Raw genomic sequence first — 55,329 nt, forward strand, 5'->3', positions numbered from 1 at the left:
GATCGGGGTGCGGCTGCCTGCACCTGCACTCCCATCTCTGCAATCTCCGTCTGCCTTTATCGACTGCATGTCGTGCGGCGGGCACGACGGAGACCTGATGTGATTCGCAAGCCTTTTACTGCTTCTGCAGCCTGTGCGCTGCTGGGCTATTCCTCGCTGTCCTTTTCCCAAACCCCCCAGCCGTTAACCCTGGATGAGCAGGTGGTTACAGCCACCCGTACCGAGCGGTCGTTCAGCCGTATCGCGTCGAGCACCGTGATTACTCGTGAAGACATCGCGCGCAGTCAGGCGCCGAGCGTGCCCGACTTGCTGCGCGGCCTTGCAGGCGTGAGTGTGTCGACCAATGGAGGGCGCGGCAAAAGCGCTTCGGTCTATGTGCGCGGCACCAGCAGCCAGCACCTTCTAGTCCTGGTGGATGGAATAAAGATCGGTTCGGCCACGGCCGGCGGCGCCTCGCTGGAAAGCATTCCGGTAGAACACATCGAGCGCATCGAACTGGTGCGCGGGCCGCGCTCCAGTCTTTACGGTTCGGAGGCGGTGGGCGGTGTGATGCAGATCTTTACCCGTCAGGCCGAAGGGGATGGGTTCAAGCCCTATTTCTCCGCCGGGGCAGGGAGTCGCTCCAGCTTCGACGGCACGGCAGGCGTCTCCGCTGTGCAGGGAAACGGCTGGTTCAATCTCGGCGTGGCCAGCGAATCCACAGACGGCATCAACTCACGTGCGTTCCGTTCCTCCGCGCCGCGTGCTTATGAGGCTGACGCGGACGGCTATCGTGAAACGTCCGGTTCACTGCGTGGCGGTTACCGCTTTGACAATGGCCTGGAACTGGACGGTAGCTGGCTGCACGTCGAGAGTCACAGCGACTACGACTCGAGAACGACCTCCGGAACCAGCGGCCGCTTTGCCTACAGTGACGGCAGTCAGCAAGTCGTGGGCGGACGTGCGCGGTTTGCTCCGCTCGATGCATGGCTGGTGACCTTGCAGGCGGGCCACAGCGAAGACAATGGCGATAACTTCCGAGATGGAACCTTCTTTTCGCGGTTCGATACCAAGCGGGACACGTTCGGTTGGCAGAACGACTTCACGCTGGCAGACGAACAACTGCTCTCGCTCGGCTTCGACTACCAGCAGGACCGTATCGACGTCAGCGATGACTATTCCATCGATTCGCGCACCAACCAGGGTGGCTACCTCCAGTATCAGGCTCGCTTCGGACGGCACGGGGTTGTGGCTGGCGTGCGCCGGGACGACAACCAGCAGTTTGGCAATCATGACACCGGCAACCTGGGCTGGAGCTACGACCTGCGCGACAACCTGGTACTCAGCGCTTCCTATGGCACTGCTTTCAAGGCGCCGACCTTCAATGATCTGTATGCACCGGACACGGGTTTCACAGCGGGCAATCCGGGCCTGAACCCCGAAGAGTCGCAAAGCTATGAGTTGGGTCTGAAAGGCGAACAGCGGTGGGGCGCGTGGAGCCTGAACGCGTTCGAAACTCAGGTTGACGATCTGATCATTTGGACCGGCAGCAGCCCCATGCAACCGCAGAACGTCGATGTTGCTCGGATTCGCGGCGTTGAAGGCAGTGCGGCTACACAGATGTTCGGTTGGGATGTCGCGACCACCCTGACGATTCTCGATCCCCAGGATCGCAGCAAGGCCAACCATGGGCATCTGCTGCCACGTCGTTCCAAGCGCACCCTAAATATTGATCTGGACCGCGAAATCGGTCGCTTCGCCGTCGGTACCACCTTCTACACGGCCAGCCAACGTTACGACCGAGCCAGCAACGCCGAGGCTGAGCGACTGCCGGGCTATGCCCTTATGGATCTACGAGGCGAGTACCGCATCGACGAGTCGTGGCGGCTGCAGGCCAGGCTGAGCAACCTGTTCGACCGCGATTACGAAACTGCTCAAAGCTATGAACAGCCTGGTAGGGCGGTTCACTTCACGGTCCGCTATCAGGCGCTTTAACCGCGCTTTTGGGCGCAGTACCTTTCCAAGGAGAACACAATGATCAAACTGTCCCACCGGGCCCAACTGGCCATCGGCATTTCGCTGGTGGCGCTGATGGCCATGACACGTGGCCAGCACTTCGCTTCGGTGAACCTGCCGAGTGCGTCTTGGGCGGTGTTCTTCATCGCGGGAGTTCTGCTCACGCCGCGCTGGGTATTTCCAGCACTCTTCGTTGAGGCTTCGCTGCTGGATTTCGCGGCCATCGAATGGAACGGGGTGAGCAGCTATTGCGTGTCTCCGGCGTACTGGATGCTGGTGCCGGCTTACGGCTCGTTGTGGCTCGGAGGCCGGCTCTATGCGCGACTGCATCGTGATCGCCTTGTCAGCCTGGCGTCATTGGCTGGATGCGTGATGCTGAGCGCATTCGTCTGCTATCTGTTTTCAGGCGGCGGGTTTCTATTCTTCTCCGGGCGCTACCCCGATCCGAGCCTGACGCAGCTGGCCGAGCGCATCGGCACTTATTACCCGCGGTATCTGGGGACGTTGGCGTTGTATGTCGGCACCGCTGCGGTGCTGTTCGTGGGGCTTCGTGCCTGGGCCACTCAGCGCAATGGGGCCCGAGCATGAACGAGGCCAGCGGACGCGACGAGCGCCACAAGGCACGCATGCAGCGAAAGAAAGCGCTGGTCGACCAGAAAATTGCCGAGGCTCAAGCCGAATACGGTTTGCTATTGGTCCACACTGGCAATGGCAAAGGCAAGAGCAGCTCGGCGTTCGGCATGGTTGCACGTGCCTTGGGGCACGGCATCAAGGTGGGTGTCGTGCAGTTCATCAAGGGGGCCGCCAGCACGGGTGAGGAAAATTTCTTCCGGCGCTTCCCGGACGAGGTCAGCTATCACGTGATGGGCGAAGGCTTTACCTGGGAAACCCAAGACCGTCAGCGCGACATCACCAAGGCACGGGAAGCCTGGGCGGTGGCGGCTGAACTGCTGGCTGATCCAAGCATCGGGTTGGTCGTGCTTGATGAGCTGAATATTGCGCTGAAATACGGCTATCTCGACTTGGAGCCCGTACTCGCCGACATCGAGTCGCGGCCGTTACTGCAGCACGTCGTAGTGACCGGTAGAGGCGCGCCCCCAGGGCTGATCGAGGCCGCCGATACGGTCACCGACATGAGCGTGGTCAAACATGCGTTCAAGGCGGGTGTGAAGGCGCAGAAAGGCGTGGAGTTCTGATGCCTATCTTTATCGCACGCATCGATACGTCTGCCGGCTGCACGCACGATGGATGAGCCTCGCCACTGCCCGGCGGTGTTGATTGCCGCGCCCGCGTCTGGCCAGGGTAAGACCACCGTAACAGCTGGCCTGGCGCGGTTGCATACGCGCCAGGGTAAGCGGGTCCGCGTGTTCAAGTGCGGTCCCGACTTTCTCGATCCGATGGTCCTGGCCCGAGCCAGCGGCCATCCTGTCTACCAGCTCGATATGTGGATGGTCGGCGAGCAGGAAAGCCGTCATTTGCTTTGGGAAGCAGCGGGTGACAGCGATCTGATCTTGATCGAGGGCGTCATGGGTCTGTTCGACGGCAGCCCGTCGGCCGCCGATTTGGCGAGACACCTGGGCATTCCGATCCTGGCGGTTATCGATGGCTCGGCCATGGCGCAAACGTTCGGTGCTTTGGCGCATGGCCTGGCCAGTTTTCAACCGGGTCTACCTTTTACCGGCGTGCTGGCCAACCGCGTAGGCAGCAGCCGCCACGGCGACATCCTGCGTGATTGCCTGCCGCCAACGCTTGAGTGGTACGGGGCGCTGCCGCGCAGCGAGGCCATGGAATTGCCGAGTCGGCACCTTGGTCTGGTGCAAGCCGATGAGCTGTCCGACCTGGATGCGCGGCTAAACGCGGCGGCCGATGCGTTGGCGAGAAGTGCGGATTGCCGGCTGCCTGCTCCGGTCCGCTTCCAGCCCCAGGCAGGCCAGGCATTGCCGCGGCTCTTGAACGGCGTACGGATAGGCGTGGCACGCGATGCAGCATTCGCGTTCATCTACCAGGCCAACCTTGATCTGCTGCGCTCGCTGGGCGCTGAACTGCTGTTCTTTTCGCCGTTGCAGTGCAACCAATTACCGGCTGTGGACAGCCTGTACCTGCCCGGTGGGTATCCGGAGTTGCATATGCAGGCGCTGAGCGGGAATTACCCGATTGCCGACGCGATCCGCCGGCATCACCTGTCAGGGAAACCAATCGTGGCCGAGTGTGGCGGCATGCTCTATTTGCTTGACGGACTGACAGATAAACACGGCGTACGGCAAGCAATGCTTGGTCTGCTGCCTGGCGAAGCCACGTTGCAGCCGCGCCTCACTGCGCTGGCACTGCAGGACATTGAGCTGCCGGAGGGGCGCTTGCGCGGCCACACCTTCCATCATTCCTCGCTCGAATCATCACTCCGGCCGCTTACCCGAGGGGAGTGCCCAAACTATAAGCGCACTGCCGAAGCGGTTTTTCGCGAAGGGCGACTTACCGCTTCCTATATCCATTTCTACCTGCCATCGAATCCGGAGGCAGCCGCGGCGCTGTTTAAACCATGAGCAAACACGCCTTTCCCGATTCGCAACGGGCCGGCGTCTACCGTGCGATTGCCGAACGGCGGGATATGCGCCATTTCTGCAGCGGGACGGTCGCCCCCGCGCTGTTGGCTCGCCTGTTGGAAGCGGCACATCAGGCGCCCAGTGTCGGTTTAATGCAGCCCTGGCGGTTCATTCGTATCACGCAACGCGAGGTGCGAGAGGCGATCGCCGAACAGGTCGAAGCGGAGCGCCTCCTGACCGCCAAGGCGCTGGGGGAGCGGGGTGACACCTTCATGCAGTTGAAGGTTGAGGGCATCCTCGAATGCGCCGAGCTGTTGGTGGTCGCGTTAATGGACGGGCGAGAAGCGCACGTGTTTGGCCGCCGTACCTTGCCACAGATGGACCTCGCTTCGGCCGCCTGTGCGATCCAGAACCTGTGGCTTGCGGCTCGCGCAGAAGGGCTGGGAATGGGTTGGGTGTCGCTGTTCGATCCGCAGGCCTTGGCAGCGCTGCTCCAGATGCCAGTGGGCGCCGAGCCGATTGCGGTGATTTGTCTTGGCCCGGTCGCCGAATTTTATTCGGCGCCCATGTTGGCGCTCGAAGGCTGGGCCGAGCCGCGCCCACTCGACGAACTGCTGTATCACAACAGCTGGGGTGCGAGCGGATGAGTGTCGCGCTGAGCTGCCTGGCCGGGGTTGGTCTGGACGTGCTGCTGGGTGAGCCGCGCCGCCGTCATCCACTGGTCATGTTCGGAGAGGTGGCGAATCGTTTAGAGGGGCATTTCAATGGCCCCGACGGCCGCGGCTGGCGCAGCCACGGCGTCACAGCGTGGTGCATAGCGGTTTTGCCTCTGACGGTTGTGGCCTGGCTGCTCAGTCTTCTGCCCGGGATCGGGTGGTGGGTGGAGGTTCTGCTGCTGTATGTAGCGCTCGGCCTTCGCAGCCTGGGCGAACACCTACTGCCCGTTGTGAGTGCGTTGCGTCAAGGCAGGCTGGCTGATGCGCGAATCCGCGTTGGCTATATCGTCAGCCGCGACACGAGTGGCCTGGACGAGCACGGCGTGGCGCGCGCGGCGACCGAGTCGGCGCTGGAAAACGGCAGTGACGCCGTATTCGCGGCCTTGTTCTGGTTCGCGCTGGCCGGTGCGCCAGGCGTCGTCCTGTATCGATTGAGCAATACCCTGGATGCGATGTGGGGCTACCGCAACGCGCGCTTCGGCCGATTCGGCTGGGCGGCCGCGCGGATCGATGATGGACTCAATTACCTTCCTGCGCGGCTGGTCGCGTTGACCTATGCCGTACTCGGCCAGACCCGTACCGCGGTTCGTTGTTGGCGACGTCAGGCATCGCGCTGGGACAGCCCAAACGCGGGACCCGTGATGGCGGCGGGTGCCGGTGCGCTGGGTGTTTCGCTGGGCGGCCCTGCCATTTATCACGGCGAGGTTCATGTACGCCCGATGCTCGGTGTAGGTGCTGCGCCCATGACTGGCGATATCGAACGTTCGCTGGATCTGGTGTGGGGCGGGGTTGGCCTCTGGTTGCTGGTGATGGCCTTGGGAGATTGGCTGCATGCTTGAACACGGTGGCCGTTTGCGTGCGGTGGCGAAGGCATTCGGTATCCCGCTGTCGGACTGGCTCGATTTGTCGACAGGCATCGCACCTTACGGATTCGATGTACCGCCCGTGCCTGCAGAGGCCTGGGCACGCCTCCCCGAGGTCGACGACGGGCTGGTGGCCGCTGCACGCGCCTATTACAACGCCGAATCGCTATTACCAGTTTCCGGCTCCCAGGCGGCTATCCAGATGCTGCCGCGACTTCGCCGGCGAGGGCATGTTGGGGTCGTTTCTCCTTGTTATGGTGAGCACGCCGAGGCCTGGCGTCGAGAAGGCCACTGCGTATTCGAATTCAGTGAAGGCAGCGTCCCGCGAGCCCTCGAACAGCTGGACGTGTTGGTGATTGTCAACCCGAACAATCCAACGGGCCGGCTGTTCTCACCGGCACGCCTGTTGGAGTGGCATGAGCGGCTGGCGGCGCGAGGCGGTTGGTTGGTCGTTGACGAGGCCTTCATGGATCCGACTCCCGCGCAGAGCCTCGCCATGCACAGTCATTTATCAGGGCTGATCGTGCTGCGTTCGTTCGGCAAGTTCTTTGCCATGGCCGGTGCGCGGCTTGGATTCGTACTGGCGGAGCCTGATGTGCTCAGTCTGCTGGATGAGGCGTTGGGCCCTTGGCCCGTGACCGGACCCTCTCGATTCGTCGGAGCTGCCTTGCTGAGCGACCGGCCAGGCCAGCGTCTGCAGCGCGAGCGTCTGTCGGTCGATAGCCACCGGCTGAGCCAGTTGCTGATCGAACATAAGCTGCCGCCCACCGGTGGGTGCGGGTTATTTCAATGGGTTGCCACGGACCGATCGGATCGGCTGTTTGAGTTGATGGCAGGCCGAGGCATCCTCGTTCGCCGCTATCGCTACCCCGAGAGCGTGCGATTCGGCCTGCCGGCCGACGAGCCCGGTTGGCAACGGCTCACAGACGCATTGTCTGCGTTTCAGGAGGGCGAGACATGAGCACCTTGATGGTCCAGGGCACCACCTCCGATGCGGGCAAGAGCACACTGGTCACCGCCCTTTGCCGTTGGCTCAGCCGTCGCGGCGTGTCGGTTGTGCCGTTCAAACCGCAGAACATGGCGCTCAACAGTGCCGTGACTGCCGATGGTGGCGAGATCGGCAGAGCCCAGGCGGTTCAGGCGCAGGCCGCCAGGCTCGCACCGCATACCGATATGAACCCGATCCTGCTCAAGCCCAACAGCGATACCGGCGCGCAGGTGATCATCCACGGGCGGGCGATCGGCAACATGGATGCCGTGGCGTATCACGATTACAAGCGCGTAGCGATGACTGCCGTTCTCGACTCCCACCGGCGCTTGAGTACCGATTTCGACGTGGTGATGGTCGAGGGAGCGGGCTCTCCTGCGGAGATCAATCTGCGCGCCAATGACATCGCCAACATGGGTTTTGCCGAAGCGGTGGATTGCCCGGTAATCCTAATCGCGGACATCGACAAGGGGGGTGTATTCGCCCATCTCGTGGGTACGCTTGAGTTGCTTAGCGGGAGTGAACAGGCGCGGGTGAAGGGCTTTGTGATTAATCGATTCCGCGGCGATATTGCCTTGCTGCAACCGGGCCTCGATTGGCTCGAGCAGCGCACGGGCAAACCCGTGCTCGGTGTGCTGCCCTACCTGATGGACTTTCATCTCGAAGCCGAAGACGCAGTCGATGTTCGTCAATCGATAAAGGAAGGGCAGACGCTGAACGTAGTGGTGCCGGTATTGCCCCGTATCAGCAACCACACCGATTTCGACCCGCTGCGCCTGCATCCCCAAGTGGATCTGCGTTTCATCGGTCCCGGGCAGCGCGTTCCGTCTGCCGATCTGATCATTCTGCCGGGCTCCAAGAGCGTGCGTGCCGATCTCGCGTGGCTGCGTGAAAACGGCTGGGAAACCGCCATCACGCGCCACCTGCGTTACGGCGGCAAGCTGCTGGGCGTGTGCGGCGGGCTTCAGATGCTCGGTGAGCGGATTGCCGATCCCCTCGGTTTAGAGGGTGCACCGGGCCTAAGTCAGGGGCTGGGGCTGCTTGAGTTCTCCACGACGCTCATGTCCTGCAAGCAGCTGCGTAACGTTCGGGGTCGCCTGGCGCTGGGTGACGAAGAGATCAGCGGCTACGAGATTCATGCGGGGGTCAGCACGGGGCCGGCGCTCGAACGCGCGGCCGTGCGGCTCGACGATGGCCGTTTCGATGGTGCTATCAGCAAGGACGGCCAAGTGCTCGGCACCTATCTCCACGGGTTGTTCGAATCACCGAGCGCGTGCATGGCGCTGTTGCGGTGGGCCGGGCTGGAGCAGGTGCAGCAGGTGGACTATTACGCGCTGCGCGAGCGTGACATCGAACGCTTGGCTGACCTGATCGATGCGCATCTGGACACCGGCTGCCTGCTGGCGCTTTGTGGGCTCGAAGAGCGATTCACGAAATGATCGAACTCATTCTCGGTGGTGCTCGATCAGGCAAGAGCCGGCTGGCGGAACGAATCGCCGGTGATAGCGGCTTGCCCGTCACCTACGTCGCCACTAGCCAGCCGTTGGACGGTGAGATGAGCGAGCGCATCGCGCATCACCGCGCCCGACGGCCGCGCGAGTGGGCATTAATCGAAGAGCCATTGGCCCTGGCAGCCGTATTGCGTCAGCACGCCCGCGCTAATCACTGCGTGTTGGTGGATTGCCTGACGCTCTGGCTTACCAACTTATTACTGCTCGACAACCCGACACGCCTGGCAGAGGAGCGCGGGGCGCTGGTCGAGTGCCTTGCCGATCTGGCGGGACGGGTTGTGCTGGTGAGCAACGAAACCGGATTGGGCGTGGTGCCGATGGGCGAGCTGACCCGCCGCTATGTCGATGAGGCTGGGTGGCTGCACCAGGCGTTGGCCGAGCGGTGTGATCGTGTCGTTTTCACCGTGGCGGGTTTGCCGATGATTCTTAAAGGAGCGCCCATTTGAACAATCAGTGGTGGTTGAATGCGTGTCGTCAGCCGGACGAGCGGGCAGGTGAGGCGGCACTGCAGCGCAATGCTCAGCTGACCAAACCGATTGGTGCGCTGGGACGTCTCGAAGCGCTGGTGCCGCCGCTTGCGGCCTTGCAAGGCCGCGAGCGGCCCTCGGTAGATCGTCTGTGGATCGCGTTGTTTGCGGGCGACCACGGTGTCGCTGAAGAAGGAATATCGGCGTTTCCGCAATCGGTCACCGGGCAAATGCTCGGCAACTTCGTTAATGGTGGCGCAGCCATCAGCGTGCTTGCCCGCCAGTTGCGAGCACGATTGGATGTGACCGACCTGGGCACTGCCGTTCCGCTACAGGCGCTGCCGGGTGTGCGCCATCTCGAATTAGGCGCCGGCACGAAGAATTTCACGCGCGAAGCGGCAATGAGTGCTCCGACCTGCCAGCTCGCCATGCAGGCCGGGCGTGACAGCGTGGTACGGGCGCAACGTGAGCAGACCGAACTGTTCATTGGTGGCGAAATGGGCATTGGCAACACCACCACTGCCGCCGCTCTTGCCTGCGCATTGCTGAACTGCGCCCCCGAGGATCTGGCGGGCCCCGGAACCGGGCTGGACGCCGCAGGCGTAGCGCACAAATGCGCGGTTATCCGGCGCGCATTGACGCTTCATAAGGGCTCGCACGACATATTCGAATGGATGCAGCGGCTGGGAGGTTTCGAGCTGGCGGCACTGACCGGCGCCTACATCGCCTGCGCCCAGCACGGCATCGTTGCGCTCGTCGACGGCTTTATCGCAAGTGTCGCGGCGCTGTGCGCCGTGCGGTTGAACCCCGACTGCCGCGCCTGGCTGATGTTTGCTCACCGTTCGGCCGAGCCGGGGCACAACGCGGTATTAACGGCCCTGGACGCACGGCCGCTGCTGGATCTGGATCTGCGCCTGGGTGAGGGTAGTGGCGCGGCACTGGCGGTCCCGCTGTTGCGGTTGGCCTGCGCGCTGCATGACGGCATGGCCACCTTCGACGAGGCCGCTGTCGCAGCGAAGCATTCATGAGCCTGCAACTGGACATGCTGCGCCATGGCGAGACCGAATTCGGCGGTGGTTTTCGCGGGCGTCTGGATGATGCGCTCACCGCGCGCGGTTGGCAGCAGCTTCGTGCAGCCGTCATCGATCGTGAGCCGTGGGATCGAATTATCAGCTCACCGTTGCGACGCTGCGCGGCGTTTGGCGCCGAGCTGGCGGAGCAGCAATCGCTCTCGCTCGAACTGGAGCCTGACCTGCGCGAGCTCGATTTCGGTGAGTGGGAAGGGCGCAGTGCCGCGGATCTCATGGTTGAGGACAGCGACGCGCTAGGTCGTTTCTGGTCTGACCCGTATGGCTTCACCCCGCCTGGCGCAGAGCCTGTTCTGGCGTTTGAGACACGCGTGCTCAAGGCCGTCGAACGGCTAGTCGACCGTTGCGCCGGGGAGCACGTGTTGCTCGTAACCCATGGTGGTGTGATGCGCCTGCTAGTGGCGCACGCCCGAGGGTTACCGCGTGAGCAGTTGTTACAGGTGGAGGTTCGTCATGGCGAGCTGTTCCGGCTGAGGATCGGCTTTACAGACGCCACGCTCTGGCTGGAAGAACAATGCAGCCCTTTCTGATCGCCGTGCAATTTCTGACGTGTCTGCCGGTGCGACTAAACGGCATGCCTGAGCCGCATCAGGTTGGCAGATCGCTGCTGTATTACCCGCTGGTGGGATTGCTTCTGGGCGCCGTGTTCTGGCTGCTTGGGCTGGGGCTTGCCAGCGCAGCGCCAGCTCTCCAGGCAGCGCTGGTGCTGACGGCCTGGGTAGGGCTGACCGGTGCGCTGCATCTGGACGGTCTGGCCGACAGCGCCGATGCATGGTTAGGCGGCCTCGGTGATCGTGAGCGTACGATGACGATCATGAAGGACCCACGCAGCGGTCCAATGGCCGTGACCGTACTGGTCCTGTTGTTGTTGCTCAAGTTCGTCGCGCTGTGGACGCTTATCCAGCAGGGCCTGCTGTTGGCGTTGTTGCTTGCGCCGCTGATGGGGCGGGGCGCACTGCTAGCGCTGTTTCTCACCACACCTTATGTGCGGCCCGGCGGGCTGGGTCAGACACTTGTCGAGCGCATGCCGCGAGCGGGCGTCAGCGTTGTGTTGGCGGCGGTCGTGCTGGGTTGTTTGTTGGCAGGCGCAAGCGGCTGGATGGCGCTGTCGCTTACGGCGGTCACCGTTTTCATGGTGCGCCGAAGCCTCTGCAGGCGACTCGGTGGCACCACGGGCGATACGGCCGGTGCGCTGCTGGAACTGGTCGAGTGCTCAGTGTTGGTCGGCTTGGCGCTGCTGGGCTGAGCGATGCGTCAGCCCAGCAGCGCTACCGTCTTGATCTGCGCCCAGAGCGCTTTGCCCTCGATCACGCCGAGTTGATCGGCTGATCGCCGCGTGATCCGCGCCAAAAGCGGCGTGCCCTCTGCGGTGAGACGAACCAGTACGTGTGCCGGTGTATCGGCCGTGACGACCTGTTCGACGCGCACCGCCAGTAGATTGCTGATGCTGGTGCCCTCGGCTCGTCCCAGCGTGAGGCTGACGTCCCGCGCATGCACGCGAAAACGCAGCGGGTGGCCGACGGCCTCAGGCCGCTTCGTCACTAGCACCTCCCCGCCTTGAAACACCAGGCGCGTGAGATGGTATTCGGCATCATGGCCGGTGACGACGGATTCGACGACGACACCTGCTTCGTCACCGAAGGCGGTCGGCAAATCCAGGCGGGCTAGCGTCTCGTGCAAGCCGCCCTGGGCGACCACTCGACCCTCATCGAGCAAAACAAGATGGTCGGCGAGTCGGGCTACTTCGTCCGGCGAGTGGCTGACATACAGCACTGGGATGTCCAGCTCGCCGTGCAAACGCTCCAGGTACGGCAGGATTTCCTGTTTACGCTTCAGATCGAGTGCCGCGAGCGGCTCGTCCAGCAGCAACAAGCGGGGACTGGTGAGCAATGCGCGAGCGATCCCGACCCGTTGCCGCTCGCCGCCTGACAATCGCTCCGGCAAACGATCGAGCAGGTGTCCGACGCCCAGCAACTCGACCGCCGTATCCCACGCAACCCGCCGTTGGCGCTTATCGATCCGCTTCATCCCGAACTCAAGATTGCCTTTGACCGACAGGTGCGCGAACAGGTTGGCGTCCTGGAAAACGTAGCCAATGCCTCGTTGGTGCGGCGGCAGGAAGTGCTGACGGCGCGATTCCTGCCAGCACTCGCCATTCACCTCCAGGCGTCCGGAGGCGCTAGGTTCCAGCCCTGCGACGCAGCGCAGACAGCTGGTTTTGCCGGAGCCAGATGGGCCGAACAGGGCGGTGATACCCCGTCCCGGTAATTGAAGGGCAACGTCCAGCGTGAAGCCGGGATGCTCAAGACGGAGCGCCGCATGGATTCCGCTCAGGCTGGTCATCCGCGCCACCCCGGCCGAAGGCGGCTGTTATAGAGAATGAGGAGTACCAGGAAAGAAAAAAGCAACATGCCACCGGCGAGCCAGTGTGCCTGCGCGTACTCCATGGCTTCGACATGGTCGTAAATCTGCACCGAAAGCACGCGAGTTCTTTCGGGAATATTTCCGCCGATCATCAACACGACGCCGAATTCGCCGACCGTATGGGCAAAGCCGAGAATGCTGGCGGTAATGAAGCCGGGGCGTGCCAGCGGCAGAACGACCGAGAAAAAGGTGTCCAGCGGGCTGGCACGTAAGGTAGCCGCCGCCTCCAGCGGGCGCTCGCCGATGGCTTCGAAGGCATTCTGCAGCGGCTGCACTACGAAGGGCATGGAATAGAACACCGATCCCACCACCAGACCCGCAAAGGTAAAGGGCAGCACGCCGAGCCCGAAGGACTGGGTGACCTGACCCACGGGGCCATTGGGGCCCATCGCCACCAACAGGTAGAAGCCCAGTACGCTGGGTGGAAGCACCAATGGCAGCGCCACCACAGCACCGATTGGGCCTTTCAGGGGCGAGCGGGTACGCGCCAACCACCAGGCAATTGGCGTTCCTATCAACAGCAGCAAGAGCGTAGTGACGCTAGCGAGCTTAAGCGTCAGCCAGATCGCGGAGAGGCTGGCGTCATCCAAGTGAGGCAAGTCCATCATTCTGCACGGTAGCCATAGGCCTTGATCACCTCGGTCGCCGCTGCGCTCTTCATGTAATCAAGCAGGGCATGGGCTGCTGCGTTGTCTTGTGCGCTGGTCAATAGCAGGGCGTCCTGGCGAATCGGTGGATGATACGAGGCCGGGACGATCCATCCTGATCCGCTGCGAATTCGCCCCTTCGCCAACACTTGAGAGAGGGCGACGAAGCCCAGCTCCGCATTCCCACTGGCAACGAAGTGGTGGGTCTGGGCGATATTCTCACCCTGCACCAGCCGGTCGCTGACAGATTCGAGCACGCCGAGCTCTTTCAGCGTCGCCAGGGCGGCGGCACCGTAGGGCGCCGTTTTCGGATTGGCAACCGCCAGGTGTCGGAACGCGCGCTGTGTCAGCACGCCCGCCTGATCGTCTACGTAGTCGTCTTTGGCGGACCAGAGCACCAACGTGCCGGTGGCGTAGGTGAAACGACTGCCGGTTACGCCCAACCCTTCGGATTCCAGCTTGGCCGGAACCTGTTCATCAGCGGCCAGCAGCACCGCGAACGGTGCACCGTTTCGAATCTGCGCATACAGCTTTCCCGTCGAGCCAAAGGCCAACAGTGCTTTATGGCCCGTGAGCGCCTCGAAGCGCTCGGCTATCACCTGCATGGGGGCGGTGAAGTTCGACGCCACTGCAACCTGCACCACGTCCGCGCGCCCGATCAGGGGAGCACAGGTGGCTATTACCGTGATGAACATCATGTGAATGCTATTCATCGGTCAATCCACTGCGATGATCACGTGGGACGCCTTGATAAGCGCGGTGCAGGACTGACCGACCGCCAGCCCCAGCTCCTCGGCACCCTCGTTGGTGATGACGGCGCTCAGCGTGCGGTTGCTGGACAGGGCAAGCTTGACTTCGCAGCTTACGGCACCGGGGGTCAAGCCCGTAATCGTTCCTGTCAGGCGGTTGCGGGCGCTGATCTTCACGTCGGCATCGGAGGAAAGCAGGACGAAGCTGGCTTTGATCAGGGCCATCGCGACCTTCCCCGGCGCGAGCTGGAGTTCGTCGATACTGTTGTTGGTCAGGGTGGCGGTGATGGTCTGACCATCGCCAATATCCAGCGTGACGCTGCCGTTCACTGCGCCTTTCTCGATATGGATGATGTGCCCGCGAAATTGGTTGCGTGCGCTGGTTTTCATGGCGATTGCTCTGAGCAGCCTGTCGATATCCGCGAAACCGTCAATCCCCTGCGCGACGTGCACAAGAAATCGCTCATATTCGTGTTGCATCCGCTGCCATACGTGCAGCATCTCCCGGCCGAAATCCGTCAGCTGTGTACCGCCCCCCTTGGCCCCACCGGCCGCGCGCATGACCAACGGGCGTTCTGACAGGTTGTTCATCGAGTCGACCGCATCCCAGGCCGCCTTGTAGCTGAGCTTGACGGCTTTCGCCGCTCGGCTGATCGAGCCAGTCGCCTCAATCTGAGCGAGTAGCTCGATACGTTTGCCCCCTAAGTAACCCTTTTCGCCGCGGTTGAACCAGAGCTGCCCATCGAGGCGCAGTGGTTCCAGCTGATCGGCTTTGTTCATAGTCGGCTCCCGTAGAGAAGAGCATTCTGACAAGCGCTATATAGCGTTGTATATAGCGAGATCTGGGTTGAACGGCTAGGCGTTCAGCGGGCGTTGCTCACGCGACGGCGCGGGAGTAGCGTGGATGCGTTTTCGCCTGGAGTTTCGTCATGAAAATTGCCTTGCTTGCCGCGTCGCTCGGATTGGCTCTGTTGGCCGGGCCTGCCGTTGCGGAACAATGCCCTGCCTTGCTGCAACACGAGTTACCGAAGCTGCGCTCGAAAGACACCATTGATCTGTGCGAACAATTTCAGGGAAAGGCGCTGGTCGTGGTCAATACGGCGAGCTTCTGCGGGTTCGCCCCCCAATTCAAAGGCCTGGAGGCGCTTTACCAGCGATACAAGGATGACGGGCTGGCCATCCTGGGGGTGCCATCCGATGATTTTTTCCAAGAATCCGACGACGCGGCTGAAACCGCCGAGGTGTGCTACGTCAACTACGGCGTGACCTTCCCGATGGCTCAAACGCAACCGGTGCGGGGCAGCGATGCGATACCGCTGTTTAGGGAACTGGCCGAGCAGGCAGGAGGCGCACCACGGTGGAACTTCTATAAGTACGTGGTCGACCGGAACGGGAAGGTGGTGGATTATTTTTCGAGCAAGGTCGAGCCCGATGATCCAGAGCTGATCAAGGCGGTGGAACAGGCTTTAGCGAAGTAGCGGAGAGGGTGCCCCGACCGAGCGGTCGGGGCGGGGTGCATCAGAAGCGGTAGCTAAGCGCAGCACCGAAACCGTGGGCGCTGTTTTCGTAGGTGGCGTTGTAAATACCCTTGGATGGATGCTCGCGGCGCACTTTTGTTTCTTCTTCCCAAAGATAAGAGTAAGCGAGATCAACCGTAACGTCGTCGGTCGGGTTCCAGCCTAGTCCAAAGCTCACCGCAGTGCGGTCACCGGTGGGGATTCGTGGTGACCGATGCAGGTTATTCGTCGGGCTTTGATCGAAGGCCAAGCCTGTACGCAGCGTCCACTCACGGTTCAGCTTGTACGCTGTACCGATGGCATAGGACCAAGTATCGTGCCAATCTTGTTCTTCGATAATAGGATTGAGTGGGCCGGAAGGAAGACCTTCGTTGTCGATTACGATCGCTTCAAAGCGACTCCAGCGTGTCAGCATCGCGCCTGCGTATAGCGTCCATTGATCGTTGAGTTCGTGAGTTACCGAAAGGTCGATTGACTCTGGAGTGGTCAGGTCGAGGGATGCGTCGTACTTACCGGCCACACCGAGCTGATTGAATCCTTCTTTAAGTTCTGTATCGCCCTCAAGCGTGTATTCAACCTTAGATCGATATGTCAAACCCATGCGTGTTTGTGGGGTCAGTTCATACAAAATGCCGGCATTAAAACCGACCGCGGTATCGTCACCCTTTACTTTGACTCGCCCATCATTGCCACCTGGGATCGGGTTGATGGTCGCACTTTGTAGTTCGCCATCAATGCGGTTCAAGGTAGGGCCGAAGCCGATCGACAGCTTCTCGTTGAAGCGATAACTGACCGTTGGCTGGACTGTAATTACACGCACTTCGCTGTAATCGCCGTGGTAGCGCCCTTGGAAACCGCTTTCATAGTCGGCAATCAGGCCAAACGGGACGTACACCCCGACACCGATCGCCCACTTATCGTCGATCGGTTTGACGTAGTAACCCATAGGTACAGCCGTAACTGGCACCATGTCGCCATCGTTGCTACCGCCGACAGGGGCACGAAGGCCGCCTGGACCCTGTGGAGTAAAGGCAGAAGTATCTTTTATATCCGTCTTGGCACTGATCGCAGCCATGCCAAAGCTAACTTCCTCACGCTTCAGGCGCGACATGCCCGCCGGGTTTCCGAACAGCGTGGTGGCGTCGTCGGCAGAAGAGGAGCGACCTGCGAATGAGGTGCCCATGCCGCTGATGCTTTGCTCATTGAGCGCGAAGCCAGCGGACATCGCCTGAGTGGAAAGGGCGCCTACGGCTATTGCAATGGCGGTCTTCAACCAAGTTGTTTTCATTGTTGTACTCCAAGGGAAAAAGCGGCTCGGACCCTATCAAGCTTCCCCGATCGCTCGCAATTGAAAGAGTGCAAAGTTTCGTAAATAACGACGATCGGCAGCGATTAACTGGAAAACTGCCAATAAAACCGTCTAGCCTGAACCTGACCGTTTAGTCACGTAGTTGTGCCTTGCTTGAAGTGATAGGCCTGTCAGGGTCGGTAATCCACTCGCTCCAGGAGCCTGGATAAAGCTTGGGGATCGGGTGCCCCGCTAGGCACAGCGCAAACAGGTTATGGCACGCCGTGACGCCGGACCCGCAATAGGCGACCAGAGTGTCGGGTGATCGTCCCGCCAATTGCTGATCGAACCGAGCGCGCAGCTGCGACGAGGAGAGAAAGCGCCCGGTCGCGTCGAGGTTTTCAGTAAACGGCACGCAGCGAGCACCGGGGATATGCCCGGCTACTGGATCGATAGGCTCCTGCTCACCGAGAAAACGAGGCAGAGCGCGGGCGTCCAGAAGGGTCAGATCAGGTTTATTCAGATGGGCCAGCAACTGCTGCGCGTTAATTACCAGGCTGTCATCGGGCGTGCCTTCGAATGTGCCTGGCGGAATGCTGGCCTGTTCACCGGATACACCCCCGGCGGCGTCCAGCCAGGCCCTGAAGCCGCCGTCCAGCAGATACACGCCGCTGCGCTTACCGAGCCATGCCAATAACCACCATCCTCTTGCCGCAAATGCGCCGGGGCCATCGTCGTAAAGCACCACCTCGCTGTCGTTGTTCAGGCCCGCCCCGCGAAAGCGCTCAATCAGCTGCTCCGGCTGCGGAAGCGGGTGTCGGCCGGTTTGGCCCGGTATCACCGGTCCTGACAAATCTTTCTCCAAGTCGAGGAAAGCGGCGCCGGGAATATGCGCCTCTTCGTAGCTGCGTCTGCCATATGCCGGATCGTCCAGCGAAAACCGACAATCCAGAATGCGAAGGGTTGGCTCTGTCAGGCGTGCCTTCAGTTGGGTGGCGTTTATCAGTTGGGCGATTGGCATGGCGGGGCTCCGTTCGAGGTGGCGCGCGTGACAGTATCACGCCGGTTTGACGCTGCGGATGAAGGCGCTGCGAATCGGGAGGCACGATATATACTGCGCGCCTCTTCGCCCGCGTGCCGGTCGGAATACCGAACAACTAAGGAGGGCCTAGTGGCCATCGAAACTCAATGGGTGCTGGATGATGGGCATCTGGCCCGCCTTTGTGCCGAGTGGCGCCAGCTGCCTTATGTAGCGGTGGATACCGAGTTCATGCGGGTCGATACCTTTTATCCGATTGCCGCTTTGCTTCAGGTGGGTGACGGGCGTTGCGCCTATTTGATCGACCCTCTGCTGATCACTGACTGGAGTGCGTTTGCAGGCCTGCTGGAAGACCCTGCTGTGGTTAAAGTCCTGCACGCATGCAGCGAGGATCTGGAAGTGCTCTGGCGCTTGACGGGCAGTCTGCCGATCCCTTTGTTCGATACGCAGCTTGCGGCGGGCTACCTGAACATCGGTTTCTCCATGGGCTACTCACGCTTGGTGCAGAGCGTTCTGAACATCGAGCTGCCCAAAGGCGAGACGCGCTCCGACTGGCTCCAGCGTCCGCTAAGCGACATGCAGGTGCGCTATGCGGCTGAGGATGCGCAGCATCTGGCCGAGCTGTACGAGGCATTGCTGCCAAAGCTGTCCGACGAGAAACGCGCCTGGGTTCTGGAGGATGGTGCAGAACTGGTCGTTAACCTGCAGCGCGAAACCGACCCTGATGAAGCCTATCGAGAAGTCAAACAGGCCTGGCGTCTGAAGCCGAAACAGCTCGCCGTGCTGCGTGTATTGGCCGCTTGGCGCGAGCGTCAGGCGCGGATGCGCAATCAGCCCCGCAATCGTGTTCTGCGAGAACATAGCCTATGGCCGCTCGCCCGTACCCAGCCAACCGATCTGGTCAGCCTGGCGCGCATTGACGATATGCATCCGCGCACCGTGCGGCAGGATGGCGAAACCTTGCTTGAGCTCATTCGCAGCGCCGCGGCCACGCCTGAGCAGGATTGGCCTGAGCCCTTGCCTGAGCCGTTACCGCTGGAAGCGTCGGGGCTGTTGAAGAAATTGCGCGCGGTGGGGCAGCGTGAGGCCGAGGCTCTCGAGATTTCTTCGGAGCTGATGCTGCGTAAGAAGGTGCTTGAAGCCTTGCTGAAAACTGGATATCCGGACGGTCCTTATGAATTGCCCGATTCGCTGCGCGGCTGGCGTCGTGAGCGGATGGGGCAAGCGCTCCTCGATGTGCTGTCGGAAGAGAAACCATGAAACGTATTTGCTCCATCTATAGAAGCCCGCGCAAGCCTGGAATGTATTTGTACGTCGAACGCAGCGAGGCGTTAGCGCGTGTTCCCGAAGCGCTGCTCGCGGCCTTCGGCCCGCCGCAGCTCGCCTTCGATATGGTGCTTACGCCCGAGCGAAAGCTGGCGCGGGAGGACATCACCACCGTGCTCGAGAACTTGGAGAAGCAGGGGTATCACTTACAGATGCCGCCCCCCGAGGACGACTATATCGAGCATCTTCCAGAAGAGTTGTTGCGCCGCAACGATCCGATGTGACGTCTCAACGGGCGTACCGCCGGTCGCCCATCAGCCCGCCAAGCGACTGGGCACGCGGCCACGCTTGGCCGCGTGCGTGGCAGTGGCTAGACTCGCATCTTTATCTGAGACGCTCTGTTCATGGCAGCTAAAGTCGAACCCTTCTGGAAGCGCAAAACCCTTGCTGAGCTTGACTCAAACGAGTGGGAATCGCTGTGTGACGGTTGCGGGCTTTGCTGTCTGCAGAAGCTTGAGGATGAAGAGGACGGCAGCGTCTATTACACGCGCATCGCCTGCAAATTGCTTGATCTCAAGACCTGTCGTTGCAGCGACTATCCCAACCGGCGGGCCAGTGTGCCCGACTGCGTTCAGCTGACCGCAGCGGATGCCGCACAATTCAAATGGCTACCGCCTACCTGTGGTTACCGCCTCGTCGCGGAGCGAAAGGACCTGCCACTTTGGCATCACCTTGTGTGTGGTGACGTGGATGCGGTGCATGCCGAAGGCATATCGCAGTCAGGCCGAATGCTTGCCGAGGGCTCCGTCGCGGACGAAGACTGGGAAGACCATTTGATTTTTCGGGCCGGTTGAATCTACCTCCGGCCGTGCCGTCTTAGCACTGAACCTATCTGGAGCCGCTCGATGTCCCTCCGTCAGTTACCGCTGCTAGCCGTCCTATTGCTGCTCTTCGTTGCGCCGGCCTATGCGGCCAAGCGAGTCGATCTGGACTTCAATGTCAAATTCGTTCCCGACCAGGACACTGCCGAAGTCGAGCTGCTGCTCGAGGATGGCAGCGTTGTTCGGTACCTTGATTTCAAGCTCGGCGACGAGGGGATTTATAGCGATTTCCAAGCGGACGGCGAGGGCACTTGGCAACAAGAGAATGGTCGCGGTGTCTGGCGGCCCGCTCCTGGTAAGGCGCGGTTGAGCTACCGGGTGAAAGTCAGTCACCAGCGCAAAAGCGGCCGCTTCGATGCACGTATGACAGATGACTGGGCACTGCTTCGTGGTGACGATCTGGTCCCAAGCGGTCGCCTTGATCAACAGGACGGGGTCAGGCTGATCTCACGCCTGAAGGTTGAGCTGCCCGAGGGCTGGAAGAGTGTTGAGACGGGGTGGCCCCGCATCGGTAAGAACCGCTTCCGCATCGACAATCGCGAACGTCTTTTCGATCGTCCAACCGGCTGGATCCTGGCTGGCAAACTTGGTAGTCGCAGAGCCAAGCTGGGGGAGACCGATGTTACGGTGGCGGCGCCGGTGGGCGAAGGGGTGCGGCGGATGGATGTGCTGACAATGCTGACCTTCGTCTGGCCGGAAATACAGAACGTATTCCCGCGGGACCCAAAGAAGCTGCTGATCGTCGGTGCGGGCGATCCGATGTGGCGGGGTGGCCTGTCCGGCCCGAACTCCTTGTTCATGCACGCCGATCGGCCCCTCGTCAGTGAGAACGGCACCAGTTCACTGGTTCACGAGCTTGTCCACGTATTCAGCCGAATTACCGACGCTGATCGCAGCGACTGGATTAGCGAAGGGCTGGCTGAATATTACGCAATCGAGCTGGTAAGGCGTGCCGGAGGCATGAGCGAAGATCGCTATCAGCGGGTGCGTGAAGACCTGACCAAATGGAGCCGCAAGGTCGACAGTCTGCGCACCGAGCATTCCACCGGGCCCATTACGGCCAGGGCGGTATTGCTACTGCAGGAGCTCGATCGCGAAATCCGCCAGCGCAGCAAAGGTCGCCATTCCCTGGACGATGTTGCCCGCGGTCTGATGCGTCTCGACAAAGTCACCACTGATGATTTCATCAATATCACCGAAACCATGCTGGACGGCGGATCGGCGGTACTGGATACCCGTTTGCTGCGCTAACCCGAGTGCATCAAGGCAGACGCGCGCGCACCAACGTTTTATGTCCAAAGGAATCACCATGAGCCTCATTGATCTTCGCAGTGATACGGTCACCCAGCCCACGGTCGGAATGCGCGATGCCATGCTGAGTGCGCTTACCGGCGATGACGTTTACGGTGAAGATCCGACGGTCCGGCAGCTGGAGCAGACCCTCGCCACTCGGTTGGGTATGCACGCCGGATTGTTCGTTCCCAGCGGCACGATGAGCAATTTGCTCGCGCTTATGTCGCACTGCGAACGAGGCGATGAGTACATCACTGGCCAGCTGGCTCACACCTATAAATATGAGGCCGGCGGGGCTGCGGTGCTGGGCTCGATCCAGCCGCAGCCGGTCGAGATGGAAAGTGATGGCACGCTGGATCTGGATCGGGTCGCGGCGGCGATCAAGCCAGACGATTTCCACTTCGCCCGCACCCGGTTGCTGGCGCTGGAAAACACCATGCACGGTAAAGTCCTGCCACTTGAATACCTGGCCGAGGCAAGGGCCTTCACGCGAGAAAGGGGGCTTGCACTGCATCTCGACGGTGCGCGGTTATTCAATGCTGTGGTGAAGCTGGGCTGCACAGCCGGCGACATCAGTCGTCATTTCGACTCGGTATCGGTATGCCTGTCGAAAGGGCTGGGGGCGCCGGTTGGTTCGGTGCTTTGTGGTGACGAAGCGCTTATCGGCAGGGCGCGGCGGTTGCGCAAGATGGTCGGGGGCGGCATGCGTCAGGCTGGTGTCCTGGCTGCCGGCGGGCTCTATGCGCTGGATCACCATGTGCAACGCTTGGCCGACGACCACCAGCGAGCTTATGAAATCGCGCAAGGCCTAGAGGCGCTTGGCTACACCGTCGAGCCGGTGCAGACCAACATGGTCTACGTGGACATTGGTGATCGTGCAACCGCACTGAAGGCGTTTTGCGCGCAGCGAGGCATTATCCTGACCGCGGCGCCGCGGTTGAGGATGGTGACGCACCTTGATATCCGCCCCGATCACGTAGAGCCGGTCCTAGAGACCTTCGCTGCGTTCGCCAGGTCGTAGGGTCGAATCGCTATCCAATAGCTTGTTTCAATCGTATTTCTCCTCTATGCGCGCGGCGTAGGGCCGATATAATGCGGCCCTTTGCCGGCTATCTGTTTGGATAGTTGCGAACCGGCTCCGGGCGCTGCTTCGCCGTGTCGTTTTTGCAGCCGTTTGGCCGCTGTCTTCTGGAAGAAATCTATGAAAAGCGCAGAAATCCGTGAAGCCTTCCTCCGCTTCTTCGAAGAGAAGGGCCACACGCGTGTGGCCTCAAGTTCGCTGATTCCGGCGAACGACCCGACCCTTCTGTTCACCAACGCCGGCATGAATCAGTTCAAGGACTGCTTCCTCGGCCTGGAAAAGCGCGCGTACACACGCGCTACCACCAGTCAGAAGTGCGTGCGTGCCGGCGGCAAGCATAATGATTTGGAGAACGTCGGTTACACGGCGCGGCATCACACTTTCTTCGAGATGCTCGGCAATTTTAGTTTTGGCGACTATTTCAAGCGCGACGCGATCACCTACGCGTGGGAATTTTTGACTTCGGAGCAGTGGCTGAACCTACCCAAGGAAAAGCTCTGGGTTACCGTGTATGCCAGCGATGATGAGGCGTACGACATCTGGACCAAAGAGGTCGGCGTGCCGGCCGAGCGCATGGTCCGCATTGGCGATAACAAGGGCGCACCCTATGCGTCGGATAACTTCTGGGCGATGGGTGATACCGGGCCTTGCGGTCCCTGTACGGAAATCTTCTTCGACCATGGCGACCATATCTGGGGCGGCCCACCTGGTTCGCCAGAGGAAGACGGTGATCGTTACATTGAAATCTGGAACAACGTCTTCATGCAGTTCAACCGGACAGCCGATGGCGTGATGCACCCGCTGCCGGCGCCGAGCGTTGATACCGGCATGGGCCTGGAGCGCATCAGCGCCGTGCTGCAGCACGTCAATTCCAATTACGAGATCGACCTCTTCCAGAGTCTGCTGAACGCCTCCGCCCAGGCGATCGGATGCAGCAATGACGGGCAGGCGTCGTTGAAAGTTGTGGCCGACCACATTCGGTCATGCGGCTTCCTCATCGCTGATGGTGTGACGCCCTCAAACGAGGGACGCGGCTATGTGCTGCGCCGGATCGTCCGTCGGGCCTGTCGTCACGGCAACAAGCTGGGCGCGAAGGGCAGCTTCTTTCACAAGATTGTCGGCGCGCTGGTTGCCGAGATGGGCGATGCCTTCACTGAGTTGAAGACTCAGCAGGCACACATCGAACGCGTGCTGAAGACCGAAGAAGAGCAGTTTGCCAAGACGCTCGAACAGGGTCTGAAGATTCTTGAGCAGGACCTCGCCGACCTGCAGGGTGGCGTCATTCCTGGTGAGTTGATTTTCAAGCTTTACGATACCTATGGATTCCCCGTCGACCTCACCGGCGACATCGCGCGGGAACGTGAGCTGACGCTGGATGAAGAAGGCTTCGAACGCGAGATGGAGGCGCAGCGCGAACGCGCGCGCTCTGCCAGCGCGTTCGGTATGGATTACAACAGCTTGGTCAAAGTCGAGGGCGAGACACGTTTTACCGGTTATCTCGGAACGTCTGGCACCGGCAAGGTGCTGGCGCTGTTTAAGGAAGGGATGTCGGTGCAGAGCTTGTCGGCAGGCGAGGAGGGTGTGGTCGTTCTGGACGAGACGCCGTTTTATGCCGAGTCGGGTGGGCAGATCGGCGATTGCGGATACCTTTCAGCGCAAGACTTGCGTTTCGACGTGCGGGACACCAGCAAAGCCGGAGGCGCATTCCTTCACCACGGCATCCTCGACAGCGGCAGTCTGCAGGTTGGCGCGACCGTCGAAGCAACCGTCGACGCGTCAGTGCGTCAGTCCACAGCGCTGAACCACTCCGCGACGCATCTACTGCACGCGGCGTTGCGCCAGATCCTCGGAGAACATGTCAGCCAAAAAGGCTCGCTGGTAGACAGTCAGCGCCTACGCTTCGACTTCAGCCATTTCGAGGCGATCAAGCCCGAGCAGTTGAAGGCGCTGGAAGACAAGGTTAACGCCGAGATTCGCAGCAACACGGCGGTGGAAATCGAGGAAACCGACATCGAAACGGCCAAGAGCAAAGGTGCAATGGCTCTGTTTGGCGAGAAGTATGGCGACCAGGTTCGCGTACTGACGATGGGTGGTGGCTTTTCCGTGGAGTTGTGTGGTGGCACTCACGTCAAGCGTACCGGCGATATTGGGCTGTTCAAAATCTTCAGTGAAGGCGGCGTAGCCGCCGGTGTGCGGCGTATCGAGGCGGTCACGGGTGAGCAAGCGCTGGCCTATCTGAACAGCGCCGAGGAGCAGCTGAAGGAAGCCGCCGCGCTGGTCAAAGGCAGTCGCGACAATCTGCTGGACAAGCTGGGGGCAATGCTGGAACGCAATCGCCAGTTGGAAAAAGAGCTGGAGCAGCTCAAGGCAAAAGCGGCGAGCGCTACCGGCAACGACCTTGCTGGCTCTGCTGTAGAGGTGAAAGGCGTGAAGACCCTGGCGGCGCGAGTAGATGGCCTGGACGGCAAGGCACTGCTGGCATTGGTCGATCAGTTGAAAAACAAGCTCGGCAGTGCGGTTATTTTGCTAGGCGGTGTGCAGGACGAAAAAGTCGTGCTGGTGGCTGGCGTGACGCAAGATCTCACGGGGCGTATCAAAGCCGGTGATCTGATGAAGCAGGCCGCTGCGGTTGTAGGTGGCAAGGGTGGCGGCCGTCCGGACATGGCTCAGGGTGGCGGAAGCGATGCGAGTCAACTCGACGCGGCGTTGGCCCTTGCTCAGGAGTTCGTCGAGCAAGCCATGTAGCAGGGCGGCGTAAATCCGCCCGAAATCAGCAATGTTGCGTATCACAACGTATCGCGATCGGGGCAGGCCGCTGGTCGAGTGCATGGTGGTGCTTGGGTTGATTGTTTAATGAGCGCCCACGAAGGGCTTAGGCGGCTATGAGATGGCTTTGATCGTACAGAAGTTTGGTGGTACCTCGGTTGGCTCCGTCGAGCGCATCGAGCAGGTGGCGGCGAAAGTCAAAAAATTTCGCGATAACGGCGACGACATCGTAGTAGTGGTCTCCGCGATGAGCGGCGAAACCAATCGCCTGATTGATCTGGCCAAGCAGATCAGCGACCAGCCGGTGGCTCGTGAGCTGGATGTAATGGTGTCAACCGGTGAGCAGGTCACCATCGCTCTGCTGGCCATGGCTCTAATCAAGATTGGCGTGCCGGCGGTGTCCTATACAGGCGGTCAGGTAAGGATTCTCACCGACAGTGCTCACACCAAGGCGCGCATCCTTCAAATCGACTCCCAACAGATCCACAAGGAACTGAAGGCCGGGCGCGTCGTGGTGGTTGCCGGTTTCCAGGGCGTTGACGAAGCCGGCAATATCACGACTCTCGGGCGAGGCGGCTCGGATACCACCGGTGTGGCGCTTGCAGCTGCGTTGAAGGCTGATGAGTGTCAGATCTATACGGACGTCGACGGCGTCTACACGACCGATCCGCGTGTTGTGGCCAAGGCTCAACGCCTCGATAAGATCACCTTTGAGGAAATGCTCGAGATGGCGAGTCTCGGCTCCAAAGTACTGCAGATCCGTGCAGTCGAGTTCGCCGGCAAATACAGCGTGCCGCTGCGCGTGTTGCACAGCTTTCAGGAGGGTCCTGGAACCCTCATTACCCTTGATGAAGAGGAATCCATGGAACAGCCCATCATTTCCGGCATCGCCTTCAACCGTGACGAAGCCAAGCTGACCATTCGTGGTGTGCCGGATACGCCCGGGGTGGCTTTCAAGATTCTCGGCCCGATCAGCTCGGCGAACGTCGAGGTCGATATGATCGTGCAGAACGTTGCGCACGATAACACCACGGATTTTACCTTCACCGTTCACCGCAACGACTACCATAACGCGCTGCAGGTGCTTGAAGGCATTGCGCGAGACATGGGCGCCCGGGAAGTGATTGGCGACGTGGATATTGCCAAAGTGTCGATCGTCGGCGTTGGCATGCGTTCTCACGCGGGTGTCGCAAGTCGCATGTTCGAGGCGCTGGCGAAGGAAAATATCAACATTCAGATGATCTCTACCTCCGAAATCAAGGTCTCGGTGGTAATCGAGGAGAAGTACCTCGAGTTGGCCGTGAGGGCGTTGCACACCGCTTTCGAGCTTGACGCGCCGGCCGGAAAAGGAGACTGATGCAGAAGAATTGCGATTAATTCGCACCTTCTGTCGATTAAGATGGAATAAAAGGAACTTTAGAGTCGCTCTTACTGGTCAATAGCTGGTGAATGGCTCTAGGGTCGAGGTCTCACGGAATATTATCCGCTTTTATCTTTGCAGACTGCTTACTGAAATGAATCCGTTTTTAAGGAGAAAGGAATGCTGATTCTGACTCGCCGGGTCGGAGAGACCCTGATGGTGGGTGACGATGTGACTGTCACTGTGCTGGGTGTCAAAGGAAATCAAGTGCGCATAGGAGTGAATGCACCCAAAGAGGTAGCGGTGCATCGCGAGGAGATTTACCAACGGATCCAGAAAGAGAAAGACCAAGAACCAAACCATTAATATTTATGTGATTTTTGGCTTTGCAAGCGGGGTAAAGATGGGTATTATGCGCCCCGTGTTGCGGAGAGGTGGCCGAGTGGCCGAAGGCGCTCCCCTGCTAAGGGAGTACATCTCAAAAGGGTGTCGGGGGTTCGAATCCCCCCCTCTCCGCCATTTTGCATCGTAGGTTGTGAGTCGGTTTTAGCGGTTCGATTTTGATGTGAATTCATTGAATCAAAGAGCTTGACCAGCAAAATCACAAACATATAATGCGCACCCTCAGTGCACTCATAGCTCAGCTGGATAGAGTACTCGGCTACGAACCGAGCGGTCGGAGGTTCGAATCCTCCTGAGTGCACCATACGTTACGAATCGTGATACGGTTCGATGTTGTAACCAGCGGTGATCTGGTTTATCAAGCGCTTATGCACTCATAGCTCAGCTGGATAGAGTACTCGGCTACGAACCGAGCGGTCGGAGGTTCGAATCCTCCTGAGTGCACCAAATAAAAAGGGCCTGCAGCAATGCAGGCCCTTTTTTCGTTAAGCGGTTTCAGCGCTTACCGCGCGTGCAGCCATGCTCATCGAAATTGATGGTTCTAGTCCGGCCGTTATCGCTGACATAGCGATACTGAACCTGTCCGTTACGGCTGGTTACGGCATCGGGTGTGCCGAACGCGCTATCAATGTCGGCGCGGGTCATGCCAGGCAGGATTCGCTTGCCGATCATCGCACTGCGCCTCGCATTGCCGGTTAAGCGATTGCCACAGCCATCGTCCTGCTCACCAACAATCGTAAGTTGTCTTGCTGTTGCTTGTTTATGGCGTCCGTTGCGCTGTGCTCTTGGCGTGGCCAGAGGAACCGCTTTGCCCGAACTTGGCGTTGGGTTCCGTGCGTCTTGGATCTGCGCGGTCTGGCTCGTCGGACAGCCCTGCCGCGTGAAGGTGATATGGCCGGTTTCGTCGGCGCAGCGATAAATGTTTGCGGCAAATGCTGGGGTACCGATGAATAGCAGCGCGCAACAGCTGGCAGCGATGGCTTTGTTCATTTTGTCGTCCTCCTTGACGATGGTCGGGTGAGACTAGCCAATAATCTCTGGTTTCGCTTCCGTGCCTTCTCGCAACGTGAATGCGTCGACATTGATACGGGCCAACTCAACAGGCAGTCGCAACCGGTTGTATTGGCTGCATTTGATGGTTGGGCTCAGTGACGGCGATGGTATTATGCGAGGTCCGCCCCTTTGGGCCTCTGGATCCGTCTCATGGATTTGCCCAGTAGTCGTATAAACCTTTCACTATCCAATCACGTATCGAATGATTGATCCCCTGGCGCGCTCCGTCCGCTGGGGGTGGAGTGCGCCATGACTGAAGTAGAAGCTAAAAAGCCGCAGGAAAGTCTCCAGGATCGTCTGGCGCAAGTCGTCGAGCTGCTTAATCGCCACCGGATTGTTGAAGATCTGGCCCACCGCCAGTCGCAGGAAAACCAGCATCAGGATGTGGTTGAGAATCTGGTACATCGCCAGAATCTCGTAGAGCTGCAGCGCAAGCTGGAGGCGCTGCACCCGGCTGATATCGCCCATATCCTTGAGGCGCTGCCGCTCGATGACCGTCTGACCGTCTGGCAGCTGGTCAAGTCGGATCGCGACGGCGACATCCTGCTTGAGGTCTCCGACGCGGTTCGCGAGACGCTGATCGCCGACATGGACGATCACGAGCTGCTGGCGGCGGCCAAGGAAATGGATGCCGACGAGCTGGCGGATCTGGCTGCCGAGCTGCCCCGCGACGTCGTGCATGAGCTAATGGAAACGCTCGATGCGCAGCAGCGTGAGCGTGTCCGATCGGCGCTTTCCTACGAAGAGGATCAGGTCGGTGCGCTGATGGACTTCGAGATGGTCACGATTCGTGAGGACGTAAGCCTCGAAGTAGTGCTTCGCTACCTGCGGCGCCTGAAGGAGCTGCCTGGACACACCGATAAGTTGTTCGTGGTCGATTACGACGGCGTGCTGAAAGGCGTTCTGCCGATCAAGCGGTTGTTGGTCAACGACCCCGAGCGGTATGTGGCTGAGGTGATGGCCAGCGACCCGGTGACCTTTCATCCAGACGAGGATGCATACGAGGCGGCGCAGGCATTTGAGCGTTACGACTTGGTTTCAACCCCTGTTGTCGACAAAGGTGGCAAGCTCATCGGGCGCCTGACTATCGATCAGATGGTCGATCTGATCCGGGAAGAAAGTGAAAGCGAAGTACTGAACATGGCGGGTTTGCGCGAAGAAGAAGATATCTTCGCGTCGGTTTGGAAGTCGCTGCGTAACCGCTGGGCCTGGCTTGCCCTTAATCTAGTCACTGCCTTTATTGCCTCCCGTGTAATTGGCCTTTTTGATGGTTCGATCGAAAAATTGGTAGCGTTAGCCGCATTGATGCCAATAGTGGCCGGTATCGGCGGTAATTCGGGCAATCAGACGATCACGATGATCGTCAGAGCCATGGCGTTAGATCAGATGGGCACCGGTAATAGTGCTCGCTTGCTGCGTAAGGAGGTCGGCGTCGGCATGCTGAATGGTCTGATATGGGGTGGCGTCATCGGTATGGTCGTCTATTGGCTATACGGCAGCTGGTCGCTTGGGGTGGTGATGACTGCGGCGATGACGCTCAACCTATTGCTCGCCGCCTTGATGGGGGTCCTGATCCCCGTAACTCTGGCACGTATGGGTAGAGACCCAGCGCTAGGGGCCAGCGTCATGATCACGGCAGTTACCGACAGCGGTGGATTCTTCATTTTCCTCGGGCTCGCGACCCTTTTTCTCCTCTGATCCCTTCCATCTGCGGCGACTTGGCGTTTGCCTTGTTACTGTTTTTCGGGCTACTGTTCGGAGGTTTCGCCTCGGCGAGGCCTCTTTTTACAGTGCGAATAACAGGCGGCCCGAGCTGCTGATTGAAAGGGAATCCCGATGACCCCCAGCGAACTCTTGCTTGAAGGCGTCGAACTTATGCTGTTCGGCCTAGGTTCTGTCTTCGTCTTTCTCGTGTTGTTGATTGTTTGTATTCGTCTGATGTCTTCAGCGATCAGCCGCTTCGACATCGCGCCGACGGTTCAGCCTGTATCCGCTCAGCCTGCTACTGCCGTAGCCGAGATGGACGCCGAGCTTCTTGCCGCCATCCAGGGCGCCATTCATCAGCACCGTGCTCGTCGCGGTTGATTCAGGATAGAGAGTTCTCCTCATGACTTCTGTAAAACAGCCGCTCGGCATAACCGACGTGGTGCTGCGTGACGCGCACCAATCCATTCTCGCTACGCGCGTTCGCCTCGAAGACATGCTGCCTATCGCCGGCAAGCTCGATCAGGTTGGGTTTTGGTCGGTCGAGTCTTGGGGCGGCGCAACCTTCGATGCATGCATTCGCTATCTCGGCGAAGACCCATGGGAGCGCATTCGCGAGCTGAAGAAGGCGATGCCTAATACGCGCCAGCAAATGCTGCTTCGAGGGCAGAATCTGCTGGGCTATCGGCATTACGCCGATGATGTGGTTGAAAAATTCGTCGAGCGGGCTGCGGTAAGCGGGGTCGATGTGTTCCGTGTGTTCGACGCTATGAACGATCCACGCAACCTTGAAACTGCACTACGTGCTGTCAAGCAGCAGGGCAAGCACGCACAGGGAACGATCTCTTACACCACCAGCCCGGTCCACACGCTGGAGATGTGGGTTGATCTAGCCAAGCAGATCGAAGACATGGGCGCCGACTCGGTCGCGATCAAAGACATGGCCGGTATCCTCGCCCCGTATACGGCGTATGAGCTGGTTTCGCGCTTGAAAGCGAGCCTCTCGATACCGATTCATATGCAATGCCACGCCACGGCTGGCCTGTCGACGGCCGCTATCCTCAAAGCGGTCGAGGCGGGTATCGATAACGTTGATACAGCAATTTCGTCGCTATCGATGACTTATGGACATTCGCCTACAGAATCGGTGGTTGCGATCTTCAAAGGCACCGAGCGTGACACCGGGCTCGATCTGGAGCTGCTTGAAGAGATCGCCGCCTACTTTAGGGAGGTGCGCAAAAAGTACGCGAAGTTCGAGGGAACGCTCAGGGGCGTAGATTCACGAATCCTGGTCGCTCAGGTACCAGGCGGCATGCTGACCAACATGGAAGGCCAGTTGAAGGAGCAGGGTGCGCTCGACAAGTTTGATGAAGTGCTGGCAGAAATCCCTCGCGTCCGCGAAGACCTCGGCTTTATACCGCTGGTAACGCCGACGTCCCAGATCGTTGGCACCCAGGCGGTCATTAACGTGCTTACCGGTGAGCGCTTCAAGTCGATCACTAAGGAAACCGCCGGCATTTTGAAGGGCGAATACGGCTCCGCGCCGGCCCCCTTCAATTCACAGCTACAGCAACGCGTGCTCGACGGTGCGGAGGTCATTACGTGCCGACCCGCCGACTTATTGCAGCCGGAAATGGACAAGTTGACAGTGGAACTGCGAAAGCTGGCGGAGGAAAAGGGAATCAAGCTTGCCAAGGACGAGATTGACGATGTCCTAACTTATGCGCTGTTTCCTCAGATTGGTCTCAAGTTTCTAGAGAAGCGCGGTGATGCATCTGCGTTCGAACCGATGCCGACCGGTAAAGAGCAGGCGGCGCGTGAGCCCGGTGTAGCGGAGGTCTATACCGTTGAGGTCAATGGTAAGTCGTTCGTGGTGCAGGTCAACGAGGGTGGTGACATCGAAGGCCTCAAGCCGATCGGTGACGCTCCGGCAGGCCCGACGGTGGCTTCTTCCGCGCCTGCGGCTGGCGCAGGTGAACCTCAGTTGGCACCGTTGGCAGGCAATATCTTCAAAGTGCTTGTGCAACCAGGGCAGCTGGTTCAGGAGGGCGATCTCGTGATCATCCTTGAGGCGATGAAGATGGAAACTGAAATCCGTGCATTCAAGGCCGGCACCGTCTCGGGTGTAAACGTCAAGGTCGGCGATGCGGTGTCGGTGGGCGATAGCCTGCTGACGCTCGCTTAAGGAGCGCTGCATGGATAAGTTGCTCAAGCTGTGGCAGAGCACCGGCTTGTATCACGTCGAGCCGGGACAGCTGCTGATGATCGTGGTGTGCCTGGCGTTGATCTATCTGGCGATTCGCAAGGGGTTCGAGCCCCTGTTGTTGATCCCGATCGGTTTTGGTGGGGTGCTCGCAAACATTCCGGTCGCCAACATGGCCGAGGGTGCGGGCATTCTGAACTTGTTTTACGAGGTCGGGTTGCCGACCAGCGTATTTCCACTGCTGATCTTCATGGGTGTGGGTGCGATGACGGACTTCGGTCCGATGCTGGCCAATCCCAAGACGCTGCTGCTCGGTGCAGCCGCGCAGTTCGGGATCTTCGCGACATTGCTCGGTGCGTTGTCACTTGCGGCGATGGGCGTTCCTGGTATGGAGTTCACCCTGCGAGAAGCGGCTTCGATTGCCATCATCGGTGGCGCTGACGGTCCTACCTCAATCTTCGTTACTGCAAAACTTGCCCCGCACCTGCTCGGGCCAATCGCTGTGGCTGCCTACTCGTATATGGCGCTTGTTCCGCTGATCCAACCGCCAATCATGCGAGCGCTCACGACAAAGGAGGAGCGTGCCATAGTCATGACTCAGCTTCGTCCTGTGGGACAGGCAGAGAAGATTGTTTTTCCGCTTATGCTTGCGTTGTTGGTCGGCATGCTGCTTCCCGACGCTGCGCCTCTGGTTGGTATGTTCGCGTTCGGTAACCTGCTTCGCGAATGCGGCGTGGTTGATCGTCTGGCCGATACCTCGCGTAATGCATTGATCAATATCGTGACCATTGCGCTGGGGCTGACCGTCGGCTCCAAGCTGTCTGCCGAAGCCTTTCTGCAGATGAAGACGCTTGGCATCCTGTTGCTTGGAATGGTTGCCTTTTGCGGCGGCACTGCAGCGGGTGTTCTGATGGCTAAGTTGATGAACCTGTTCAGTAAGAACAAGATCAATCCGCTCATCGGGTCAGCGGGAGTTTCGGCAGTGCCCATGGCAGCGCGCGTCTCAAACAAAGTTGGCCTAGAGGCCAACCCGCAAAACTTCCTGCTGATGCACGCAATGGGACCAAACGTTGCGGGCGTTATCGGTTCGGCCGTGGCAGCAGGGGTACTGCTTAGTTTTGTCGGGTAGGGGTTCACTGCTTCAATTGACAATGCTTGCATCGATGAGATGCGAGCATTTTTTTGGCTACTAGCCAACCAAGCGTTTTGAATCCCTACAAAGTTCTTTGGTTGAACGAAAAACGCCCCGATTTGAGGTCGAGGCGTTTGAGAATAGGCAGGCATTAAGGTGGTTAGTCTTCTTTCGCTGCTTCGGTATCCTGAGCGATCAGCGCGATGAGCGCGTTTTGCTGACGATGGGCAAGCTGACGAAAACGCTGAAGCAGTTCTCGCTCATGAAGCGTCAGCTCGGGGCTGTCTAGACGCATATTCAGATCGTCATCTAGGGCACCCTCTTGAAGGAGGCTTTGTTCCAGGCGGGCGATGATCTCCGAATTCATGCTGCGATGATGGTTGCGCGCAACCTCAGCAATACGTTCACGCATTCCGTCTGGTAGACGAACCACGAATTTGTCAGCCGTGCGGCTGGAATAAACTGCCTGCTTCATAGGGCGCATATTAAACCGGTTAGTCAGGTGGGCGATGGTGGCTTATTGCCGTTCTAGTCACCGGTCTGACAACCAAACAGCCCTTGCTGTTCCACGACCTGCAAAAAAGATACTAGACGGCTTTATGACGTCAAGTATACGTCGGTATTGCGAGGAGTAAAGCTGTGCGTGATGTCAAACCGCCTTTACTGTGAGCTGCCTTGAATTCTTCGCATTTGCCGCTGCGCTAGCGTAACACTGGGTCAAATTTAATCCGTCGACCAATTAGCAGAGATAGCACGAACAGCATCCCAAAAAGCACCGTGCCGCCTTCGACTAACAATTCCCATGTATCTGGCACGCTAGCCAGCATATTGAATGCGCCACAGGCAACGCTCAGCACTAGGAACAGGCAACCATAAATCGACATTTGTTCTCTCCTTGATCGAACCTTCAGCTGCAGTAGCGGGTCTTTAAAACACCCAGCGCTGTGGCTGCGCCGGCTTGATTACTTCTATCCCGCTGATTGTCTGTACGGGGGCCGATAACCTATAGCTCACTGAAGGTTGGGCATGTTGCGTGGCTGCCGACGCTTGCGAGCGATCCATAGCTGGTGTCGTACCCTCAAATTGAATAGCGGCGGCGGTTACCAGAACCGCTGTGCTGAGCAGATAGGCTGGGCGTAGCATCGGCGTCTCCTTCGCATGAAAATGGACCAGATGACTTAAGCATCCCGCGTGCCAGATTCGAATGAAAATAAGTCCTTTATTTTCAGATACTTACGATTCTATTTGCTTGATGTCTCGTGCGGTCTGCACGATGCTCGATATGTGCTCGTGCAATATGCAATAGCCATTTATTTGTGGGTCTCTACACCGCTTGGTCTGATTAAAACCTGGGGTTTGACGGCTACACGCGCATGACAAACGAGCCGAGCCTCGTTAAGATGCTGCCGCCTCATTCGTCCCAGTAGCTCAATTGGATAGAGCATCCCCCTCCTAAGGGGAAGGTTGTGAGTTCGAACCTCGCCTGGGACACCAGCTTGAACAGAGCAGTTACTCGCCGCCCTTCGGCGCTCGACAGAGGGGTGACAAGGCGCGACGAATCGGCAAGATGAAAGACTTGCCGGTTCACTCGGAAGGAGGGGTGTTGGCTACCGGTCGGCTGTAGCAACGCAACTGCGTAGGCGCGAGAGTAATCAGCTAAAGCGATCGCTCGCTTGGTCGCGCCGCGCTTCACGTTGCAGCTGATAGACGAATCGCTCGATCTGCCGTTGCATCAGGCCGCCCAGCCGGTAGAAGCGCATGCCGCAGAAAGTTAAGCCAAGCTTCTCATCAAACACTACGTGTCGCAGCTCAGCTGCAGTGGTAACCGTGCCGAAGGGCAGCTTGGCAACCAGCTGTTCATAAACTTGCCCAGCCTGAAGGCCGCTTTGGTGGTTGCCTTGGAAGCTCAGCTTGCAGCCAGTAGCCGACATGTCGAGCACTTTGCCTTCCAGTGTCTTTCTGATTGTTTTGCCGCTGAGTTCTGCCGTAATAGGCTGCCCTAAAAGGGGCGCCCGGTAAGCGTTGCGTCGTTGATGGTAGAGAACCTGGTCGGGCATAGGCGCCCAATAGCAACGTGCATCGTCTAGCTCGCCTGGGTGCACCGGGTGATCATTGTTCCAGGCGACACGCACTCCATCGCAGTACCCCTCAATATGGAATGGCTCTCCCAATCCCATCATGCGTTCGCCGTCGCTAGGGATGAGTTCGTCGAGCGCAATCCACCCCTTTTCGCGATTAATCTCTATCAGATATGTCTGATAGCGCTGATTGCGCTCGGCGAAGCGGACTAGCAACGGTATGTGGTTATCCAGCAGCAGGCGCAGGTTTGCTTGGATTTCGGTTGCGGTCTTCAGGATTTGAGGAGGCTGGGGACCTTCATCCTCGGCGAAAGGATTAGACACTTGTTAATGCTCTCCGGCATTGCGCGACGTCACGTGCATAGTAGCACTCTGCCTCTACTGGGCAGTGTGCGTTTTCATGCTTGGCTGAGCGGGCGATGATGTGCACTTCTGGCCGCTGCGCCGCGACGGTCGTACAAATCAGGCGTTTGGCTGCTGCCGTGCAAAACCTGCAACATGCTCCCGACTGCGCTCTGGTTAGCGCGGATGAGCTTGCCGTTGCGCTCATTGGCGTCTCGGCATGCATCCAAGATGCGGTTGAGCTGCTCGGCCTTTAGAAGAATTTCATCGCCAAATGGCGTGCGCGCGGCAAATGCCGCGAGCCCGGCCTGATCAGGGCTAAGCTGCGCAATAACAAGCGTTTGGCTGCGGAGCATGCCGTGCTGGCCCAACAGCGCAAGCAAAGTTTGTTTTTGGGTAAGCAGCTGCTCCAACGTTGCCAGGTTGCGTTCGGCAAGCGCTTGATACTCAGTGTTGGTGAGCTCAAGAAGCTTCTGTGCAGTGCCGATATCGTCAACGAGCTGCTGAAGCACTTCGGTGTCTTCCATAGTGGCCTCTAACGCGGTGACGCTTGGCGAGAATTACTACAACGGTCAACGCTGACTTTCGAAGGCCAGCAGTTTCGATGCAACTCGCTGGTTGTCCACCTGGTAGCTACCGTCGGCAATGGCTTGCTTGATCTGTGCTACACGCTCCTGATCGACCGCTGGCTGTTGATTAAGCTTGTCGGTGGTCTGCTGGAGACGTTGCGCTTCCGGGCTGAGCTGAACGCTTTCGCCAGATGCTTGCGCGCTGCCACTATTCTTTGGCGCATCGGCGGGGGCTTGCTGAGCAGGTCGTTCAGCGATTTGAACGTTAGTGGTACGCCCATTACTAGGTGAATTGACGGCGCTGTTGGGCCGGTTGAAATCGATAACCATGATCGAAACCTCGAATAAGTCAGGACGCTTGCCTGCTTTTCGGCAATGCCACGAGAAACTTTAGCTTTTTTTCGGAAGCGGGTTCTGGCGAGCGCTCACTCGATTACATCGCAACTTCCACCTGGCCGGGTCCGATGACGCGTGCTCTGATCGTTCGTCCGGATCGTTGGTTTTTGACCCGAATCTGGCTGCCAAGTGCACCGTCGGACAATGCTTCCCCTGGCATTCTTACATTTATCGTCGAATTTTTCGCACTGATCACTACCTGGTCGCCTTTGCGAACCACCTCTGCGGCTGAAATATATGTAGGCGCAAGCACTTGGTCGGGTAGGGCGCTTCGGGTGAGCTTGCTTCCCAGTACTTGATCTAGAGCAGTCAAGTATCCTTGGTTAAGAAGACTGACATCCCGCTCGGCAAGGGTGACATCGGCATGCTCTATGATGCTTTCCCGCGTAAGGGGTCGTCGAGCTACGATTACCTCACGGAACAAATGGACCTGTGCAGGAACGAAGACGGACCAGGGCGCTGAGCCTTCGCAGCTGACCCGCACAGTTGTTCGGCCGATCGGCTGCGCTGGACTTTCGAGTTTGGTGGCCAAAGGGCGATCACAGGATGCCAAGCGCAGGCGGGGGTCGAGTCTGTTGACCTCTACCTCGTGCCGGGCCTGGATTTGGCTACGCTGCAGATAGTCGGTCACTTCCCGCTCAAGAAACCCGCGGGTTGCGTCGATAAGCTGTTCAGGTCGCGTCACGCTTGCTGAATCTGCAAACGGGCTCAGCCCGAAGAAAGCCGTAACCAGGATTGCACGGTGGAGCGCCTTGCAAGGACGCCGGAAAAAAGTCGTCTGTTTGCTCATGGAGTCATAGAAGCAAAGGACGTGCCGTCAAGCCGAACTACGTGGCGTTCTTTACGTCCATTCGCAAGCAAGAGGAAACTGGCATGGCCGGTGTTTTGGATTCGGTAAACCAGCGTACCCAGCTGGTTGGGCAAAACCGTCTGGAGCTGTTGTTGTTCAAACTCGATGGGAAGCAGCTCTACGGTATCAATGTCTTCAAAGTTAAAGAGGTTCTCCAATGTCCGCGCTTGACGGTCATGCCTCGGTCTAGCCCCGTTGTGCGTGGAGTTGCCAATATTCGCGGCAACACACTGTCCATCCTTGACTTGTCTCTGGCTACCGGAAAGCCGGCGCTGCAAGACCTGCCCAACAGCTTCGCCATCATCGTTGAGTACAACACCAAAGTACTTGGCTTCCTGGTGCGCTCGGTTGAGCGGATCGTCAACATGAATTGGGAGTCCATTCTTCCGCCCCCCAAAGGGGTCGGGAACGACCATTATTTGACGGCCGTTACGCAGCTAGATGGACAAATGGTCGAGATCATTGACGTTGAAAAGGTGCTCGCTGAGGTGGCGCCTGTTTCCGAAGTGCTGTCGGTGACTATTGCGGATGAGGAAACCAGCAGTAGGGCTTCCACCAGTCGCGTGCTGATCGTCGATGACTCATCAGTCGCACGGAAACAGATCATTCGTTGTCTACAGAATCTCGGTATAGACGTCGTTGCGCAGAACGACGGTCGGCAGGCACTGACGTATCTGCAGAAAATGGTCGCGGAGGGGAAGAAGCCCTCTGAGGAGTTCGTGATGATGATCTCTGACATCGAAATGCCGGAGATGGATGGTTATACGCTGACCACCGAGGTGCGACAGGACCCTGCCATGCGGGACATTCACATACTGCTGCACACGTCGCTCTCGGGCGTGTTTAACCAGAGCATGGTCAAACGAGTCGGTGCTGACGATTTTCTTGCCAAGTTTCAGGCAGATGATCTGGCCAACCGAGTAATAGAACGGATCCGGGCTACGGATAGGAAATGAGGCGACGTCCTCTCATTACGACTGGTGGGCTTTATTAGTGTCAGGTGATCCGGATTTTGAACAGTTCCGAGTATTCCTCGAAAAGACGTGCGGCATCCTGCTGGGCAGCAACAAGCAATACCTGGTTTCAAGCCGGTTAAACAAGCTGATGGAGCAGCAGGGTCTAAAGACGCTGGGAGATCTGGTTCGCAAAATCCAGGCTCAGCCGCGCGGCGGTCTCCGTGAGCAAGTCGTGGATGCTATGACGACCAATGAGACGCTCTGGTTCCGGGATACTTATCCCTTTGACGTGCTCCGCAGTCGCGTGCTTCCTGAGCTGCTCAAAGGCGCGCCTGGGCAGCGGTTGCGAATATGGTCCGCTGCCTGTTCGTCGGGGCAGGAGCCGTATTCGTTGTCGATGACCCTCGACGAGTTCGAGCGCAATAGCCCAAGCCAGCCGAAAACAGCGGTGCAGATCGTGGCGACCGAACTGTCGGGGACAATGCTTGCTGCGTCCAAGGCTGCTGAATATGACAGTCTCGCCATTGCTCGAGGCTTATCGAGCGAGCGCCTACAGCGTTATTTCGACGTCAAAACACCTGGTCGCTGGGTCGTCAAGCCCGCTATCCGCGGTCGGGTTGAATTTCGGGTCCAGAACTTGCTCGATAGTTACGCGGTGCTGGGGAAGTTCGACATCGTCTTCTGCCGCAACGTGCTGATCTATTTTTCTGCGGACGTAAAGAAAGACATCCTCAAGCGGATTCACGCGACGTTAAAGCCGGGCGGTTACCTCTTTCTGGGGGCTTCCGAGGCACTGAACGGCCTTCCTGAGCTGTACCAGATGGTCCAGTGCAGCCCGGGCATTATCTACAAGGCGAAGTAGATTCATGAAAAGGCGGTACACCGGCAGAAAACTGTCGCTCTGGATCGCCTAAAGCGGCAACGCCATGGAAAACCGTTGCCGCTTTTGACGTTACGTTTCTCGCATCCTCTCGTAAACCCCTTAAAAATCAATTATCTAGATAAATGGCACGGCCTTTGCTGGTAGTTTGCTAAGCAGACTTGTATCCGGCAGAGGGCCAGATCATGAGCATCAGTTTCGACAAGGCACTTGGCATCCACGAAAAGGCGCTTGGCTTCCGCGCTCAACGCGCAGAGGTGCTTGCCAATAACATCGCCAACGCCGATACCCCTAACTACAAGGCTAGGGACCTCGAGTTCGGTTCTGTACTCGCGGCTCAGCAAAGCAAGGACCAGGGCGGTTTCGGTGTCGCAACGACCAGTAGCAAGCACATCGCGGCGCAAGGGATGGAAATCGCCGATCCCGGTCTGCGTTTCCGTACACCGACACACGCCTCGCTTGATCAGAACACCGTTGATGCTCAGGTAGAACAGGCAGCCTATGCCGAAAATGCTATCGACTTTCAAGCAAGTTTCACCTTGCTCAACAGTAAGTTCAGGGGGCTGATGAGCGCCCTGCGCGGCGAATAAGAGGAGCGAAAGCCATGTCCCTTAGCAGCGTATTCAATATTGCCGGCAGCGGCATGAGTGCTCAGAGCACGCGCCTGAACACCATCTCCAGCAACATTGCCAACGCCGAAACGGTGTCGTCCAGCGTTGACCAGACCTACCGCGCACGGCACCCGGTTTTCGCAACCATGCTCCAGCAGGCGAATGGTCAGCCGGACCAATCGCTATTCGCCGAGCAGAATCAGGCCGGTGCTGGGGTTCAGGTGCTTGGTGTGGTTGAAGACCAGAGTGAGCTACAAGCGCGCTATGAGCCTAACCATCCGGCGGCGAATGAAGAAGGGTACGTGTACTACCCGAACGTCAATGTCGTTGAAGAGATGGCTGACATGATTTCCGCGAGCCGTTCATTCCAGACTAATGCCGAGTTGATGAACACGGCCAAGACCATGCTTCAGAAAGTTCTGACCCTGGGTCAGTAACCTTACGAGAGATAGCCATGAGCACGACAGGCGGCGTTAGCGGTACCGGTTCGGTAATGGACCAATACCAGATCAAAGATCGCGAAGTAAAAAGCAATGATCTCGGCAAGAACGAGTTTCTTGAATTGCTGGTGACCCAGCTGAACAACCAGAACCCGCTGGAACCCCAGGAGAACGGCGAGTTCATTGCGCAGCTTGCCCAGTTCAGTACCGTTGAAGGGGTCGAGAAACTGAACTCGAGCATGGAAACCATGTTGTCCGGGTATCAGTCATCCCAAGCGTTGCAAGCGTCATCACTGGTCGGCCGCAAGGTAATAGTGCCAACCGATAAAGCCGTTGTGGATACCAGCGAAACCTTCAAAGCCAGCATCGTGCTTCCCACGACCAGCAGCAACGTGGCGGTCAATATTTATGACAGCTCGGGTACTGCAGTGAACCGGATCAACATGGGGCCGCAAGAGGCTGGCAATGTTTCATTCATGTGGGATGGCAAGGACTCGAGCGGCAAAACCTTGCCGCCCGGTACATACCGATTCGAAGCGCAGGCCACTTATCAAGGCGAGACGAAGGGGTTGTACACCATGCTTCCCGCCAACGTAGACAGCGTCACGCTTGGGCAGAACGGCGGGGAGCTGCAGCTCAACCTGGCCGGTGTGGGCAGTATTGGACTGTCGAAAGTCCAGGTCATTGGTCAGTAACTGCCGGCACGCCCGGTAACAGGAGCAGTTCATGTCGTTCAATATCGGCCTAAGCGGCATGCGTGCCGCCAGCAAAGATCTCAATGTCACAGGTAACAACATCGCGAACGCTGGCACGGCGGGCTTCAAGCAGTCACGGGCGGAGTTTTCTGATGTTTATGCAGCCTCCATGGGTGTGGGTAAGAATCCGGTGGGCAGCGGTGTGTTGCTTTCTAATATTTCCCAGCAATTCAATCAAGGAAATATCAACTACACCCAAAATGCCCTTGATCTGGCTATCAACGGAAATGGTTTTTTCCAAGTCAGTAACAATGGAGCTTTAAGTTATACTCGTGCAGGTTATTTTGGTACCGACAAGGTTGGTAATATAGTCGATAATTTTGGATATAACCTGCAGGGCTATACGGTTGATGATAATGGGAATCTTCAGGTTGGTGTTGTGGGTAACTTGCAGGTTAAGACCAATAGTCAAGACCCCAAGGCGACTAGTCAGCTAGCGCAGACACTCAATATTGACTCAACTAGCAAGGTTCCCGTTACTACTCCTTTTAACCGCACGGACCCAACGACCTATAACTCATCCACGTCTACGAATATCTACGACACCCAAGGGAATGCGCATGTATTCACGCAGTATTTCGTCAAAGATGCTGCGAATAATTGGACCATGTACGCGCTCGTAGATGGCAAACGACCTAATTTTGACGCAAATGGGGCAGCGTATCAGGACACGCCATTTGCTTATGATGTTGAGTTTGATCCTGCGGGCAAGCTAAGTTCTTTAGAGCCGGTAGACACTACAGTTGGTGGTTTCCTAGTGGAAAATCCAACATCTGTTGGGACTAATACGGGTATGTTAGCCTTCAGTCAGGCTGATTGGGTTCCGATAATTGAACAACCCGCAGGATCTGGAGTTTTCGTTAAAAACTTGGCCACGGCCGATCCGGCCGGCTTAAGTATTGATATGCGAGGATCTACCCAGTTTGCGAGCTCGTTTGCAGTTAGCAGTGTTAGCCAAAACGGCTATACAACTGGTGAGTTGGCTGGTTTGGAGATAGACGAAACTGGAGTCATTTTCGCCCGGTACACCAACGGCCAATCCAAGATGCAAGGGCAGATTATCTTGGCGGACTTCGCTAATACACAGGGCCTAACGCCGGTAGGTAAAACGCAGTGGGTACAGTCGTTTGAATCTGGAGAGCCTGTACGAAACCCGCCGGGTAGCGGCACGCTAGGTGCCCTGCAAGCCGGCGCCCTTGAGGATTCCAACGTCGAGCTATCAGACCAGCTCGTCAACCTGATCGTGGCTCAGCGTAACTATCAGGCGAACGCCAAGACCATCGAAACTGAAAGCGCTATTACCCAGACGATCATCAATCTGCGTTGATGATTGCTCAAGCCGCACCGAGGCGGCGGTAAATTGCCGTCTCGCTTTTACAAGGCCCGTCAGGGCCTTTTTTTTGCGATAAATTCTTTGTGAATCAACAGTTTAAATTTCTATCATTGCAGTGGCACGTCTATTGCTAAGTTGGTGTATGTAGATCTGGTTTGCGTCAATTAGCGTGTTTCGGAGGTTCGATGGACAAGATGCTCTATGTGGCAATGACGGGGGCGAGCCAGAACGCTCGAGCCCAGCAGGCACATGCCAACAACCTGGCAAACATCTCAACGACAGGCTTCCGTCGCGACTTCGAACAGGCTCGCTCGATGCAAGTGTTTGGTGACAGCTTTCCGGCACGTGTCTATGCAATGACCGAGCGCCCGGGCACTGATTTCAGCTCCGGCACCTTGCAGGAAACGGGTCGGGACCTGGATGTGGCAGTCGAGGGTGACGGCTGGATCGCCGTGCAAGCACCTGATGGCGGTGAAGCCTATGCCCGTACCGGCAGCCTCAATATTGACACCCTTGGCATGCTGCGGACCGGCGACGGTTTGCCGGTGCTCGGCAACGCCGGGCCGATTGCTGTGCCGCCAGATCAGAAAATCGACATTGGCGCAGACGGGTCCATCAGCATCCGCGCGCTGGGTGAAAACCCGAATGTGGTCGTCGGTGTTGACCGTTTGAAGCTGGTGAACCCTGACCCGAAGCAGCTGGAGAAGGGCACCGATGGCTTGATCCGAATGAAGACTGGTGAGGCCGTAGAGGCTGACGCCATGGTTCGTGTGACATCGGGCTTTCTCGAAGCCAGCAACGTCAATGCGGTGGCCGAGATGACTTCAATGCTCGCGCTGTCCCGCCAGTTCGAGCTTCACGTGAAAATGATGCGTACTGCCGAAGAAGATGGTGCCGCTGCGGCCCGAGTCTTGCAGATCAGCTAAACAAACTAGGCGGCGCGCCCGAATTCCGGCGCACGAGGAGAAGAACATGCTTCCAGCACTGTGGGTCAGCAAGACCGGTTTGTCCGCACAGGACATGAACCTGACCACCATTTCCAACAACCTGGCTAACGTGTCCACCACCGGCTTCAAGAAAGACCGGGCCGAATTCCAGGACTTGCTTTATCAGATCCGCCGTCAGCCGGGCGGCCAGTCCACTCAGGACAGCGAACTGCCCTCAGGCCTCCAGCTTGGTACGGGTGTTCGCATCGTCGGTACGCAGAAGCAATTCACTGCTGGCAGCCTGCAAACGACCGAGCAACCGCTCGATATGGCGATCAACGGCCGCGGCTTCTTTCAGGTCCTGCTGCCAGACGGCACGGTTTCCTACTCGCGTGACGGCAGCTTCCATCTGAATGCCGAAGGCCAGATCGTAACGTCCAACGGCTATGCCCTGGAGCCTGCGATCGTCGTGCCGCCGGAAACCCAGACATTTACCGTGGGCGAGGACGGCACCGTCTCCGTGACGACTCTCGGGAACCCGGCCCCGCAGATCATCGGCAACCTGCAGACCGCTGACTTCGTCAACCCGGCGGGCCTGCAAGCCATGGGCAGCAACCTGTTTCTGGAGACCGCAGCGAGTGGCGCTCCCCAGGTGAGCACACCTGGCCTCAACGGTCTGGGCACCGTTCTGCAAAACACATTGGAAAACTCCAACGTCAGCGTCGTTGAAGAACTGGTGAACATGATCACCACTCAGCGCGCCTATGAGATGAACTCGAAGGTCATCTCCACGGCCGATCAAATGCTGTCTTTCGTTACCCAGCAGCTGTAACAGCTGTCAGTCGCTGGATTGAGGTGATTATGCGCCGCTTGCCGATTGTTCTTCCGCTGATGTCCGCTGTGATCCTGACCGGTTGCATGGCGCCAGCTCCGAAGCCCAATGACCCGTACTATTCACCTGTGTTGCCTCGCACGCCGTTGCCGGCTGCGCAGAACAACGGGGCGATCTATCAGGTTGGCTTCGAGACCAACCTGTATGACGATCGTAAGGCTTATCGGGTTGGGGACATCATTACGGTCACCCTCAACGAGAAGACCCAGGCAAGCAAGAACTCGAACTCGAAAATCTCCAAGGACAGCAGTGCCAACATCGGTCTCGGGTCGTTGTTTGGCGGCGCGGTTGCAATAGCCAATCCGCTGGCCGGCAGCGGTCTGCTTACCGGCGACAAGCTGGGCCTGGGTGCGGAATACGATGCGTCACGTGATACCTCCGGTTCCGGTCAGGCAGGGCAGAGCAACAGTCTCTCCGGTTCGATCACCGTGACCGTCTCGGACGTGCTGCCCAACGGCATCCTGGCGATCCGCGGCGAGAAGTGGATGACGCTGAACACCGGCGACGAGCTGGTGCGCATAGCTGGGCTGGTGCGCTCGGATGATATCGCCACCGACAACACCGTTCCTTCGACCCGTATCGCTGATGCACGCATTACCTACTCTGGCACCGGCGCCTTCGCCGATGCCAGCCAGCCTGGTTGGCTGGACCGTTTCTTCATCAGCCCGTTGTGGCCGTTCTAAAGCAGGTGCACGCAATGAAATTGTTCAGCTCGATCATAGTTGCCGTGCTGTGCCTGACCGCCGTTCCGGTTCATGCCGAGCGGCTGAAGGACATCGCAACCATCCAGGGCGTGCGTAGCAACCAGTTGATCGGCTACGGCCTGGTGGTCGGCCTCAATGGCAGTGGCGACCAGACCACCCAGACGCCATTCACCGTGCAGACCTTCAACAACATGATGGCGCAGTTCGGCATCAAGGTTCCGGCCGGCGGCAACGTTCAGCTGAAGAACGTGGCTGCCGTGTCGATCCATGCTGACCTGCCGCCCTTCGCCAAGCCCGGCCAGACGATCGACATCACGGTGTCCTCGATCGGCAACGCCAAGAGCCTGCGCGGCGGTAGCCTGTTGATGGCGCCGCTTAAAGGTATTGACGGCAACGTATACGCCATCGCCCAGGGCAACCTGGTCGTCGGTGGCTTCGATGCGGGTGGTGCGGATGGTTCGCGCATTACCGTCAACATTCCTTCCGCCGGGCGTATCCCGGGCGGTGCAACGGTCGAGCGGCCGGTGCCGAGCGCGTTCAATCAGGGCAGCACGCTGACCATGAACCTCAATCGTCCGGACTTCACCACCGCCAAGAACATCGTCGACCACATCAACGAGCTGCTTGGCCCAGGCGTGGCGCAGGCGCTCGACGGCGGCTCGATCAGCATCACCGCACCTCTGGATCCGAGTCAGCGCGTCGACTATCTGTCGATCCTGGAAAACCTCGAAGTCGATGTGGGTCAGGCAATCGCCAAAGTCATTATCAACTCGCGTACCGGCACCATCGTGATTGGGCAGAACGTGCGGGTTCAGCCAGCTGCGGTGACGCATGGCAGCCTGACCGTGACCATTTCCGAAGATCCGCAGGTCAGTCAGCCGAATCCGCTTTCGGACGGCCAGACTATTGTCGTGCCCAACTCAAAGGTAAAAGCCGAGCAGGAAGCCAAGCCGATGTTCAAGTTCGGCCCCGGCACAACGCTCGACGAGATCGTTCGCGCTGTGAATCAGGTTGGTGCTGCCCCCAGTGATTTGATGGCAATTCTGGAAGCGCTCAAGCAAGCCGGTGCGCTGCAAGCCGACCTGATCGTTATCTGAGGAACGAGACATGGAAAATCGTCTGGGACTGGGTCGTCGCACGCCTGACAGCGGTAGTTACTCCGACCTGAATCGGCTGAATCAGCTCAAGGTGGGCAAGGACCGCGACGGCGCCGAGAACGTGCGCAAGGTCGCGCAGGAATTCGAATCCTTGTTCATGAACGAGATGCTCAAGTCGATGCGCTCGGCCACTGATGTCCTGGCCCAGGACAACCCGCTCAACAGCCAGGCGAGCAAGCAGTATCAGGACATGCACGACCAACAGCTCTCGGTCACCCTGTCCAAAGAAGGCGGCGGTATTGGGCTTGCCGACGTGCTGATCCGCCAGTTGAGCAAGGATCAGAAGCCAGACGAGAAGCCCAACCCCTTTGCCCAGGTCGCGCAGACCGAGGACGCCAAGTGGTCGAGTAACCCTAATGCCAACACGACACTGGCCAAAGTGGATCCGGCTCGCAACGATTCCCAGCTGCTCAATCAGCGTCGTCTAGCGCTGCCGGGGCGCTTGGCCGAGCGCGTGCAGACGGACGTAGCGGCTACGAGCCCACAGGCCGAGCAAGCCGCTCAGGCCGGAGTGACTCAGCCGCTGGTCAATGTCGACTGGAAGCCGGCAACTGCGTTCGCCGCACCGAAGGACGCACCCTTGACCATCAACGGCGTCGAGGCAAGCGCACCGAGTACGCCGAGCAAGACGCGCTTCAGCTCTCCTGCAGAATTCATCGCGACCATGCTGCCCATGGCGGAGAAAGCTGCCAAGCGGCTTGGAGTAGAGCCACGTTTCCTAGTGGCACAGGCTGCGCTGGAAACAGGTTGGGGCAAGTCGATGATCAAGCAGAAGGACGGCAGCAACAGCCACAACCTGTTTGGTATCAAGGCGAACGGCTGGAGCGGTGAATCGGCGAAAGTCACCACGACCGAGTACGTGAACGGCAAAGCGACCAAGCAGGTGGCGGGCTTCAGGGCATACGACTCGTTCGAGCAGAGCTTCAACGATTACGTACGGCTGCTGGAGAACAACGAGCGCTACAAGCCGGCGATACAAGTGGCCAGCGTTTCCGGCGACTCCGAGCGTTTCGTCAATGAATTGCAGCGGGCCGGTTACGCGACCGATCCTCAGTACGCGAACAAGATCAACCAGATCGCTCGCAAGGTGCAGACCTATCAGACAATCGCCGACGCCAGCACGTCGCCCGCAATGCGGTCTAGAGGTTAATCATGGCTGACCTACTGAATATTGGCCTGTCCGGCCTGAGCGCCAGCAAGAGCCAGCTCTCCATCACCGGCCATAACATCAGCAACGTCAACACGCCCGGCTATAGTCGCCAGGACGCATCCCAGGCTACCCGTACGCCCCAGTTCAGCGGCGCTGGGTACGTGGGTTCTGGTACGACGCTTGTGGAAATCCGCAGAACCTACAGCGAGTTTCTGACTAGCCAACTGCGTAGCAGTACGTCACTGAGCAGTGATGTTGAGTCCTATAAAGCTCAGATCGACCAGCTCGATTCCCTGCTGGCGGGTAGTACCACGGGGATCACGCCGTCGCTGCAGAAGTTTTTCTCTGCTCTACAAACCGCTGCGGAAGACCCGGCGAACATCCCGGCCCGGCAACTGGTGTTGGCAGAAGCGGAGGGGCTGGCCCGCCGGTTCAATACGGTATCGGACCGCTTGACTGAACAGAACAACTTCACCAACAAGCAGATGTTGGCTGTGACCGACCAAATCAATCGGCTCGCCGGTAGCATCGGTAGCCTGAACGATGCCATCGCGACAGCCTCGGCAAACGGCAAGCAGCCCAACGACTTGCTCGACAAGCGTGACGAAGCGGTACGTCAGCTATCCACGTACATCGGCATCAGCGTGACGCCGCAGGACGACAACAGTTTCAATATTTCGGTGGGCAGCGGTCAGCCACTGGTAGTTGGAAAAACTGTGAGCCAGCTGAAGGTTGTGTCAGGACAAAGCGATCCCAACCGCCACGAGATTCGCTTTGTCAGTGGTGGCTCGGAGCAGGGCATCACGTCGCAGATTACGGGCGGCGAGTTGGGTGGGCTGATTCGTTATCGCAACGAAGTGCTGGATTCGACGATGAACTCGTTGGGGCGGTTGGCGTTGGCTGTGAGTGATCAGGTCAATAGCCAGCTGGGGCAGGGATTGGATCTGAAGGGCAACGTCGGTGAGGCCCTGTTTGGTAATTACAACGAAAAGTCGCTGGGCGCTCTAAGGGCGACGCCGTTTAGTGGCAATCCGTCCTTGAGCACGGCGACTCCTGCAGATGCTTCGCTGGATATCACCAAAACCAGCCAACTGACCACTAGCGACTATCGCTTGGAATACAGTGGCAGCCAGTACACCGCTAGACGTCTCAGCGATGGTGCCAGCATAAATGTCACGCCGAACCCCGGGCCGCCTGCGCATCTTCGCTTCGAGGACGAAGAGGGTCGCGATCAGGGATTTACTGTGCAAATAAGCGGAACGCCACAAGCCGGTGACGCGTTCACGCTGCAGCCAACACGGCGGGGCGCCACGGATATCAGCGCCGTACTCGATCAGGCTGACCAGCTAGCGTTTGCGTCGCCGGTACGCACCGCAAGCGAATTACATAATGCTGGTACCGGAGTGATTGGCCAGCCGGATATGATCTCAGGCCCTTCGCGGATTAGCATTGATGCGTTGAGAGAACTACTGGGCAGCACCGGTGCGACGCTGACCTTTACTGAGCCAGACACTCTTACGATTACTGGTGGCGGCACAGCCGGATTCCGGACCGTAGATAACACCCAAACGCCGCCGGTTTCATATCCGACGAGCACAACCTTCAAGACAGGGCAGACTAATTCGTTAGTTGTGGGTAACTCGAATTACTCACTAGAGTTCACTATAAGTGGAACACCGAAGAACAACGACAAATTTGATATTGCTTTCAACCAGAGCGGCGTCTCTGATAACCGCAACGCGTTGAAGCTGGTCGATCTTCAGAGCAAACAGACCGTCGGGGTATCCGTAGACGCCGATGGAAAAACCCTATCAGGGGCTAGCTTTACCGATGGCTACGGCGAACTGGTCGAACGGGTCGGTACGCTGACAGCCCAAGCGAGAATGGACAGCGAAGCGACAGGGGCGATTCTCAAGCAGGCCACCGACAACCGCGACTCGCTGTCAGCCGTGAATCTCGATGAAGAAGCGGCCAATCTGATCAAATTTGAGCAGTACTACAATGCTTCCGCTCAGATCATTCAAGTTGCCCGCTCCATGTTCGATACATTGATCAGCACCTTCAGGTAACAGGCCGGCCCATGCGCATTTCGACTCTGCAAGCATTCAATAACGGCGTAGCCGGTATTCAGCGCAACTACTCCAATGCAACCCGCACGCAGGAGCAGATCAGCACCGGTAACCGAATCCTGACGCCGGCCGACGATCCGGTTGCGTCGGTGCGTCTGTTGCAGCTTGAGCAGCAGCAGAATGTGCTGAGCCAGTACAACTCCAACCTGACGGCGGCCAAGAACAGCCTTACCCAGGAAGAGGTGACGCTGAATTCCGTCAATACGGTGCTGCAGCGTGTCCGCGAGCTGGCTGTCCAGGCCGGTAATGGTTCGCTTGATCCGCAGGATCGCAAGTCCATCGCGGCTGAGCTGGGTGAGCGCGAAGACGAGCTTCTGTCGCTCATGAACACCCGCAACGCACGTGGCGAATACTTGTTTGCAGGGTTCCAAGGCAAGACTCAGCCCTTCGTCCGGGGTCCGGAAGGGAGCTACAGCTATGCCGGAGACGAGGGGCAGCGCAAGCTGCAAATTGCTAGCTCCCTAGATATTCCCATTAGCGATAACGGCAAGTCGATTTTTCAGAGCGTGACGAACGCGGGTCGACTAGATAGCGCTCTGGATGTTTCGAGCATCCCGGCAGGTGTCAAGGCGACACTGAGTGTGTCTAAGCCGCTCGTAAGCGATGAAGTGGCGCTCATAGGGGCCCCGTCGTTTCCAGCCGATGGAGTCGAGATTCGTTTTGAGGCGGATGGCGCGTTTTCTATATACGCCTTGCCACGGCAGACGGATCCGGTGAGCGGAGGTTTCACCGATGATCCGTTGCCAGATGGCATCAATTTAAAGCTAGATCCCGACGCTAAAAATTCAGACCAGCTCGTTTTCCGGGGAGTAACGTTACATTTCGCTGGCGAGGCGGTTGGCGGTGAACGAGTAGTGGTGATGCCCGGAACAATCACTAACGTGGCCTCAGATGGCACAATTACTGCCGAGTCAGTCCAGAACAAGCAAGGCATCCTCGACACCATCGCCAACCTTCGCTCAGCCTTGGAAGACCCCTCTACCGCCAGCACAGGAGTACGCGACGCCGTTGCGGTGGCTTTGACCAACCTCGATCACGGCATGGTCAGCGTAGACCAGGCACGTGGCAATATTGGCGCTCGGCTGAACGTTATCGAAACCACACAAACCGATAATGAGGATGTTGCGCTGGTCAACAAAGGCGTCCAGGCGGAGCTGCGGGAGCTGGACTACGCCGAAGCGTTGTCTCGCTTATCCATGCAGACGGTAGTCCTCGAAGCCGCGCAACAGAGCTACGTAAAGATTGCTGGCCTGAGTCTGTTTAACGTTATGCGTTAAGCAGAGCGGACCTGGGTCGCAGAATGTCGATCCTGATTTGACTTGGCTGTGTCACGACTTAGAGTGGTCTGGCGGCGCATGGAGTACCGCGCCGGTAACTCAACACTCATAGGGATGTGAATCATGATCAAGTCTTTCCTCTCCGCTACACTTCTTGCCGTACTCGCCAGCGTTTCCATCAGCAGCTATGCCGCTAAAGCTGAGCCGGTTCAGTCACAACAGGTCGCGGCAGCCCAAACGGCGACGATCAATCTCAACGTGGCTGATGCCGAGACCCTGACTCGAGAGCTAAAGGGAATCGGTGCCACCAAGGCCAAAGCAATCGTTGCGTACCGAGAAGCGCACGGCCCATTTAGCTCGGTTGATGAATTACTAGAAGTGAAAGGAATCGGTGCCGCTACGCTGGAAAAGAATCGCGCCAAATTGAGCCTGAACTGACAGCTATAGCAACACGCAAAAAAGCCGGTCCTAGGACCGGCTTTTTGTTTTATCCGCATCCTAGAACCGACCGCTCCGATAGATTCGCCTGTCTAGCGTGACGTCTGAAACCCCCGGCCAAACGGCACCACTTGTGAACATCCTTCTCCCTGTCTGGTCATTTGTAGACGGGTTGGTGGGCATGTTCGCGCCTAATAAAGCCGAAATCCGCCATGAACCGTTAAGAGCTCCCGGTTACGCACATTCCCCGGCCAGTACATTCGATTTGATGGTTAGCGCTAGTGAGATTGGCTGGCAGTTAAACCGGTTGATTCACAGGGCTCATGGCTGCCGGGCGAACGCAAGATTTGCATCTCGGCCGGGTCATGCTGGAGACGCGCCCCGCTTCATCAGCACAACCGCCGTTAACTGCCAGGGCGGGCATCCGGGGCGACCATCCACAGACTGTTCGTAACGTACTCGCTGTGGCTGTATGACCGCTGGGCTCTTCTATTAAGCGGCTAAAGGTAGGGCATCGATGAAAGCACCTTGGACATTTCTTAAATACCTTCCTATGGCCCAACGAGTGCTGGCTCGCGGGCGGCTGCCTATGGTGCTTCTTGCTGTGGCTCGCAAGCGTTCTGCCAGAGGCGGACTCGTCAAAGGTTTACGGGAAGATCTCGGGCTTTTGCAGGCGCTGTGTGTCGCTTGGTGGCGGGGCGAATACAGAGCGGTAAGCAGACCGGCGCTGCTCGCCGCCATCGCTGGCTTGCTGTATTTCCTTTCACCGATGGATGCTATTCCGGACTGGATTCCCGGTCTTGGTTTTATCGACGATCTCGCCGTGTTGGGCTGGGTAATGCGTAAGTGGTCGGGAGAGCTGCAAGCATTCAAGGCGTGGAAGGACAGCCAATCGCGTGATGTGCAGGCTGATTTAAACCGCTTGCCCTCGCCCGATGAGCCAATGGCCGATGCAGGCCAGCCGGGCCGCAACGGGCGTGACACCTAGCAGCATTGCTTGTTATGGCTGGAGTTCACCGCCGCTTTCATCTTTTAGTGCGGCCTCCTTGGCTAAACAATCGCTCTCGGGCTGTTAAGATCCGGTTTCTTTCATGAAACAACGAGCGAGGTAGCGGATGAGCGTCCAGGTCATCATGCGTGACGGTGTACCGGAGTACGCCGTGCTGCCTTGGGATGAATATCAGGCGTTATTGAATGCCCTTGGCCAGCGCACTGCAGCCCCTGCAAAAACCGTAGCTCCGGTGGCTTTACCCAAATTCAGCGAATTGTCTGCGATGCGAGAGGCCAAAGGAATCAGCCTAGAGACCTTGGCTCGTTCCGTGGGCATCAGCCCTGTCTATCTCGGCTTAATCGAAAACGGCGAACGCGATCCAGGAGAGGCCATACGGCGCTCGCTGGCGCGCGCGATGGAGATAGAAGGATGGGAGCAGGAAGCTTGAACGCGTCCGCGTCGTCAGTTCGTATTAGCCGCTCGCACTGGCAGGCGTTATTGGATGAGCTAACCGAAGCGCGCAGACAACGGCATTTGATCACCTACCGAGCGTTGGTTGAGCGTCTTCAGCTCCCGGTACCTGCAATGCAGACGCTAACGGCAGCCCTTGAGCACCTGGCAGCGCTGGATGCGCGCGCAGCCCGTCCGTTGCGGAGTGCGCTGGTGATCAGTCAAGGGGCTAGCCGTTTACCCAGGACAGGTTTTTTCGAGTGTGCAGCGCGTCTAGGGCGCTTTTCTGGCTCAGTGGATGGGGCCGCCGCTGCGTCCTGGCACGCCGGCGAGGTGGCGCGCGTATTTGAGTACGATTACCCGGAGACGCCTTAATGTTGCATAAGGTTCGGGCCCGACTCGGCTATTGGGTCGCACGTAGGCTGATGAAAATGCGTTGGGCTGTCGAGCAGCCGAAGTGGTGGCGCTGGATGGAAGGCCAGTTGTCACGGATGGCCGCGATCGGTGATCCCAGCGCTCAGAGTTTTTATGGTCACATCCTGCTATTCCGGGGTCAGGGATATGGCGCAAGGCAGGAAGGCATACGGTTGCTACGCTTGGCTGCCGAGCATGGCGATGCTAAGGCTGCCTATCAGATGGGCGTCATCAGTCTCAGCGAAGATGCGAAGCATGGGCCGGACGGGAGCCAGGCGGCCTACTGGTGGAAGCTTGCAGTCAAGGCGGGACATCCTTTGGCGGCGACCCGCCTGTCTCAGCTTTACACGGCAGGAGGTCATGGATTGGCACGCGACGAGCAACAGGCTGAGCATTACAGGGCCTGTGCTGCCAAGTTGGGTTTGTAATCAACGGCGATCGCCGGCCCTGCCAATCATGTACGGCCGTTCGCTCCGTCAGTTCGGCACCTTCTCGTTATGGCAGGTCATCTCCCTTCCATGAGTTTGACTGCGTGCCGAGCCGTAGCGAGCAGACACATCAAAGCGTGCAGTACGGTGTTGGCTAATCACGCGACACGATTCGTCCGAGGCGTCACCGTTGTGACAGCGAAACGATCGGCTAAGAGAATGGTGGGCGATTTCGCCAAGCGCAGGGGTGTTTTATCCAGCGATCCCAGCTGATCAGTGATGTGACATCAAGGTCTCGAGTCGGGCATCAGCATGAAAAAAAGCCGCCAGATTGGCGGCTCTTCGCTTGTAAACACAATGAAGATGCCATGTTACTGGCAAGTCGAACGGCTACCGATCGGTGGCGCTATTCTTGGCCATTGCATCCTGAAGCCCGAGGTAATCCAAGAGAATTCGGCCCGTCTCTGAGAGATACGCATCATCCTCCGGCTTGAGCTTCTTCTCCTCGATGTGCGGCGTCGTTTCGTCTTCCCGTTCGAGTTTGGCCAGTGGCTCTTCACCCTTGGCCTCGCGTAGCGCGTTCTCCAATGCCAGTTGGCGCTTTTCGATACGCTCCTGTTGAGAGCGACGCTTCGCTTCGTTGAGGCTGACGGTGGTTTCGTGTGTGAGCTCTTGCGTAAGCGCAAGCCGGTCACGGGTAAAGACGAAATCCGGATTCTCGGTGGTCCGCATTTCGTGCTGGGCCTTGAGTTCAGCCAGGAACGGCTTGAATGGATTCATGTCCGGGCTTATCGCAGCGCGAATGCTGTCCCATGGCAATGCTTCAGGCAGTGCACTTTCGCCAATTTCCTTGGTATCGACTTCGGCTGGGTAGGAAATATCCGGGATAACGCCTTGATGCTGTGTGCTCTGACCGGACACCCGATAAAACTTAGCGAGCGTTAGCTTCAGCTCTCCGTGATTGAGGGGTTGGACTGTCTGCACGGTGCCTTTGCCAAAGGTCTGCCCGCCCACAATGAGCGCGCGGTGGTAGTCCTGCATCGCGCCCGCGAAAATCTCAGAGGCTGACGCAGAAAGACGATTGACCAGCACGGCCAGCGGGCCCTTATAGAAGGCGCCTTGTTGTTCATCGGCAAGAACATCGACGCGACCGTCACTGTTGCGAACAAGGACCGTCGGTCCTTGATCAATGAACAGACCAGTCAGCTCAGTGGCTTCTTGAAGTGAGCCGCCGCCGTTATTGCGCAAGTCGATAACGACCCCGTCGACGTTTTCCTGCTGGAGTTCGGTTAACAGCTTTTTCACGTCCCGTGTTGTGCTTTTGTAATCCTTGTCGCCTGCACGGAGGGCCTTGAAGTCCAAGTAAAACGCGGGAATTTCAATGATCCCAAGCTTGTAATCACGGCCGTGCTGCTCGAGATTAAGGACTGATTTTTTCGCTGCCTGCTCTTCGAGCTTCACCGCTTCGCGTGTGATTGCCACAACCTTGCTGCTTTGGTCGTTTGGTGCGTTGCTCGCTGGAACGACCTCAAGGCGCACGACCGATCCCTTCGGCCCGCGGATCAGTTTGACGACCTCGTCTAGGCGCCATCCGATCACGTCGACCATTTCTTCCCCGTCCTGGCCAACACCGACGATCTTGTCCGCTGGTGCGATCTGCTTGCTCTTTTCTGCAGGGCCGGCAGGGACCAGGCGGACCACCTTCACGAACTCATTGTCGCTTTGCAGTACTGCACCGATGCCTTCGAGGGAAAGGCTCATATTGATGTCAAAATTTTCCGCATTATCAGGCGACAAATACTGAGTGTGCGGATCGTAGGATTGCGCGAAGGCGTTGATATAAGTCTGGAAGACGTCCTCGCCACGGGTCTGCTCCAGGCGAGACAGCTGGTTTTTGTAGCGTTTGGTGAGCAGCTCCTGAATGGCCTTGGGCTCTTTACCCGCAATCTTCAGCCGCAGCACCTCATCCTTGACGCGTTTGCGCCAGAGATCATCAAGCTCGTTCTCGTCCTTCGGCCAGGCGGCGTTTTCGCGATCGACGAGCAGTTCCTCGTCGATGGTGAAATCAAAACTGTCAGCGCCTTTCTCAAGCAAGCTCAGTGCATACTCGAGTCGGGCCTGAAGGCGCTCCAGGTGAATCTTATAAATAGCGAAGCCGGGCTCGAGGTTGCCGTTCCTCAGGAAGTCGTC

General features: G+C 58.4%; 57 protein-coding genes and 4 tRNA genes (1 of these 61 running past the window's edge). 47 read left to right on the forward strand and 14 right to left on the reverse strand.

The features are described 5' to 3' along the window. Window positions 1–102 precede the first annotated feature (102 nt). Genes btuB through K4O48_RS07570 form a run of 12 tightly spaced genes read left to right on the forward strand, consistent with a single transcriptional unit; the run spans window position 103 to window position 11,414 of the window. Window positions 103–1,974 carry a TonB-dependent vitamin B12 receptor gene (btuB, locus tag K4O48_RS07515; protein WP_222912030.1) on the forward strand — a complete coding sequence of 624 codons (1,872 nt, stop codon included), beginning with the start codon at window positions 103–105 and terminating at the stop codon, window positions 1,972–1,974. 39 nt (window positions 1,975–2,013) lie between these two features. Continuing rightward, window positions 2,014–2,583, forward strand: a complete 570-nt coding sequence (locus tag K4O48_RS07520; RefSeq protein WP_222911409.1) for a hypothetical protein — start codon at window positions 2,014–2,016, stop codon at window positions 2,581–2,583. Continuing rightward, entirely contained in the window at window positions 2,580–3,191 is a 612-nt protein-coding gene (gene cobO, locus K4O48_RS07525; RefSeq protein WP_222911410.1) for a cob(I)yrinic acid a,c-diamide adenosyltransferase, read from the forward strand. The genes K4O48_RS07520 and cobO overlap by 4 nt, the downstream gene beginning before the upstream one ends. 48 nt (window positions 3,192–3,239) lie before the next feature. Beyond that, a complete protein-coding gene (locus tag K4O48_RS07530) occupies window positions 3,240–4,535 on the forward strand; it encodes a cobyrinate a,c-diamide synthase (protein WP_222911411.1) in 1,296 nt (431 codons plus the stop codon). After that, window positions 4,532–5,182 carry a 5,6-dimethylbenzimidazole synthase gene (bluB, locus tag K4O48_RS07535; RefSeq protein WP_222911412.1) on the forward strand — a complete coding sequence of 217 codons (651 nt, stop codon included), beginning with the start codon at window positions 4,532–4,534 and terminating at the stop codon, window positions 5,180–5,182. Before K4O48_RS07530 ends, bluB begins: the two co-directional genes overlap by 4 nt. Next, window positions 5,179–6,090, forward strand: coding sequence for an adenosylcobinamide-phosphate synthase CbiB (gene cbiB, locus K4O48_RS07540; protein WP_222911413.1), 912 nt, complete (start codon window positions 5,179–5,181; stop codon window positions 6,088–6,090). Before bluB ends, cbiB begins: the two co-directional genes overlap by 4 nt. After that, window positions 6,083–7,075: a threonine-phosphate decarboxylase CobD gene (gene cobD, locus K4O48_RS07545; protein WP_222911414.1), complete on the forward strand. Its 993-nt coding sequence runs from the start codon at window positions 6,083–6,085 to the stop codon at window positions 7,073–7,075. The genes cbiB and cobD overlap by 8 nt, the downstream gene beginning before the upstream one ends. Further along, on the forward strand, window positions 7,072–8,541 hold the full coding sequence (locus K4O48_RS07550) for a cobyric acid synthase (RefSeq protein WP_222911415.1): 1,470 nt from the start codon (window positions 7,072–7,074) through the stop codon (window positions 8,539–8,541). Before cobD ends, K4O48_RS07550 begins: the two co-directional genes overlap by 4 nt. Beyond that, a complete protein-coding gene (cobU, locus tag K4O48_RS07555; protein WP_222911416.1) occupies window positions 8,538–9,059 on the forward strand; it encodes a bifunctional adenosylcobinamide kinase/adenosylcobinamide-phosphate guanylyltransferase in 522 nt (173 codons plus the stop codon). Before K4O48_RS07550 ends, cobU begins: the two co-directional genes overlap by 4 nt. After that, the gene (gene cobT / locus K4O48_RS07560) at window positions 9,056–10,108 is read left to right on the forward strand and encodes a nicotinate-nucleotide--dimethylbenzimidazole phosphoribosyltransferase (protein WP_222911417.1); all 1,053 of its coding nucleotides are present in this window, start codon (window positions 9,056–9,058) and stop codon (window positions 10,106–10,108) included. Before cobU ends, cobT begins: the two co-directional genes overlap by 4 nt. After that, window positions 10,105–10,698, forward strand: a complete 594-nt coding sequence (gene cobC, locus K4O48_RS07565; protein ID WP_222911418.1) for an alpha-ribazole phosphatase family protein — start codon at window positions 10,105–10,107, stop codon at window positions 10,696–10,698. Before cobT ends, cobC begins: the two co-directional genes overlap by 4 nt. Then, window positions 10,683–11,414: an adenosylcobinamide-GDP ribazoletransferase gene (locus tag K4O48_RS07570; protein WP_222911419.1), complete on the forward strand. Its 732-nt coding sequence runs from the start codon at window positions 10,683–10,685 to the stop codon at window positions 11,412–11,414. Before cobC ends, K4O48_RS07570 begins: the two co-directional genes overlap by 16 nt. A gap of 8 nt (window positions 11,415–11,422) precedes the next feature. On the opposite strand, the gene modC is transcribed toward K4O48_RS07570, so the two are convergent. From modC to K4O48_RS07590, 4 genes are read right to left on the reverse strand one after another with little or no spacing between them, the layout of a single operon-like run. Continuing rightward, entirely contained in the window at window positions 11,423–12,511 is a 1,089-nt protein-coding gene (modC, locus tag K4O48_RS07575; protein ID WP_222911420.1) for a molybdenum ABC transporter ATP-binding protein, read from the reverse strand. Continuing rightward, window positions 12,508–13,197 (reverse strand): molybdate ABC transporter permease subunit, encoded by a 690-nt coding sequence (modB, locus tag K4O48_RS07580; protein ID WP_222912031.1) that lies wholly within the window; start codon window positions 13,195–13,197, stop codon window positions 12,508–12,510. The genes modC and modB overlap by 4 nt, the downstream gene beginning before the upstream one ends. Further along, entirely contained in the window at window positions 13,197–13,952 is a 756-nt protein-coding gene (modA, locus tag K4O48_RS07585) for a molybdate ABC transporter substrate-binding protein (RefSeq protein WP_222911421.1), read from the reverse strand. The genes modB and modA overlap by 1 nt, the downstream gene beginning before the upstream one ends. 3 nt (window positions 13,953–13,955) lie before the next feature. Next, on the reverse strand, window positions 13,956–14,768 hold the full coding sequence (locus K4O48_RS07590) for a TOBE domain-containing protein (RefSeq protein WP_222911422.1): 813 nt from the start codon (window positions 14,766–14,768) through the stop codon (window positions 13,956–13,958). A gap of 149 nt (window positions 14,769–14,917) precedes the next feature. Between K4O48_RS07590 and K4O48_RS07595 the strand changes: the two genes are divergently transcribed. Next, entirely contained in the window at window positions 14,918–15,466 is a 549-nt protein-coding gene (locus K4O48_RS07595; protein WP_222911423.1) for a glutathione peroxidase, read from the forward strand. 40 nt (window positions 15,467–15,506) lie between these two features. Here the strand turns inward: K4O48_RS07595 and K4O48_RS07600 are convergent, their stop codons facing one another. Further along, window positions 15,507–16,793: an OmpP1/FadL family transporter gene (locus K4O48_RS07600; RefSeq protein ID WP_222911424.1), complete on the reverse strand. Its 1,287-nt coding sequence runs from the start codon at window positions 16,791–16,793 to the stop codon at window positions 15,507–15,509. 151 nt (window positions 16,794–16,944) lie between these two features. Next, window positions 16,945–17,814, reverse strand: a complete 870-nt coding sequence (locus K4O48_RS07605; RefSeq protein WP_222911425.1) for a sulfurtransferase — start codon at window positions 17,812–17,814, stop codon at window positions 16,945–16,947. A gap of 150 nt (window positions 17,815–17,964) precedes the next feature. Here K4O48_RS07605 and rnd point away from each other — a divergent pair, with 150 nt between their 5' ends. From rnd to K4O48_RS07660, 11 genes are all read left to right on the forward strand, one after another. Beyond that, window positions 17,965–19,092 carry a ribonuclease D gene (gene rnd / locus K4O48_RS07610; protein ID WP_222911426.1) on the forward strand — a complete coding sequence of 376 codons (1,128 nt, stop codon included), beginning with the start codon at window positions 17,965–17,967 and terminating at the stop codon, window positions 19,090–19,092. Next, the gene (locus tag K4O48_RS07615; protein WP_222911427.1) at window positions 19,089–19,382 is read left to right on the forward strand and encodes a YcgL domain-containing protein; all 294 of its coding nucleotides are present in this window, start codon (window positions 19,089–19,091) and stop codon (window positions 19,380–19,382) included. Before rnd ends, K4O48_RS07615 begins: the two co-directional genes overlap by 4 nt. Window positions 19,383–19,502: 120 nt before the next feature. Further along, a complete protein-coding gene (locus tag K4O48_RS07620) occupies window positions 19,503–19,952 on the forward strand; it encodes a YcgN family cysteine cluster protein (RefSeq protein ID WP_222911428.1) in 450 nt (149 codons plus the stop codon). Between the two features lie 51 nt (window positions 19,953–20,003). Continuing rightward, entirely contained in the window at window positions 20,004–21,230 is a 1,227-nt protein-coding gene (locus K4O48_RS07625; protein WP_222911429.1) for a hypothetical protein, read from the forward strand. A gap of 58 nt (window positions 21,231–21,288) precedes the next feature. Then, complete coding sequence (gene ltaE / locus K4O48_RS07630) at window positions 21,289–22,293, forward strand: low-specificity L-threonine aldolase (RefSeq protein WP_222911430.1); 1,005 nt, start codon at window positions 21,289–21,291, stop codon at window positions 22,291–22,293. 180 nt (window positions 22,294–22,473) lie between these two features. After that, window positions 22,474–25,098 (forward strand): alanine--tRNA ligase, encoded by a 2,625-nt coding sequence (alaS, locus tag K4O48_RS07635; protein WP_222911431.1) that lies wholly within the window; start codon window positions 22,474–22,476, stop codon window positions 25,096–25,098. 142 nt (window positions 25,099–25,240) lie between these two features. Continuing rightward, entirely contained in the window at window positions 25,241–26,476 is a 1,236-nt protein-coding gene (locus K4O48_RS07640) for an aspartate kinase (protein ID WP_222911432.1), read from the forward strand. A gap of 183 nt (window positions 26,477–26,659) precedes the next feature. Then, entirely contained in the window at window positions 26,660–26,845 is a 186-nt protein-coding gene (gene csrA, locus K4O48_RS07645; RefSeq protein ID WP_003085981.1) for a carbon storage regulator CsrA, read from the forward strand. Window positions 26,846–26,907: 62 nt separating this feature from the next. Then, window positions 26,908–26,998 (forward strand) — tRNA-Ser (locus tag K4O48_RS07650). A 110-nt stretch (window positions 26,999–27,108) separates the two neighbouring features. After that, a tRNA-Arg gene (locus tag K4O48_RS07655) sits at window positions 27,109–27,185 on the forward strand. A 66-nt stretch (window positions 27,186–27,251) separates the two neighbouring features. Then, window positions 27,252–27,328 (forward strand) — tRNA-Arg (locus tag K4O48_RS07660). Window positions 27,329–27,376: 48 nt separating this feature from the next. Here K4O48_RS07660 and K4O48_RS07665 read toward each other — a convergent pair. After that, complete coding sequence (locus K4O48_RS07665) at window positions 27,377–27,871, reverse strand: DUF4124 domain-containing protein (protein WP_222911433.1); 495 nt, start codon at window positions 27,869–27,871, stop codon at window positions 27,377–27,379. A gap of 312 nt (window positions 27,872–28,183) precedes the next feature. Between K4O48_RS07665 and mgtE the strand changes: the two genes are divergently transcribed. The 4 genes from mgtE to K4O48_RS07685 all read left to right on the forward strand — a co-directional run bounded on the left by mgtE (window position 28,184) and on the right by K4O48_RS07685 (window position 32,970). After that, window positions 28,184–29,632, forward strand: coding sequence for a magnesium transporter (mgtE, locus tag K4O48_RS07670; RefSeq protein WP_222911434.1), 1,449 nt, complete (start codon window positions 28,184–28,186; stop codon window positions 29,630–29,632). Between the two features lie 138 nt (window positions 29,633–29,770). After that, the gene (locus K4O48_RS07675; RefSeq protein WP_222911435.1) at window positions 29,771–30,019 is read left to right on the forward strand and encodes an OadG family protein; all 249 of its coding nucleotides are present in this window, start codon (window positions 29,771–29,773) and stop codon (window positions 30,017–30,019) included. Between the two features lie 22 nt (window positions 30,020–30,041). Then, window positions 30,042–31,823: a sodium-extruding oxaloacetate decarboxylase subunit alpha gene (gene oadA, locus K4O48_RS07680; protein WP_222911436.1), complete on the forward strand. Its 1,782-nt coding sequence runs from the start codon at window positions 30,042–30,044 to the stop codon at window positions 31,821–31,823. Window positions 31,824–31,833: 10 nt separating this feature from the next. Beyond that, window positions 31,834–32,970 carry a sodium ion-translocating decarboxylase subunit beta gene (locus K4O48_RS07685; RefSeq protein WP_222911437.1) on the forward strand — a complete coding sequence of 379 codons (1,137 nt, stop codon included), beginning with the start codon at window positions 31,834–31,836 and terminating at the stop codon, window positions 32,968–32,970. Between the two features lie 163 nt (window positions 32,971–33,133). Here the strand turns inward: K4O48_RS07685 and K4O48_RS07690 are convergent, their stop codons facing one another. Next, window positions 33,134–33,457, reverse strand: a complete 324-nt coding sequence (locus K4O48_RS07690; protein ID WP_222911438.1) for an Arc family DNA-binding protein — start codon at window positions 33,455–33,457, stop codon at window positions 33,134–33,136. 217 nt (window positions 33,458–33,674) lie between these two features. After that, complete coding sequence (locus K4O48_RS20590; protein WP_248496776.1) at window positions 33,675–33,857, reverse strand: PA3371 family protein; 183 nt, start codon at window positions 33,855–33,857, stop codon at window positions 33,675–33,677. A gap of 533 nt (window positions 33,858–34,390) precedes the next feature. Between K4O48_RS20590 and K4O48_RS07695 the strand changes: the two genes are divergently transcribed. Beyond that, window positions 34,391–34,467 (forward strand) — tRNA-Arg (locus tag K4O48_RS07695). A gap of 158 nt (window positions 34,468–34,625) precedes the next feature. Here K4O48_RS07695 and K4O48_RS07700 read toward each other — a convergent pair. The 4 genes from K4O48_RS07700 to flgA form a co-directional block, all read right to left on the reverse strand. Next, window positions 34,626–35,375, reverse strand: a complete 750-nt coding sequence (locus K4O48_RS07700; protein ID WP_222911439.1) for a flagellar brake protein — start codon at window positions 35,373–35,375, stop codon at window positions 34,626–34,628. A gap of 74 nt (window positions 35,376–35,449) precedes the next feature. After that, window positions 35,450–35,920 carry a flagella synthesis protein FlgN gene (locus K4O48_RS07705; protein WP_222911440.1) on the reverse strand — a complete coding sequence of 157 codons (471 nt, stop codon included), beginning with the start codon at window positions 35,918–35,920 and terminating at the stop codon, window positions 35,450–35,452. Window positions 35,921–35,965: 45 nt separating this feature from the next. Beyond that, a complete protein-coding gene (flgM, locus tag K4O48_RS07710) occupies window positions 35,966–36,292 on the reverse strand; it encodes a flagellar biosynthesis anti-sigma factor FlgM (protein ID WP_222911441.1) in 327 nt (108 codons plus the stop codon). A 103-nt stretch (window positions 36,293–36,395) separates the two neighbouring features. Next, window positions 36,396–37,148, reverse strand: coding sequence for a flagellar basal body P-ring formation chaperone FlgA (gene flgA, locus K4O48_RS07715; RefSeq protein ID WP_222911442.1), 753 nt, complete (start codon window positions 37,146–37,148; stop codon window positions 36,396–36,398). Between the two features lie 83 nt (window positions 37,149–37,231). Here flgA and K4O48_RS07720 point away from each other — a divergent pair, with 83 nt between their 5' ends. From K4O48_RS07720 to K4O48_RS07800, 18 genes are all read left to right on the forward strand, one after another. Continuing rightward, window positions 37,232–38,164, forward strand: coding sequence for a chemotaxis protein CheV (locus tag K4O48_RS07720; RefSeq protein ID WP_222911443.1), 933 nt, complete (start codon window positions 37,232–37,234; stop codon window positions 38,162–38,164). Window positions 38,165–38,201: 37 nt separating this feature from the next. Further along, on the forward strand, window positions 38,202–39,026 hold the full coding sequence (cheR, locus tag K4O48_RS07725) for a protein-glutamate O-methyltransferase CheR (RefSeq protein ID WP_409518928.1): 825 nt from the start codon (window positions 38,202–38,204) through the stop codon (window positions 39,024–39,026). Between the two features lie 203 nt (window positions 39,027–39,229). After that, window positions 39,230–39,634: a flagellar basal body rod protein FlgB gene (gene flgB / locus K4O48_RS07730; RefSeq protein ID WP_222911444.1), complete on the forward strand. Its 405-nt coding sequence runs from the start codon at window positions 39,230–39,232 to the stop codon at window positions 39,632–39,634. 14 nt (window positions 39,635–39,648) lie between these two features. Next, complete coding sequence (flgC, locus tag K4O48_RS07735) at window positions 39,649–40,092, forward strand: flagellar basal body rod protein FlgC (RefSeq protein ID WP_222911445.1); 444 nt, start codon at window positions 39,649–39,651, stop codon at window positions 40,090–40,092. Between the two features lie 17 nt (window positions 40,093–40,109). Continuing rightward, on the forward strand, window positions 40,110–40,790 hold the full coding sequence (flgD, locus tag K4O48_RS07740; RefSeq protein WP_222911446.1) for a flagellar hook assembly protein FlgD: 681 nt from the start codon (window positions 40,110–40,112) through the stop codon (window positions 40,788–40,790). A gap of 31 nt (window positions 40,791–40,821) precedes the next feature. Continuing rightward, a complete protein-coding gene (flgE, locus tag K4O48_RS07745; RefSeq protein ID WP_222911447.1) occupies window positions 40,822–42,177 on the forward strand; it encodes a flagellar hook protein FlgE in 1,356 nt (451 codons plus the stop codon). 191 nt (window positions 42,178–42,368) lie between these two features. Continuing rightward, window positions 42,369–43,109, forward strand: a complete 741-nt coding sequence (gene flgF / locus K4O48_RS07750; protein WP_222911448.1) for a flagellar basal-body rod protein FlgF — start codon at window positions 42,369–42,371, stop codon at window positions 43,107–43,109. 46 nt (window positions 43,110–43,155) lie between these two features. Next, window positions 43,156–43,941, forward strand: coding sequence for a flagellar basal-body rod protein FlgG (gene flgG / locus K4O48_RS07755; protein ID WP_045426038.1), 786 nt, complete (start codon window positions 43,156–43,158; stop codon window positions 43,939–43,941). 29 nt (window positions 43,942–43,970) lie between these two features. After that, window positions 43,971–44,684 (forward strand): flagellar basal body L-ring protein FlgH, encoded by a 714-nt coding sequence (gene flgH / locus K4O48_RS07760; protein ID WP_222911449.1) that lies wholly within the window; start codon window positions 43,971–43,973, stop codon window positions 44,682–44,684. 14 nt (window positions 44,685–44,698) lie between these two features. After that, the gene (locus K4O48_RS07765) at window positions 44,699–45,802 is read left to right on the forward strand and encodes a flagellar basal body P-ring protein FlgI (protein ID WP_222911450.1); all 1,104 of its coding nucleotides are present in this window, start codon (window positions 44,699–44,701) and stop codon (window positions 45,800–45,802) included. Window positions 45,803–45,812: 10 nt separating this feature from the next. Then, window positions 45,813–47,012, forward strand: a complete 1,200-nt coding sequence (gene flgJ / locus K4O48_RS07770) for a flagellar assembly peptidoglycan hydrolase FlgJ (RefSeq protein WP_222911451.1) — start codon at window positions 45,813–45,815, stop codon at window positions 47,010–47,012. Window positions 47,013–47,014: 2 nt separating this feature from the next. Next, window positions 47,015–49,081 carry a flagellar hook-associated protein FlgK gene (gene flgK / locus K4O48_RS07775; RefSeq protein WP_222911452.1) on the forward strand — a complete coding sequence of 689 codons (2,067 nt, stop codon included), beginning with the start codon at window positions 47,015–47,017 and terminating at the stop codon, window positions 49,079–49,081. 11 nt (window positions 49,082–49,092) lie between these two features. After that, a complete protein-coding gene (gene flgL / locus K4O48_RS07780; RefSeq protein WP_222911453.1) occupies window positions 49,093–50,418 on the forward strand; it encodes a flagellar hook-associated protein FlgL in 1,326 nt (441 codons plus the stop codon). A 123-nt stretch (window positions 50,419–50,541) separates the two neighbouring features. Beyond that, on the forward strand, window positions 50,542–50,856 hold the full coding sequence (locus tag K4O48_RS07785; RefSeq protein WP_222911454.1) for a ComEA family DNA-binding protein: 315 nt from the start codon (window positions 50,542–50,544) through the stop codon (window positions 50,854–50,856). A 517-nt stretch (window positions 50,857–51,373) separates the two neighbouring features. Then, window positions 51,374–51,844: a YkvA family protein gene (locus K4O48_RS07790; RefSeq protein WP_222911455.1), complete on the forward strand. Its 471-nt coding sequence runs from the start codon at window positions 51,374–51,376 to the stop codon at window positions 51,842–51,844. Between the two features lie 127 nt (window positions 51,845–51,971). Next, the gene (locus tag K4O48_RS07795) at window positions 51,972–52,295 is read left to right on the forward strand and encodes a multiprotein-bridging factor 1 family protein (protein WP_222911456.1); all 324 of its coding nucleotides are present in this window, start codon (window positions 51,972–51,974) and stop codon (window positions 52,293–52,295) included. Then, the gene (locus K4O48_RS20480; protein WP_260523711.1) at window positions 52,277–52,672 is read left to right on the forward strand and encodes a hypothetical protein; all 396 of its coding nucleotides are present in this window, start codon (window positions 52,277–52,279) and stop codon (window positions 52,670–52,672) included. Before K4O48_RS07795 ends, K4O48_RS20480 begins: the two co-directional genes overlap by 19 nt. Then, a complete protein-coding gene (locus K4O48_RS07800; protein ID WP_222911457.1) occupies window positions 52,672–53,139 on the forward strand; it encodes a tetratricopeptide repeat protein in 468 nt (155 codons plus the stop codon). The genes K4O48_RS20480 and K4O48_RS07800 overlap by 1 nt, the downstream gene beginning before the upstream one ends. A 390-nt stretch (window positions 53,140–53,529) precedes the next feature. Here the strand turns inward: K4O48_RS07800 and K4O48_RS07805 are convergent, their stop codons facing one another. Beyond that, on the reverse strand, window positions 53,530–55,329 hold the 3' portion of the coding sequence (locus tag K4O48_RS07805) for a carboxy terminal-processing peptidase (RefSeq protein WP_222911458.1). Its footprint extends 297 nt past the window's final position; only the last 1,800 of its 2,097 coding nucleotides appear in the window; its start codon lies beyond the right edge, outside the window — the gene reads right to left on this strand; it ends in the stop codon at window positions 53,530–53,532.

It is taken from the genome of Pseudomonas sp. DNDY-54 (assembly GCF_019880365.1).
Lineage (GTDB): Bacteria > Pseudomonadota > Gammaproteobacteria > Pseudomonadales > Pseudomonadaceae > Stutzerimonas > Stutzerimonas stutzeri_P.

What these genes read in the sequence shown, in the direction of transcription:
- K4O48_RS07520 (WP_222911409.1), top strand. Translation starts at nt 2,014, where the DNA reads ATGATCAAACTGTCCCACCGGGCCCAACTGGCCATCGGCATTTCGCTG.
- cobO (WP_222911410.1), top strand. Translation starts at nt 2,580, where the DNA reads ATGAACGAGGCCAGCGGACGCGACGAGCGCCACAAGGCACGCATGCAG.
- K4O48_RS07530 (WP_222911411.1), top strand. Translation starts at nt 3,240, where the DNA reads ATGGATGAGCCTCGCCACTGCCCGGCGGTGTTGATTGCCGCGCCCGCG.
- bluB (WP_222911412.1), top strand. Translation starts at nt 4,532, where the DNA reads ATGAGCAAACACGCCTTTCCCGATTCGCAACGGGCCGGCGTCTACCGT.
- cbiB (WP_222911413.1), top strand. Translation starts at nt 5,179, where the DNA reads ATGAGTGTCGCGCTGAGCTGCCTGGCCGGGGTTGGTCTGGACGTGCTG.
- cobD (WP_222911414.1), top strand. Translation starts at nt 6,083, where the DNA reads ATGCTTGAACACGGTGGCCGTTTGCGTGCGGTGGCGAAGGCATTCGGT.
- K4O48_RS07550 (WP_222911415.1), top strand. Translation starts at nt 7,072, where the DNA reads ATGAGCACCTTGATGGTCCAGGGCACCACCTCCGATGCGGGCAAGAGC.
- cobU (WP_222911416.1), top strand. Translation starts at nt 8,538, where the DNA reads ATGATCGAACTCATTCTCGGTGGTGCTCGATCAGGCAAGAGCCGGCTG.
- cobC (WP_222911418.1), top strand. Translation starts at nt 10,105, where the DNA reads ATGAGCCTGCAACTGGACATGCTGCGCCATGGCGAGACCGAATTCGGC.
- K4O48_RS07570 (WP_222911419.1), top strand. Translation starts at nt 10,683, where the DNA reads ATGCAGCCCTTTCTGATCGCCGTGCAATTTCTGACGTGTCTGCCGGTG.
- modC (WP_222911420.1), bottom strand. Translation starts at nt 12,511, where the DNA reads ATGACCAGCCTGAGCGGAATCCATGCGGCGCTCCGTCTTGAGCATCCC.
- modB (WP_222912031.1), bottom strand. Translation starts at nt 13,197, where the DNA reads ATGGACTTGCCTCACTTGGATGACGCCAGCCTCTCCGCGATCTGGCTG.
- modA (WP_222911421.1), bottom strand. Translation starts at nt 13,952, where the DNA reads ATGAATAGCATTCACATGATGTTCATCACGGTAATAGCCACCTGTGCT.
- K4O48_RS07590 (WP_222911422.1), bottom strand. Translation starts at nt 14,768, where the DNA reads ATGAACAAAGCCGATCAGCTGGAACCACTGCGCCTCGATGGGCAGCTC.
- K4O48_RS07595 (WP_222911423.1), top strand. Translation starts at nt 14,918, where the DNA reads ATGAAAATTGCCTTGCTTGCCGCGTCGCTCGGATTGGCTCTGTTGGCC.
- K4O48_RS07600 (WP_222911424.1), bottom strand. Translation starts at nt 16,793, where the DNA reads ATGAAAACAACTTGGTTGAAGACCGCCATTGCAATAGCCGTAGGCGCC.
- K4O48_RS07605 (WP_222911425.1), bottom strand. Translation starts at nt 17,814, where the DNA reads ATGCCAATCGCCCAACTGATAAACGCCACCCAACTGAAGGCACGCCTG.
- K4O48_RS07615 (WP_222911427.1), top strand. Translation starts at nt 19,089, where the DNA reads ATGAAACGTATTTGCTCCATCTATAGAAGCCCGCGCAAGCCTGGAATG.
- K4O48_RS07620 (WP_222911428.1), top strand. Translation starts at nt 19,503, where the DNA reads ATGGCAGCTAAAGTCGAACCCTTCTGGAAGCGCAAAACCCTTGCTGAG.
- K4O48_RS07625 (WP_222911429.1), top strand. Translation starts at nt 20,004, where the DNA reads ATGTCCCTCCGTCAGTTACCGCTGCTAGCCGTCCTATTGCTGCTCTTC.
- ltaE (WP_222911430.1), top strand. Translation starts at nt 21,289, where the DNA reads ATGAGCCTCATTGATCTTCGCAGTGATACGGTCACCCAGCCCACGGTC.
- alaS (WP_222911431.1), top strand. Translation starts at nt 22,474, where the DNA reads ATGAAAAGCGCAGAAATCCGTGAAGCCTTCCTCCGCTTCTTCGAAGAG.
- K4O48_RS07640 (WP_222911432.1), top strand. Translation starts at nt 25,241, where the DNA reads ATGGCTTTGATCGTACAGAAGTTTGGTGGTACCTCGGTTGGCTCCGTC.
- csrA (WP_003085981.1), top strand. Translation starts at nt 26,660, where the DNA reads ATGCTGATTCTGACTCGCCGGGTCGGAGAGACCCTGATGGTGGGTGAC.
- K4O48_RS07665 (WP_222911433.1), bottom strand. Translation starts at nt 27,871, where the DNA reads ATGAACAAAGCCATCGCTGCCAGCTGTTGCGCGCTGCTATTCATCGGT.
- mgtE (WP_222911434.1), top strand. Translation starts at nt 28,184, where the DNA reads ATGACTGAAGTAGAAGCTAAAAAGCCGCAGGAAAGTCTCCAGGATCGT.
- K4O48_RS07675 (WP_222911435.1), top strand. Translation starts at nt 29,771, where the DNA reads ATGACCCCCAGCGAACTCTTGCTTGAAGGCGTCGAACTTATGCTGTTC.
- oadA (WP_222911436.1), top strand. Translation starts at nt 30,042, where the DNA reads ATGACTTCTGTAAAACAGCCGCTCGGCATAACCGACGTGGTGCTGCGT.
- K4O48_RS07685 (WP_222911437.1), top strand. Translation starts at nt 31,834, where the DNA reads ATGGATAAGTTGCTCAAGCTGTGGCAGAGCACCGGCTTGTATCACGTC.
- K4O48_RS07690 (WP_222911438.1), bottom strand. Translation starts at nt 33,457, where the DNA reads ATGCGCCCTATGAAGCAGGCAGTTTATTCCAGCCGCACGGCTGACAAA.
- K4O48_RS20590 (WP_248496776.1), bottom strand. Translation starts at nt 33,857, where the DNA reads ATGTCGATTTATGGTTGCCTGTTCCTAGTGCTGAGCGTTGCCTGTGGC.
- K4O48_RS07705 (WP_222911440.1), bottom strand. Translation starts at nt 35,920, where the DNA reads ATGGAAGACACCGAAGTGCTTCAGCAGCTCGTTGACGATATCGGCACT.
- flgM (WP_222911441.1), bottom strand. Translation starts at nt 36,292, where the DNA reads ATGGTTATCGATTTCAACCGGCCCAACAGCGCCGTCAATTCACCTAGT.
- flgA (WP_222911442.1), bottom strand. Translation starts at nt 37,148, where the DNA reads ATGAGCAAACAGACGACTTTTTTCCGGCGTCCTTGCAAGGCGCTCCAC.
- K4O48_RS07720 (WP_222911443.1), top strand. Translation starts at nt 37,232, where the DNA reads ATGGCCGGTGTTTTGGATTCGGTAAACCAGCGTACCCAGCTGGTTGGG.
- flgB (WP_222911444.1), top strand. Translation starts at nt 39,230, where the DNA reads ATGAGCATCAGTTTCGACAAGGCACTTGGCATCCACGAAAAGGCGCTT.
- flgC (WP_222911445.1), top strand. Translation starts at nt 39,649, where the DNA reads ATGTCCCTTAGCAGCGTATTCAATATTGCCGGCAGCGGCATGAGTGCT.
- flgD (WP_222911446.1), top strand. Translation starts at nt 40,110, where the DNA reads ATGAGCACGACAGGCGGCGTTAGCGGTACCGGTTCGGTAATGGACCAA.
- flgE (WP_222911447.1), top strand. Translation starts at nt 40,822, where the DNA reads ATGTCGTTCAATATCGGCCTAAGCGGCATGCGTGCCGCCAGCAAAGAT.
- flgF (WP_222911448.1), top strand. Translation starts at nt 42,369, where the DNA reads ATGGACAAGATGCTCTATGTGGCAATGACGGGGGCGAGCCAGAACGCT.
- flgG (WP_045426038.1), top strand. Translation starts at nt 43,156, where the DNA reads ATGCTTCCAGCACTGTGGGTCAGCAAGACCGGTTTGTCCGCACAGGAC.
- flgH (WP_222911449.1), top strand. Translation starts at nt 43,971, where the DNA reads ATGCGCCGCTTGCCGATTGTTCTTCCGCTGATGTCCGCTGTGATCCTG.
- K4O48_RS07765 (WP_222911450.1), top strand. Translation starts at nt 44,699, where the DNA reads ATGAAATTGTTCAGCTCGATCATAGTTGCCGTGCTGTGCCTGACCGCC.
- flgJ (WP_222911451.1), top strand. Translation starts at nt 45,813, where the DNA reads ATGGAAAATCGTCTGGGACTGGGTCGTCGCACGCCTGACAGCGGTAGT.
- flgK (WP_222911452.1), top strand. Translation starts at nt 47,015, where the DNA reads ATGGCTGACCTACTGAATATTGGCCTGTCCGGCCTGAGCGCCAGCAAG.
- flgL (WP_222911453.1), top strand. Translation starts at nt 49,093, where the DNA reads ATGCGCATTTCGACTCTGCAAGCATTCAATAACGGCGTAGCCGGTATT.
- K4O48_RS07785 (WP_222911454.1), top strand. Translation starts at nt 50,542, where the DNA reads ATGATCAAGTCTTTCCTCTCCGCTACACTTCTTGCCGTACTCGCCAGC.
- K4O48_RS07790 (WP_222911455.1), top strand. Translation starts at nt 51,374, where the DNA reads ATGAAAGCACCTTGGACATTTCTTAAATACCTTCCTATGGCCCAACGA.
- K4O48_RS07795 (WP_222911456.1), top strand. Translation starts at nt 51,972, where the DNA reads ATGAGCGTCCAGGTCATCATGCGTGACGGTGTACCGGAGTACGCCGTG.
- K4O48_RS20480 (WP_260523711.1), top strand. Translation starts at nt 52,277, where the DNA reads ATGGGAGCAGGAAGCTTGAACGCGTCCGCGTCGTCAGTTCGTATTAGC.
- K4O48_RS07800 (WP_222911457.1), top strand. Translation starts at nt 52,672, where the DNA reads ATGTTGCATAAGGTTCGGGCCCGACTCGGCTATTGGGTCGCACGTAGG.